Origin of the sequence: Streptomyces scopuliridis, assembly GCF_042790125.1 — a bacterium.
GTDB classification, from domain to species: Bacteria; Actinomycetota; Actinomycetes; order Streptomycetales; family Streptomycetaceae; genus Streptomyces; species Streptomyces scopuliridis_A.
Genome location: NZ_JBHTZS010000016.1, coordinates 55,388 through 112,652, shown reverse-complemented (window position 1 = coordinate 112,652; position 57,265 = coordinate 55,388). Strand labels below are relative to the sequence as shown.

The 57,265-nt window shown below is 70.0% G+C and carries 49 protein-coding genes, 3 tRNA genes and 1 pseudogene (2 of these 53 cut by a window edge); 36 read left to right on the top strand and 17 right to left on the bottom strand.

What is annotated here, in order from left to right; translation table 11 throughout:
* On the bottom strand, positions 1-1,340 hold the 5' portion of the coding sequence (locus ACFRKB_RS24120; RefSeq protein WP_383108461.1) for a beta-N-acetylhexosaminidase. 409 nt of this gene lie to the left of the window's left edge; 1,340 of the gene's 1,749 nt are visible here — the first part of the coding sequence; it begins with the start codon at positions 1,338-1,340; its stop codon lies beyond the left edge, outside the window.
* Positions 1,341-1,467: 127 nt separating this feature from the next.
* On the opposite strand from ACFRKB_RS24120, the gene ACFRKB_RS24115 reads away from it, so the two are divergent.
* The 3 genes from ACFRKB_RS24115 (at position 1,468) to glmS (ending at position 4,676) form a co-directional block, all read left to right on the top strand.
* Positions 1,468-2,388: a DUF4429 domain-containing protein gene (locus ACFRKB_RS24115; RefSeq protein WP_383108459.1), complete on the top strand. Its 921-nt coding sequence runs from the start codon at positions 1,468-1,470 to the stop codon at positions 2,386-2,388.
* Positions 2,389-2,492: 104 nt separating this feature from the next.
* Entirely contained in the window at positions 2,493-2,768 is a 276-nt protein-coding gene (locus ACFRKB_RS24110) for a hypothetical protein (protein ID WP_030354996.1), read from the top strand.
* A gap of 78 nt (positions 2,769-2,846) precedes the next feature.
* Positions 2,847-4,676 (top strand): glutamine--fructose-6-phosphate transaminase (isomerizing), encoded by a 1,830-nt coding sequence (gene glmS, locus ACFRKB_RS24105; RefSeq protein ID WP_365972573.1) that lies wholly within the window; start codon positions 2,847-2,849, stop codon positions 4,674-4,676.
* A gap of 188 nt (positions 4,677-4,864) precedes the next feature.
* On the opposite strand, the gene ACFRKB_RS24100 is transcribed toward glmS, so the two are convergent.
* Both ACFRKB_RS24100 and ACFRKB_RS24095 read right to left on the bottom strand, forming a co-directional pair.
* Positions 4,865-5,443 carry an acetate uptake transporter gene (locus ACFRKB_RS24100; protein WP_383108458.1) on the bottom strand — a complete coding sequence of 193 codons (579 nt, stop codon included), beginning with the start codon at positions 5,441-5,443 and terminating at the stop codon, positions 4,865-4,867.
* A 310-nt stretch (positions 5,444-5,753) separates the two neighbouring features.
* Positions 5,754-6,275, bottom strand: a complete 522-nt coding sequence (locus ACFRKB_RS24095; RefSeq protein ID WP_030354999.1) for a universal stress protein — start codon at positions 6,273-6,275, stop codon at positions 5,754-5,756.
* A 1,124-nt stretch (positions 6,276-7,399) separates the two neighbouring features.
* Here ACFRKB_RS24095 and ACFRKB_RS24090 point away from each other — a divergent pair.
* The 4 genes from ACFRKB_RS24090 (at position 7,400) to ACFRKB_RS24075 (ending at position 9,861) form a co-directional block, all read left to right on the top strand.
* Positions 7,400-8,620, top strand: a complete 1,221-nt coding sequence (locus ACFRKB_RS24090; RefSeq protein ID WP_383108456.1) for a GlxA family transcriptional regulator — start codon at positions 7,400-7,402, stop codon at positions 8,618-8,620.
* 10 nt (positions 8,621-8,630) lie between these two features.
* On the top strand, positions 8,631-9,233 hold the full coding sequence (orn, locus tag ACFRKB_RS24085) for an oligoribonuclease (RefSeq protein WP_383108455.1): 603 nt from the start codon (positions 8,631-8,633) through the stop codon (positions 9,231-9,233).
* Positions 9,234-9,338: 105 nt separating this feature from the next.
* A tRNA-His gene (locus ACFRKB_RS24080) sits at positions 9,339-9,411 on the top strand.
* A 126-nt stretch (positions 9,412-9,537) separates the two neighbouring features.
* Positions 9,538-9,861, top strand: coding sequence for a hypothetical protein (locus tag ACFRKB_RS24075; RefSeq protein ID WP_383108453.1), 324 nt, complete (start codon positions 9,538-9,540; stop codon positions 9,859-9,861).
* Between the two features lie 367 nt (positions 9,862-10,228).
* Here ACFRKB_RS24075 and ACFRKB_RS24070 read toward each other — a convergent pair whose 3' ends face one another.
* Entirely contained in the window at positions 10,229-11,287 is a 1,059-nt protein-coding gene (locus ACFRKB_RS24070) for a LacI family DNA-binding transcriptional regulator (protein ID WP_383108452.1), read from the bottom strand.
* Between the two features lie 202 nt (positions 11,288-11,489).
* Between ACFRKB_RS24070 and ACFRKB_RS24065 the strand changes: the two genes are divergently transcribed.
* The 4 genes from ACFRKB_RS24065 (at position 11,490) to ACFRKB_RS24050 (ending at position 16,380) form a co-directional block, all read left to right on the top strand.
* A complete protein-coding gene (locus tag ACFRKB_RS24065; protein ID WP_383108450.1) occupies positions 11,490-12,824 on the top strand; it encodes an ABC transporter substrate-binding protein in 1,335 nt (444 codons plus the stop codon).
* Positions 12,825-12,827: 3 nt separating this feature from the next.
* Entirely contained in the window at positions 12,828-13,898 is a 1,071-nt protein-coding gene (locus ACFRKB_RS24060) for a carbohydrate ABC transporter permease (RefSeq protein ID WP_383108449.1), read from the top strand.
* A gap of 9 nt (positions 13,899-13,907) precedes the next feature.
* Complete coding sequence (locus ACFRKB_RS24055) at positions 13,908-14,804, top strand: carbohydrate ABC transporter permease (RefSeq protein WP_383108448.1); 897 nt, start codon at positions 13,908-13,910, stop codon at positions 14,802-14,804.
* A gap of 157 nt (positions 14,805-14,961) precedes the next feature.
* A complete protein-coding gene (locus tag ACFRKB_RS24050) occupies positions 14,962-16,380 on the top strand; it encodes a GH1 family beta-glucosidase (RefSeq protein WP_383108446.1) in 1,419 nt (472 codons plus the stop codon).
* Positions 16,381-16,573: 193 nt separating this feature from the next.
* On the opposite strand, the gene ACFRKB_RS24045 is transcribed toward ACFRKB_RS24050, so the two are convergent.
* Positions 16,574-17,968, bottom strand: coding sequence for a sensor histidine kinase (locus tag ACFRKB_RS24045; protein WP_383108445.1), 1,395 nt, complete (start codon positions 17,966-17,968; stop codon positions 16,574-16,576).
* Positions 17,965-18,750: a response regulator transcription factor gene (locus tag ACFRKB_RS24040; RefSeq protein ID WP_383108443.1), complete on the bottom strand. Its 786-nt coding sequence runs from the start codon at positions 18,748-18,750 to the stop codon at positions 17,965-17,967. Before ACFRKB_RS24040 ends, ACFRKB_RS24045 begins: the two co-directional genes overlap by 4 nt.
* Positions 18,751-18,882: 132 nt before the next feature.
* On the opposite strand from ACFRKB_RS24040, the gene ACFRKB_RS24035 reads away from it, so the two are divergent.
* Positions 18,883-19,446: a hypothetical protein gene (locus ACFRKB_RS24035; protein WP_383108442.1), complete on the top strand. Its 564-nt coding sequence runs from the start codon at positions 18,883-18,885 to the stop codon at positions 19,444-19,446.
* 23 nt (positions 19,447-19,469) lie between these two features.
* Here ACFRKB_RS24035 and ACFRKB_RS24030 read toward each other — a convergent pair whose 3' ends face one another.
* Positions 19,470-20,330, bottom strand: a complete 861-nt coding sequence (locus tag ACFRKB_RS24030; protein WP_383108441.1) for a spermidine synthase — start codon at positions 20,328-20,330, stop codon at positions 19,470-19,472.
* Positions 20,331-20,419: 89 nt separating this feature from the next.
* A complete protein-coding gene (locus tag ACFRKB_RS24025; protein ID WP_383108440.1) occupies positions 20,420-20,851 on the bottom strand; it encodes a hypothetical protein in 432 nt (143 codons plus the stop codon).
* Positions 20,852-21,126: 275 nt separating this feature from the next.
* Here ACFRKB_RS24025 and ACFRKB_RS24020 point away from each other — a divergent pair, with 275 nt between their 5' ends.
* Positions 21,127-22,506 (top strand): tetratricopeptide repeat protein, encoded by a 1,380-nt coding sequence (locus ACFRKB_RS24020; RefSeq protein WP_383108438.1) that lies wholly within the window; start codon positions 21,127-21,129, stop codon positions 22,504-22,506.
* 75 nt (positions 22,507-22,581) lie between these two features.
* On the opposite strand, the gene ACFRKB_RS24015 is transcribed toward ACFRKB_RS24020, so the two are convergent.
* On the bottom strand, positions 22,582-23,178 hold the full coding sequence (locus tag ACFRKB_RS24015) for a histidine phosphatase family protein (protein ID WP_383108437.1): 597 nt from the start codon (positions 23,176-23,178) through the stop codon (positions 22,582-22,584).
* Positions 23,179-23,394: 216 nt separating this feature from the next.
* Here ACFRKB_RS24015 and ACFRKB_RS24010 point away from each other — a divergent pair, with 216 nt between their 5' ends.
* The 7 genes from ACFRKB_RS24010 (at position 23,395) to ACFRKB_RS23980 (ending at position 30,213) form a co-directional block, all read left to right on the top strand.
* A complete protein-coding gene (locus ACFRKB_RS24010; protein ID WP_383108524.1) occupies positions 23,395-24,408 on the top strand; it encodes a phosphatase PAP2 family protein in 1,014 nt (337 codons plus the stop codon).
* Positions 24,326-25,633 (top strand): hypothetical protein, encoded by a 1,308-nt coding sequence (locus ACFRKB_RS24005; protein WP_383108436.1) that lies wholly within the window; start codon positions 24,326-24,328, stop codon positions 25,631-25,633. Before ACFRKB_RS24010 ends, ACFRKB_RS24005 begins: the two co-directional genes overlap by 83 nt.
* Positions 25,624-27,357 carry a hypothetical protein gene (locus ACFRKB_RS24000; RefSeq protein ID WP_383108435.1) on the top strand — a complete coding sequence of 578 codons (1,734 nt, stop codon included), beginning with the start codon at positions 25,624-25,626 and terminating at the stop codon, positions 27,355-27,357. Before ACFRKB_RS24005 ends, ACFRKB_RS24000 begins: the two co-directional genes overlap by 10 nt.
* Positions 27,354-28,736, top strand: a complete 1,383-nt coding sequence (locus ACFRKB_RS23995; protein WP_383108434.1) for an AAA domain-containing protein — start codon at positions 27,354-27,356, stop codon at positions 28,734-28,736. Before ACFRKB_RS24000 ends, ACFRKB_RS23995 begins: the two co-directional genes overlap by 4 nt.
* Positions 28,737-28,847: 111 nt before the next feature.
* A complete protein-coding gene (locus tag ACFRKB_RS23990; protein WP_365972547.1) occupies positions 28,848-29,195 on the top strand; it encodes a hypothetical protein in 348 nt (115 codons plus the stop codon).
* Positions 29,196-29,352: 157 nt separating this feature from the next.
* The gene (locus tag ACFRKB_RS23985) at positions 29,353-30,054 is read left to right on the top strand and encodes a bifunctional DNA primase/polymerase (protein WP_383108433.1); all 702 of its coding nucleotides are present in this window, start codon (positions 29,353-29,355) and stop codon (positions 30,052-30,054) included.
* A gap of 85 nt (positions 30,055-30,139) precedes the next feature.
* A tRNA-Lys gene (locus tag ACFRKB_RS23980) sits at positions 30,140-30,213 on the top strand.
* A gap of 78 nt (positions 30,214-30,291) precedes the next feature.
* Here the strand turns inward: ACFRKB_RS23980 and ACFRKB_RS23975 are convergent.
* Entirely contained in the window at positions 30,292-31,572 is a 1,281-nt protein-coding gene (locus ACFRKB_RS23975) for a M6 family metalloprotease domain-containing protein (RefSeq protein ID WP_383108431.1), read from the bottom strand.
* A gap of 313 nt (positions 31,573-31,885) precedes the next feature.
* Here ACFRKB_RS23975 and ACFRKB_RS23970 point away from each other — a divergent pair, with 313 nt between their 5' ends.
* Positions 31,886-33,922: a putative bifunctional diguanylate cyclase/phosphodiesterase gene (locus ACFRKB_RS23970; protein WP_383108430.1), complete on the top strand. Its 2,037-nt coding sequence runs from the start codon at positions 31,886-31,888 to the stop codon at positions 33,920-33,922.
* A gap of 447 nt (positions 33,923-34,369) precedes the next feature.
* Positions 34,370-35,611: a methyltransferase domain-containing protein gene (locus ACFRKB_RS23965; protein ID WP_383108429.1), complete on the top strand. Its 1,242-nt coding sequence runs from the start codon at positions 34,370-34,372 to the stop codon at positions 35,609-35,611.
* Between the two features lie 58 nt (positions 35,612-35,669).
* Here ACFRKB_RS23965 and ACFRKB_RS23960 read toward each other — a convergent pair whose 3' ends face one another.
* The 3 genes from ACFRKB_RS23960 to ACFRKB_RS23950 form a co-directional block, all read right to left on the bottom strand.
* Positions 35,670-36,752 carry an LLM class flavin-dependent oxidoreductase gene (locus tag ACFRKB_RS23960; protein ID WP_383108427.1) on the bottom strand — a complete coding sequence of 361 codons (1,083 nt, stop codon included), beginning with the start codon at positions 36,750-36,752 and terminating at the stop codon, positions 35,670-35,672.
* 138 nt (positions 36,753-36,890) lie between these two features.
* On the bottom strand, positions 36,891-37,622 hold the full coding sequence (locus tag ACFRKB_RS23955) for a maleate cis-trans isomerase family protein (RefSeq protein WP_383108426.1): 732 nt from the start codon (positions 37,620-37,622) through the stop codon (positions 36,891-36,893).
* Positions 37,619-38,533 (bottom strand): maleate cis-trans isomerase family protein, encoded by a 915-nt coding sequence (locus tag ACFRKB_RS23950; protein ID WP_383108425.1) that lies wholly within the window; start codon positions 38,531-38,533, stop codon positions 37,619-37,621. Before ACFRKB_RS23950 ends, ACFRKB_RS23955 begins: the two co-directional genes overlap by 4 nt.
* Before the next feature lie 223 nt (positions 38,534-38,756).
* Between ACFRKB_RS23950 and ACFRKB_RS23945 the strand changes: the two genes are divergently transcribed.
* Positions 38,757-39,707: a D-2-hydroxyacid dehydrogenase gene (locus tag ACFRKB_RS23945; RefSeq protein WP_383108423.1), complete on the top strand. Its 951-nt coding sequence runs from the start codon at positions 38,757-38,759 to the stop codon at positions 39,705-39,707.
* Positions 39,700-41,175 carry an amidase gene (locus ACFRKB_RS23940; RefSeq protein WP_383108422.1) on the top strand — a complete coding sequence of 492 codons (1,476 nt, stop codon included), beginning with the start codon at positions 39,700-39,702 and terminating at the stop codon, positions 41,173-41,175. Before ACFRKB_RS23945 ends, ACFRKB_RS23940 begins: the two co-directional genes overlap by 8 nt.
* On the opposite strand, the gene ACFRKB_RS23935 is transcribed toward ACFRKB_RS23940, so the two are convergent.
* Positions 41,156-41,653, bottom strand: coding sequence for a DUF3830 family protein (locus tag ACFRKB_RS23935; protein ID WP_249949578.1), 498 nt, complete (start codon positions 41,651-41,653; stop codon positions 41,156-41,158). The two genes, ACFRKB_RS23940 and ACFRKB_RS23935, sit on opposite strands and share 20 nt — an antisense overlap.
* 119 nt (positions 41,654-41,772) lie before the next feature.
* On the opposite strand from ACFRKB_RS23935, the gene ehuB reads away from it, so the two are divergent.
* The 6 genes from ehuB (at position 41,773) to ACFRKB_RS23905 (ending at position 46,002) form a co-directional block, all read left to right on the top strand.
* Positions 41,773-42,705: an ectoine/hydroxyectoine ABC transporter substrate-binding protein EhuB gene (gene ehuB / locus ACFRKB_RS23930; RefSeq protein ID WP_383108420.1), complete on the top strand. Its 933-nt coding sequence runs from the start codon at positions 41,773-41,775 to the stop codon at positions 42,703-42,705.
* Positions 42,702-43,376 (top strand): ectoine/hydroxyectoine ABC transporter permease subunit EhuC, encoded by a 675-nt coding sequence (gene ehuC / locus ACFRKB_RS23925; protein ID WP_383108419.1) that lies wholly within the window; start codon positions 42,702-42,704, stop codon positions 43,374-43,376. Before ehuB ends, ehuC begins: the two co-directional genes overlap by 4 nt.
* Complete coding sequence (gene ehuD / locus ACFRKB_RS23920) at positions 43,373-44,026, top strand: ectoine/hydroxyectoine ABC transporter permease subunit EhuD (RefSeq protein ID WP_383108418.1); 654 nt, start codon at positions 43,373-43,375, stop codon at positions 44,024-44,026. The genes ehuC and ehuD overlap by 4 nt, the downstream gene beginning before the upstream one ends.
* A 16-nt stretch (positions 44,027-44,042) precedes the next feature.
* Positions 44,043-44,837: an amino acid ABC transporter ATP-binding protein gene (locus ACFRKB_RS23915; protein WP_383108522.1), complete on the top strand. Its 795-nt coding sequence runs from the start codon at positions 44,043-44,045 to the stop codon at positions 44,835-44,837.
* A gap of 205 nt (positions 44,838-45,042) precedes the next feature.
* Complete coding sequence (locus ACFRKB_RS23910; RefSeq protein ID WP_383108417.1) at positions 45,043-45,801, top strand: IclR family transcriptional regulator; 759 nt, start codon at positions 45,043-45,045, stop codon at positions 45,799-45,801.
* A gap of 127 nt (positions 45,802-45,928) precedes the next feature.
* Positions 45,929-46,002 (top strand) — tRNA-Lys (locus tag ACFRKB_RS23905).
* Positions 46,003-46,188: 186 nt separating this feature from the next.
* On the opposite strand, the gene ACFRKB_RS23900 is transcribed toward ACFRKB_RS23905, so the two are convergent.
* Complete coding sequence (locus ACFRKB_RS23900) at positions 46,189-47,097, bottom strand: UTP--glucose-1-phosphate uridylyltransferase (RefSeq protein WP_383108415.1); 909 nt, start codon at positions 47,095-47,097, stop codon at positions 46,189-46,191.
* Positions 47,098-47,927: 830 nt separating this feature from the next.
* Here ACFRKB_RS23900 and ACFRKB_RS23895 point away from each other — a divergent pair.
* From ACFRKB_RS23895 to ACFRKB_RS23870, 6 genes are read left to right on the top strand one after another with little or no spacing between them, the layout of a single operon-like run.
* Entirely contained in the window at positions 47,928-49,385 is a 1,458-nt protein-coding gene (locus ACFRKB_RS23895) for a glycosyltransferase family protein (RefSeq protein WP_383108414.1), read from the top strand.
* Between the two features lie 42 nt (positions 49,386-49,427).
* On the top strand, positions 49,428-50,459 hold the full coding sequence (locus tag ACFRKB_RS23890; protein WP_383108413.1) for a TauD/TfdA family dioxygenase: 1,032 nt from the start codon (positions 49,428-49,430) through the stop codon (positions 50,457-50,459).
* Positions 50,460-50,518: 59 nt separating this feature from the next.
* Entirely contained in the window at positions 50,519-52,075 is a 1,557-nt protein-coding gene (locus ACFRKB_RS23885) for a GMC family oxidoreductase (RefSeq protein ID WP_383108411.1), read from the top strand.
* Between the two features lie 58 nt (positions 52,076-52,133).
* Positions 52,134-53,507, top strand: coding sequence for a glycosyltransferase family 4 protein (locus tag ACFRKB_RS23880; RefSeq protein WP_383108410.1), 1,374 nt, complete (start codon positions 52,134-52,136; stop codon positions 53,505-53,507).
* Positions 53,489-54,550, top strand: a complete 1,062-nt coding sequence (locus tag ACFRKB_RS23875) for a glycosyltransferase family 4 protein (RefSeq protein WP_383108409.1) — start codon at positions 53,489-53,491, stop codon at positions 54,548-54,550. Before ACFRKB_RS23880 ends, ACFRKB_RS23875 begins: the two co-directional genes overlap by 19 nt.
* A 56-nt stretch (positions 54,551-54,606) precedes the next feature.
* A complete protein-coding gene (locus ACFRKB_RS23870) occupies positions 54,607-55,851 on the top strand; it encodes an MFS transporter (protein WP_383108408.1) in 1,245 nt (414 codons plus the stop codon).
* Between the two features lie 52 nt (positions 55,852-55,903).
* Here the strand turns inward: ACFRKB_RS23870 and ACFRKB_RS23865 are convergent, their stop codons facing one another.
* Both ACFRKB_RS23865 and ACFRKB_RS23860 read right to left on the bottom strand, forming a co-directional pair.
* Positions 55,904-56,392 carry a phospholipase gene (locus ACFRKB_RS23865; protein ID WP_365972524.1) on the bottom strand — a complete coding sequence of 163 codons (489 nt, stop codon included), beginning with the start codon at positions 56,390-56,392 and terminating at the stop codon, positions 55,904-55,906.
* A 255-nt stretch (positions 56,393-56,647) separates the two neighbouring features.
* Positions 56,648-57,265: pseudogene (locus tag ACFRKB_RS23860) on the bottom strand (sensor histidine kinase) (it continues 644 nt past the right edge of the window).

Below are 57,265 nucleotides of genomic sequence, written 5' to 3'. Positions count from 1 at the left end.
TTGGCCGCCGTCGCGACCTGCGCGCGCTCGGCGGCGCCCGTGGCGTCGTACCCCCAGTACTGGGCGACGGCACCCTCCACCGGGGTGGCGCCGGTCAGCTGATGCCAGCCGACGACGGTCTTCCCGTACTTCCGGACGACGGCCTGCGTCCGCTCCATGAAGGTCACATAGTCGGCGTGGCTGGTGGAGTGGGCCTCGTCGCCGCCGATGTGGAGATACTTCCCGGGCGTGAGGGCGGCCAGTTCGCGGATCACGTCGTCCACGAAGTCGTAGGTCACCTCCTTGGACGCGCAGAGCGAGCTGAAGCCCACCGCCGTGCCGGTGTAGAGCGGGGGCGCGACGCCGTCGCAGTTCAGCTCGGCGTACGAGGCGAGGGCGGCGTTGGTGTGGCCCGGCATGTCGATCTCCGGGATGACCTCCAGGTGACGGGAGGCCGCGTAACTCACCAGCTCCCGGTACTGGGCCTTGGTGTAGTAGCCGCCGGGGCCGCCGCCGACCTGGGTGGAGCCGCCGTATGTGGCCAGACGCGGCCAGGAGTCGATGGCGATCCGCCAGCCCTGGTCGTCGGAGAGATGCAGATGCAGTTTGTTGATCTTGTAGAGCGCCAACTGATCGATATAGAGCTTGACCTGATCCATCGTCAGGAAATGGCGTGAGACATCGAGCATCGCGCCCCGGTAGGCGTAGCGCGGGGTGTCGGTGACGGTGCCACCCGCGACCGTCCAGGGGCCGCGCTGGGGCGTCCGCTTCTCCACGGAGGCGGGCAGCAGCTGCCGCAGGGTCTGGACGCCGTGGAAGAGCCCGGCGGGCTCCTGGGCGGTGATGGTGACACCGGCGCGGCCGGACTCCAGGCGGTAGCCCTCCTCGCCCAGCGCCCTGTCCCCTTCCCTGCCCCTTTCCCGGCCATTCTCCCGGCCCTTTTCCCGGTCGCTCTCCCGGTCGCTTTCGTCGGAGCCGACGAGCCGCAGCCGGATGCCGCCCTCGCCGCGACGGTCGGTGACGGGCAGCGCGTAACCGGTCGAGGGCCGCAGCAGCCCGGCCAGATACGAGCCGATCCGGCGGGCCTCGCGGGCGTCCTCGTGCGACCGGCCCTCGACCTGGATCCGGCTGCGCGCGGTGAGGGTGTACGCCGCCCCGCCCGCTCTGACCTGGGCGGGAGCGGGCACGATCTGATCGAGGGGGCGCGCGGCGGGCTCATGGGCGGGGCCCGGAGCGCCACGCTCCGACGCGGCTCCACTGCCGGACATTCCGCTGCCGGACATTCCGATGCTGGAGATACCGGCCGCCACGACGAGCAGCAGCGAACCGAACAGACGGGGAAACGTGCTGTGCTGTCTCACAAGATTGTCCCTTCGACGGTGCGACGGGGTACTCACCTGCGTGCCGAGCATCACCATGGGACCCGCCCGTCCCGCCGGCGGTCAAGGTGTAGACCAATTTCCGCCCGCCTGATGGAAGAATCCACGCATGGCGGAAATCATCCAGAAGGACGGCACATGGACCTTCGACGGGGACACGGTCCGTATCGTGCCCGGCAAGGACAAGGGCGTGAGCCTGCTCCGCAAGGCTCTCGGTGAAGTCGCCGTGCCGCTCGGCGCGTTGACGGGTATCTCCTTCGAGGCCGGGCGCAGGTCGGGGCGGCTGCGGCTGCGGCTGCGGGAGGGCGCGGACCCGCTGCTCCAGATCACCGGCAGCCGGCTGGGCGACAGCTCCGACCCGTATCTGCTGACCGTCGACAAGGACCGCACGGGGGTCGCCGAGTACCTCGTGGACGAGGTGCGGAACGCCCTGCTGCTCGAACAGGTCGAGCCCGGACCCGTCGGCCGCTATCTGCTGCCGGGACCCGCCCTGCCGATCACCGTGAGCGCGGGCGACGCGAGCGTCACCTTCGACGGGGAGCGGATCCGGCTGGAATGGAACTGGAAGACGGAGGAGTCCAAGTCCTCCGGCGGCCCCCGCACTCTCGCGCTCGGCGAGGTGCAGGCGGTGGAGTGGCTGCCGAGCGCCGGTCTGGAGAACGGTTATCTGCGCTTCCTCACCAGCAGGGCGCCCGTGTCCACCCCGCCGAAGTACGACCCGCACGCGGTGGATCTGTACGGGTTCAGGAAGGATCCGCTGATGGCGCTGGTCGGCGCGGCGGTGGTGGCCCGGCTGCCCCATCCGCGCGCCACGGCCGCCGAGCCCACCGCCGCCCCGGCCCCGAGCCTGACGAAGGCCGCGGTGACCACCTCGGGGACGGCGGACCCGACGGCCCGGGCGGCGGCGAGCGGCGACGACCATGACGCCCTGCTGCGCCGGCTGCGGGAGCTGGGCGAGCTGCACCAGGCGGGCATTCTCACCGACGAGGAGTTCAGCACCGCGAAGCGGGCCATCCTCAAGCGGCTCTGATCACCGCCCCCGCCTTCCCTCTTTCGGCCCCTGTTTTCCGTGATTCCTGCCCGATTCCGGGCAGATTTCTTGCAAAGCCTCTCGGTCACCCGCAATATCAACAAGTGCTCGAACGCCGCCCGTCGTACGACGACCTCATCGACCATCTGGTCCGCAGCACCGCTCTCCAGCGCGGTGAGGCCGCCCGCGTGGTGCTCGACGTACTGGCGTACTTCGACGAGACGACCGAGGAGTTCGTCCGCCGCCGCCACCGGGAGATGCAGTCCGGTGGGTCCACGAACGCGGAGATCTTCGAGCGGATCGCGGCCGAGCTGCCCCACCGCGCGGTGGCGCCCCCGGCGCTCTCGCTGCGGCAGCTGCGCCGCATCGTCTACGGCTGACCGTGCGAAGCACCCATGACACCGTGCGAAGCACCAGCGTGATTCAGGACATCGTGTTTCAGGAGGAGCGAAGACTGTATGTGCGGAATCGTCGGATACATCGGAAAGCGTGATGTGGCACCACTGCTGCTGGAGGGCTTGCAGCGGCTGGAGTACCGGGGGTACGACTCGGCCGGGCTGGTCATCACCGGCAAGCCCGCCGCGGGCAAGCCGGCCGCGCTGAAGATGGTCAAGGCCAAGGGCCGGGTCCGCGAGCTGGAGGCCCGGGTGCCCAAGCGCTTCGCCGGCACCACCGGGATCGCGCACACCCGCTGGGCCACTCATGGCGCCCCGAGCGACGAGAACGCGCACCCGCACATGGACCCGGAGGGCAAGGTCGCCCTCGTCCACAACGGCATCATCGACAACGCCTCGGAGCTGCGCGTCAAGCTGGAGGCCGACGGTGTGGTGTTCCGGTCGGAGACCGACACCGAGGTGATCACCCACCTCATCGCGCGTTCCCAGGCCGCGACCCTGGAGGAGAAGGTCCGCCAGGCGCTCCAGCTGATCGAGGGCACGTACGGCATCGCCGTCCTGCACGCCGATTTCGCGGACCGTATCGTCGTCGCCCGCAACGGCTCCCCGGTCGTCCTGGGCATCGGCGAGAAGGAGATGTTCGTCGCCTCCGACGTGGCCGCGCTGGTCTCGCACACCCGCCAGGTCGTCACGCTGGACGACGGCGAGATGGCCACCCTCAAGGCCGACGACTTCCGTACGTACACCACCGAGGGCTCGCGCACCTCGGCGACGCCGACCACCGTGGAGTGGGAGGCCGAGTCGTACGACATGGGCGGCCACGACACCTATATGCACAAGGAGATCTCCGAGCAGGTCGACTCCGTGGACCGGGTGCTGCGCGGCCGGATCGACGACCGGTTCTCCACCGTGCATCTGGGCGGCCTCAACCTGGACGCCCGGGAGGCGCGCGGGGTGCGCCGGATCAAGATCCTCGGCTGTGGCACCTCGTACCACGCCGGGCTCATCGGAGCGCAGCTGATCGAGGAGCTGGCCCGGATCCCGGCGGACGCCGAGCCCGCCTCCGAGTTCCGCTACCGGAACCCGGTCGTGGACCCCGACACCCTGTATGTCGCGGTGTCCCAGTCGGGCGAGACGTACGACGTGCTGGCCGCGGTGCAGGAGCTGAAGCGCAAGGGCGCGCGTGTGCTGGGCGTGGTGAATGTCGTGGGTTCGGCGATCGCCCGGGAGACCGACGGCGGCGTGTACGTGCACGCGGGGCCGGAGGTCTGTGTCGTCTCCACCAAGTGCTTCACCAACACCGTGGTCTCGTTCGCGCTGCTCGCGCTGCATCTGGGCCGGATCCGTGATCTGTCGGTCGCGGACGGCAAGCGGATCATCGACGGGCTGCGCAGACTGCCCGCCCAGATCGCCGAGATCCTGGCGACGGAGGACGACATCGCCAAGCTGGCGGCGCAGTACGCGCAGGTCAGCTCCATGATGTTCATCGGCAGGGTGCGGGGCTATCCGGTGGCGCTGGAGGCGTCGCTGAAGCTGAAGGAGATCTCCTACATCCACGCCGAGGCGTATCCGGCCTCGGAGCTGAAGCACGGCCCGCTCGCCCTGATCGAACCGGCGCTGCCGACGGTCGCGATCGTCCCCGACGACGATCTGCTGGAGAAGAACCGGGCGGCGCTGGAGGAGATCAAGGCCCGCAGCGGTCCCATCCTGGCGGTGGCGCACCAGCCGCAGGAGAAGGCCGACCACACCATCGTCGTACCGAAGAACGAGACGGAGCTGGACCCGATCCTGCTGGGCATCCCGCTCCAACTGCTCGCGTACCACACGGCGCTGGCACTGGGCCGGGACATCGACAAGCCCCGTAACCTCGCGAAGTCCGTGACGGTCGAGTAGCGGCTCGCCCCCTCGGTCTTTCAGGGGGCCTGTACGGCGAGAGGGCCTGTACGGCGAGAGCGCCCCCGGCGCGTGCCACCCATCGCGCTGGGGGCGCTCCCCGAAGGGGCCGGCGCCAGGGCCTGTCCGGCGGATCCTCATGGATCAGCCGGACGGGCCCTTGCCCTTGGCGCGGGCCCGGGGCTGCCTCAGCCGGTGGCCGTCACTCCTCGGCCGGCAGCACGACGGCGCGGCAGGGCGGTCGGCCACTTGGCGAGCGCGGCCGTCGCCGCGTACCAGGAGGCGAGGCCCGCCACGACGGCGAACCAGCCACCGACCCTGGTGAGGCCCGTACTGTCGGCGAACTGGCCCACGGCGAGCAGCAGCAGCCCGACGCAGAACAGTCCGTACGCGCTCTGCACCAGCGGCCCCGCGCCCGCGCCGCCGACGGCCAGACTGAACGCCAGGAGCGCCCAGAGGACGAGGAACAGCCCCGCGGCGTCCGCGGAGACCTGATGGCCGACGCCCATCCCCCAGGTGAACCAGAACGCGCCGAGGCCCGCGAAGGCCGTACCGGTGAATGAGTCGCCCGCCCGGAATTCGAGCAGTCCGGCGAGGAAGAGGGCGATGCCACCGACGTAGAGCGCGAGCGGGACGGCGGCGACCGCCGTCACTCCGTCGACGACGCCGGTGTGGCCGATTCCGAAGGCGAGCAGGGTGAGGCCCAGGGCGAGATGGCCCAGGACCCAGGTCGAAGTAGCGCTTCCCGCAGAGACGGCATTGTCCACGGCGGGCTCCCTTCACGATGTGCGTGGTGCTGTGTCCCAGCGGCCGATATGTACCCTTCACAAGCACGCAATCCACCTCTACCTGTGAGTAGATTCACACTGCGGGCAAGGAAGTTGACACCTCGTCAGCAAGCAGTTGACACCAACGCGGTCGCCGCACAGGGGGGTTCGCGCGCGGGGAGAGTTTGCGAGTGAAGACGGTCGCGCGAGGAGACGCGGGCACGCGGAGACGTGCGCGTGGGGAGACAGTTGCCCGGGGGGCAGTTGCCGGCGGGGCCAGCGGCGCTACTTCCCTTACACGGTCAGGGAGTTACGGGATCACCACGACGGGCCGCTGCGCGCGCCGCGCCAGCCGCCCCGCCACCGAGCCGAAGATCCGCCCCACGATGCCGTGCGTGGACCCGACGACGATCGCGTCGGCGGAGTACTCCTGCCCCACCTCTTCGAGTTCATGGCAGATGTCGCCGCCGCGCTCGACCAGGATCCACGGCACCTCGGCGAGATAGTCCGCACAGGCCAGTTCGAGGCCGAGCACTTCCGTGCGGTGATCGGGCACGTCCACGAAGACAGGGGGTTCGCAGCCCGCCCAGACCGTGGTGGGCAGCCGGTTGGCGACATGGACGATGATCAGACCCGAGCCCAGCCGTCTGGCCATGCCGATGGCATACGCGAGGGCCCGCTCACTCGACATCGAACCGTCGAAGCCGACAACGACTCCGTGCCGGAAGGCGGGATCGCAGGAAGCGCGTGTCTGTTCCGCCGCTTGCAGGTCCGACAGTGGGTCGGCTACCTGCTCGCGGTCTGCGGGTTCTGGGATTTCGTGACCGGCCATGGGTGTCTCGGCGAAAGAGGTCCTCTTGAGAAGGATCAACAAGTGGCGTGACAGGGGGAGCTGTGTCCGGGAATGGTCTTCCCGAGCCCATACCCCAAAGGGTACGGCGGCACTCCTCTCATGCCCAGAGACCGGCGCCCCACACGCGGCGTTCCAGGGAGCATGCACGAGGAGGTCCCGGATGGCAATGCCGGATGGTCTCTACAGCTGTCCCCGCGCGAACCCTGAGTGACCGGACGGCTCCGCTCCTCGTTGGCCATCGGCCATGTCCCCGGCCCCAGGGAGCCCCCGTGCCCGCACCACCCATCGCTCAGGCCCCGGCTGTCGCCGCGGGGCCCGCGCGCCACGGAGCGCACCCCGGGGCGCATCATGGGGCGCACCGCGCGGAGCCGGACCGGCCCCCGGCGGTCCCCGTCGCGCCCGCCGCGCGGCCCGCCGTGGACCCGGCGGTCGCCCCGGCCGGCCGGTCGGCATTCAGCTGTTCGCTGGTCCCGGTGGTCCTCGCGGCGTACGGCGCGTCCTTCGGCGGCACGGCGGCGGCCGCGGCCGGTCTCCTCGCGGTGACCGCGGTCCGCCGCCCGCCGCCGCACCGGTCCGGGCGCGCCACCGCCCGGCAAGGTGCGCAGGGGGCGCGGACGTACGTAACGTACGCAACGTCCGGAAGCCGTCACTCCCGGAGTCACCAAGGGGCGCGCCGGGGCTCGCGCGTACAACGAAAGGCGTGCGCCGGGAGACTGAGCGCTTCACACCGACGCACCCATCGGTTTTCAGCCAACTTCACGCTTGGGTAGAACCCTTGGTGAAATGGCCTGCCAACCCCCTTGCCACCAGGGAAGAAAGGACCGCAGCGGTCTTGGGCACCCTACGGGGACGGGCCATGCATGCGACGCCCACTTCCACTCTCGGCTTCCGAGTGGAACGCTTCGTGATCGAATGCTTCGCGCCAAGTTGCCTTGTCGACATAGCGCCGGTTGGAGAACTTGTCACGCCGGCACCACGGGACACAGTAGATTCGATCATGAGTATCGAAGGCTGGGGACCCGTGCAAAACCGAGGGGAATCGTGCAGGAGCGAGAGGCCCGACAAGAACGGGGAGACGCGAACACCGAGGGGGGCTTAGCACCATGAGCCAGGACTCCACTACCGCACCGGAGTCAGCACGCAAACTTTCCGGGCGACGCCGCCGGGAAGTCGTCGCCGTGCTGCTTTTCAGCGGTGGCCCCATCTTCGAGAGCTCCATCCCGCTCTCCGTGTTCGGAATCGACCGCCAGGACGCCGGGGTTCCCCGCTATCGCCTGCTGGTCTGCGGCGGGGAGGACGGGCCGCTGCGCACCACCGGCGGCCTCGAACTCACCGCGCCGTACGGCCTGGAGGCGATCAGCAGGGCCGGCACGGTCGTGGTACCGGCCTGGCGGTCGATCACATCACCGCCACCGCCGGAGGCACTGGACGCGTTGCGCCGTGCCCATGAAGAGGGCGCGCGGATCGTCGGTCTGTGCACCGGCGCGTTCGTGCTCGCCGCGGCCGGTCTGCTGGACGGCCGGCCGGCCACCACGCACTGGATGTACGCACCGACGCTCGCCAAGCGTTATCCGTCCGTCCACGTGGACCCGAGAGAGCTGTTCGTCGATGACGGCGATGTGCTCACCTCCGCGGGGACAGCGGCCGGAATCGATCTGTGTCTGCACATAGTCCGGACGGATCACGGCGCGGAGGCGGCGGGGGCGCTCGCCCGGCGACTGGTCGTACCACCACGGCGCAGCGGCGGCCAGGAGCGCTATCTGGACAGGTCTTTACCAGAGGAGATCGGCTCCGACCCGCTCGCCGAGGTCGTGGCCTGGGCGCTGGAGCATCTGCACGAGCAGTTCGACGTGGAGACGCTCGCGGCCCGCGCGTACATGAGCCGCCGTACGTTCGACCGGCGGTTCCGCTCGCTCACCGGAAGCGCGCCGCTCCAGTGGCTGATCACCCAGCGGGTGCTCCAGGCACAGCGGCTGCTGGAGACCTCCGACTACTCGGTCGACGAGGTCGCGGGCCGCTGCGGCTTCCGCTCCCCGGTGGCGCTGCGCGGCCACTTCCGGCGCCAGCTGGGCTCGTCCCCGGCGGCCTACCGGTCCGCCTACCGGGCCCGCCGGCCGCAGGGCGATTCCATGCCCCACGGGGTCATGGAGTCGATGGTCCCCGCCCAGGCGTCCCCGCACTCCAGGCGGGCGGCGGCAGCCGCCAGTACGCCCGGCCAGGCGGCGGCGTCGGCACCGGTGACGGACCACGGAAAGACCAGCTCCGACATGTACGCGACAGGTCCGTCCCGTCCGAGTCTGCCCGGTCAGCGGAGCGCCCCGTAGGGTAAGGCGCATGAACGATCGAATGGTGTGGATCGACTGCGAGATGACCGGGCTCTCGCTGACGGACGACGCACTCATCGAGGTGGCCGCGCTGGTCACCGACTCGGAGCTGAACGTGCTCGGCGAAGGGGTGGACATCGTGATCCGCCCGCCGGACGCGGCGCTGGAGACCATGCCCGAGGTGGTGCGGCAGATGCACACCGCCTCGGGGCTCCTCGACGAGCTGGCGGGCGGCACCACGCTCGCCGCCGCCGAGGAGCAGGTCCTCGCCTACGTACGCGAGCACGTGAAGGAGCCGGGCAAGGCCCCGCTGTGCGGCAACACGGTCGGCACCGACCGGGGCTTCCTGCTCCGCGACATGCCGACGCTGGAGGGCTACCTCCACTACCGCATCGTCGATGTCTCCTCGGTCAAGGAGCTGGCCCGCCGCTGGTATCCGCGGGCCTACTTCAACAGCCCGGAGAAGAGCGGCAACCACCGCGCGCTGGCGGACATCCGCGAGTCCATCGCGGAGCTGCGCTACTACCGCGAAGCGGTCTTCGTCCCCCAGCCGGGCCCGGACTCGGACACGGCCAAGCAGATCGCCGCGAAGCACGTACGCCCCGCGGAATAACCACCCCCCGCCGGGCCCGGCCCCGCCCCGGGAATCCGGGCGCGAGCACCCTCGCGGACCCTGTACACTTTTTCTCGGCCGGTAGGGAACGAAGACCGGCCCTTGGTGGGTATAGCTCAGCTGGTAGAGCACCTGGTTGTGGTCCAGGATGTCGCGGGTTCAAGTCCCGTTACTCACCCTCACCGATCAAGGCCCGATCCGCGAAAGCGGATCGGGCCTTCTTCATGCACGGGAACCACACCAGTACGCCCCGGCGTCTCGCTCTCATAACCACCTATCCGGCACCGACTCAACGGGGGAAGTCATGAAGCAGCGAAAGAAGATCGCCACCACCGTCGCCGCGCTCGCCGCGCTCAGTGCGGCGGGCATCGCCACCGCCGGACCCGCCGCGGCGGGCGACGACTGGAGCACCGCCGCACCCGCCGCCGTGACCACCGTCGCGGGCGACGACTGGATCACCTACGCGCCCACGGCGGTCGTGGCGAGCTGGGGTCCCTACAAGACGAGCGCGGGCCTCAAGGAGGGGAACGCGATCTGCGAGAAGACCGGACGGTCCGGCGTCGACGCGGGCAAGTGGAAGAGCTACAGCTGCGACATCAAAGGGCTGTACGTCTACCTCTCCGTCTGAGACGGCATCTCGCGCCCCGGGCCGAGCACTGAACACATGAGCGGCCCCGCCTGCGGGCGGGGCCGCTCTCGGCTGTACGGCGCGGGCTGTCGCCCCTCGCCGGTGCCGCTGCGACCCCTGCGAGCACTGGATACTGAAAAATTTACCCAAATCCTCTTGACTCGTCCCATATGTGGTGGAAGCTGATGAGTAGAGCCATAACACCGAAAGAGCCACGAAGTCGGTGAGGACGTCTGGTCGGCGGAGTGACTGGGACAGGATGTGGTTTAGGCCCCCGGCAAGCTGGCGCGATACCGAGGCAGCAGTGACGACTGAAGCTTCAGGACACGCGCAGCACTACCGGGGACTGTTTTTTGCCCTCGGAGCCTCAGGACGAGCCCCGCACCACCAGTTCCGTCGGCAGTACCAGCTGGCGCGGGTCTCCCCCGGGCTCCGGCTTCCCGGACGCCGTCGGTCCCGCCTCCGACAGGATCAGCCGCGCCATCGCCCGGCCCATCTCCTCTATCGGCTGGCGGACGCTCGTCAGGGGCGGGTCCATGTGGCGGGCTATCGCCGAGTCGTCGAAGCCGATCAGCGCCACGTCGTCCGGTATGCGCCGGCCCGCCGCGCGGAGAGTCTGGCGGGCGCCGGCCGCCATGACGTCGGAGGCCGCGAAGACCGCGTCCAGGGCCGGGCGGCGGGCCAGTAGGTCGCGCATCGCCCGCCGGCCGCCCTCCTCCGTGAAGTCGGCCACGGCGATCAGGGACTCGTCGGGCGCGTGACCGGCCTCGGTGAGGGCCCTGCGGTAGCCGTCCAGGCGGCAGGCCGCACCGTAGACCTCCAGCCGTCCGGTGATGGTCGCGATCGTACGGCGGCCCCGGGCGAGCAGATGCGCCACGGCCGTCCGGGCGCCCCCGGCGTTGTCGGAGTCGACCGAGGGCAGCGGCTCGGCCGCCGAGCGGCGTCCGCTGACGACCGTCGGGATGCCCGTCCCGGCCAGCAGGTCCGGCAGCGGATCGTCCGCGCGGACCGAGACCAGCAGCACCCCGTCCACCCGGTGCGCGGCCAGATACTGCGCCAGCCTGCGGCGCTCGCGCGCGCCGCCCGCGAAGGTGAGCAGCAGCTGCATCCCGGTCTCGGTGAGCGCCTCGCCCACCCCGCTGACGATGTCCGAGAAGTACGGCTCGGCGAAGAACCGCGCCTCCGGCTCGGGCACCACCAGGGCGATCGCGTCGGCGCGGTTCGCGGCGAGCGCGCGGGCCGCGCGGTTCGGTACGTATCCCAGCTCGGCGATCGCCGCCTCCACCGCGGCCCTGGTGGGCGCGCTGACCCGCGGCGAACCGTTGATCACCCGGGAGACGGTCCCCCGTCCGACCCCGGCGCGCGCGGCCACCTCTTCGAGCGTGGGCGCCTTCCCGCCGCGCGACCGGGCCGTACGAGCTGTCATCTCCGCCTCCCCAATGAATCCGTCCCGAGTCCAGCCCGGTCCCTTGACACCCCTACGGGGACCCGCGACGCTTCAACACATCACACATGGGAGCGCTCCCACCGTACCCGACCCATCCATGCCCCGCACGCTGCCCGGCCACGCCCGGACGGCCGCCCGCAGGGCCCGGAGGGCCGGCAGGTCGGTGCACTAGGAGGACGTCATGCGTACACGTACTCGCTCGTCCCGGGTGGTGGTCCTCGCGGCCGTCGCCGCGCTCGGCGCGGGAGTTCTGGCCGGCTGCGCCCAGGACAGCGAAGGCCCCTCCGGCAGCGCCGCGAGCGGCGGCGGAGACGGCGGCAAGGGGAAGACCACGCTCACGGTGGGGGTCTTCGGGGCCTTCGGTCTGAAGGAGGCCGGGCTCTACGACCAGTACATGAAGCTCCACCCCGATGTCGTCATCAAACAGACGTCCATCGAGCGCAACGAGAACTACTACCCCCAGTTGCTCACCCACCTGGGCAGCGGCAGCGGACTCGCCGACATCCAGGCCGTCGAGGTCAACAACATCGCGGAGGTCACCGCCACCCAGGCGGACAAGCTCGTGGACCTCGGCAAGACCGACGGCGTACGCAAGGACAGCTTCCTGCCGTGGAAGTGGTCGCAGGCCACCAACCAGGCCGGCCGGACCATAGGGCTCGGCACCGACATCGGGCCCGAGGGCATCTGCTACCGCAAGGATCTCTTCGCCGCGGCGGGGCTCCCCACCGACCGCGCGTCGGTCGGCGCGCTCTGGGCGGGCGACTGGCGGAAGTATCTGGACGCGGGGAAGAAGTTCAAGGCCAAGGCGCCCAAGGGAACGGCCTTCGTGGACTCGGCGAGCGGTGTCATGGCCGCCATCACCGGCAGCGAGGCGAACCGGTTCTACGACAAGGACGGCAAGGTCATCTACAAGACCAACCCGGCCGTACGGAACGCGTGGGACATCGCCGCGGAGTTCGCCGGGGCGGGACTGACCGCCAAACTCCAGCAGTTCACCCCGGCCTGGGACCAGGGGTACGCGAACGCCGGCTTCGCCACCGTCTCCTGCCCGGCCTGGATGCTCGGCTACATCCAGGACAAGTCCGGCGCCGCGGGCAAGGGCAAGTGGGATGTGGCCGCCGCGCCCAAGCCCAGCAACTGGGGCGGCTCCTTCCTGGTCGTGCCCGAGGCGGGCAAGCACAAGAAGGAGGCGGCCGAACTCGTCGCCTGGCTGACCGCGCCCGAACAGCAGGCCACGTTCTTCGCGAAGCGCGGCAGCTTCCCCAGCTCCCAGGCGGCATACGCGCTGCCCGCCGTGTCCGGCGCCACACACGAGTACTTCGACAACGCTCCGATCGGGGAGATCTTCTCCGCCGCCGCCCAGGGCGTACCGGTCCAGATCGTCGGTCCGAAGGACCTGATCATCGCGCAGAACCTGGCCGATGTCGGCATGCTCCAGGTCGACCAGAAGGGCACGTCCTCCAAGGACGGCTGGAACGCCGCCGTCAGGGCGATCGACAACGCACTGGACCAGTGACCGATGGCCGGCAGTGACGCGACCGCCGTCCCTGAGGCGGGCGTCGGGGACACGGCGGGCGCCGGCGACTCGGCGCCCGCCGGGCCTCGGGAACGGCGACAGGAGCGGGAGAGACCGGCGCCGCGGGGCGGCGAACGGGGCGGCGAACGGGACGACCGGCGCCGCGAGCGGCGCAGCCGCTGGTACCGCCGCGACGTGCGGTGGAGCCCGTACGCCTTCATCGCCCCGTTCTTCGTCTTCTTCCTCGCCTTCGGCCTCTTCCCGCTCCTCTACACCGGCTGGGCCTCGCTCCACCGGGTGGAACTGACCGCGCCCACCGACATGGAGTGGGTGGGGCTGCGGAACTTCTCCCGGCTGATCAGTGACGACTTCTTCTGGAACGCGCTGAAGAACACCCTCACCATCGGGGTGCTCTCGACCGTTCCGCAGCTGCTGATCGCGCTGGGGATCGCGCATCTGCTCAACTACCGGCTGCGCGGCTCGATGTTCTTCCGGGTCGCGGTGCTCACTCCGTACGCCACCTCGGTGGCCGCCGCGACGCTCGTCTTCGTCCTGCTCTTCGGCCGCGACTACGGAATGATCAACTGGGTGCTGGGGCTGGCCGGTGTCGACCCGGTCGACTGGCAGAACGGCACCTGGACCTCACAGCTCGCCGTCTCCACGATCGTCATCTGGCGCTGGACCGGCTACAACGCGCTGATCTATCTGGCGGCGATGCAGGCCATCCCGGACGATCTGTACGAGTCGGCGGCGCTGGACGGGGCCTCGCGGTGGCAGCAGTTCCTCCATGTGACCGTCCCGTCGCTACGGCCGACGATCCTGTTCACGTGCGTGGTCTCGACGATCGGCGCGACCCAGCTCTTCGGCGAGCCGCTGCTGTTCAACGGCGGTGCGGGCGCGACGGGCGGGGCGGATCACCAGTTCCAGACACTCGGGCTCTATCTGTACGAGCAGGGCTGGGTGAATCTGCATCTCGGCCGGGCCTCGGCGATCGCCTGGACGATGTTCCTGATCCTGCTGGTCATCGGCGCGGTGAACTGGATCATCGCCCGCCGTCTCCGCAAGAGCGCGTAGGGGAGAGAGATGGCGACGACTTCACAGACCGGCGTGCGGCGGACCGGAAACGCGATCAGTGGCAAGACCAGGAAGGGCGCGGGGCGCCAGCTGCACGGCGGGCGGATCACCCACGCCGTACTGATCCTCTTCACCGCGGGCTCGCTCTTCCCGCTGGTGTGGACGGCGGTCGCGGCCTCGCGCAACAACACCCGGCTCGCCCAGACCCCACCGCCCTTCTGGTTCGGCGGAAACCTCTTCAAGAACCTCGAAATCGCCTGGACCGACGCAAACATGGGCACGGCGCTGCTCAATACGACGGTCGTCGCCGGGGCGGTCGCGGCGGGTACGGTGCTCTTCTCCACGCTCGCCGGTTTCGCCTTCGCCAAGCTGCGCTTCCGGTTGAAGAATCTGCTTCTGCTGCTGGTGATCGGCACGATGATGGTGCCGCCGCAGCTCAGCGTCGTACCGCTGTACATGCTGATCGCCGAGCTGTCCTGGACCGATCAGCTCCAGTCCGTCATCCTGCCCACCCTGGTCAGCGCGTTCGGTGTGTTCTTCATGCGGCAGTATCTGACCGGGGCGCTGCCCACCGAGCTGATCGAGGCGGCCCGGGTGGACGGCGCGAGCAGCTGGCGGGTGGTGTGGCATGTGGTCTTCCCGGCCGCGCGGCCCGCGATGGCGGTGCTCGGGATGCTGACCTTCGTGATGGCCTGGAACGACTTCTTCTGGCCCATCATCGCGCTGACCCAGAACGGCAGTCCCACGGTGCAGGTGGCGCTGACCGGGCTCGGCCGCGGCTATATCCCCGACCAGTCGGTGATCATGGCCGGCGCGCTGCTGGGCACGCTGCCGCTGCTGCTCGCCTTCGTGATCTTCGGCAGACATGTCGTCGGCGGCATCATGCAGGGCGCGGTCAAGGGCTGAGAGGGCTGAGGGCCCGGGCGACCGGTCCTCGTACGGCCGGGCCCGGCAGCCCCGCACTCCCGCGCCCCTGCATCCCCGCACCGCCTGCACGCCTGCCCGCCTGCACCCCGCTCGTACCACCACATCCCCCATCCCTACGGTCAACGGGAGCCGCATCATGTCCGACACCTTTCCGCCCGGGTTCCTGTGGGGCACCGCCACCGCCGCGTACCAGATCGAGGGCGCGGCACGGGAGAACGGCCGTACGCCCTCCATCTGGGACACCTTCAGCCACACCCCCGGCAAGGTCGAGAGGGGGGACACCGGCGATATCGCCGTCGACCACTTCCACCGCCGGGCCGAGGACGTGCGGATGATGGCGGACCTCGGTGTCAACGCGTACCGCTTCTCGGTCTCCTGGCCGCGTGTCCAGCCCACCGGCCGCGGCCCGGCCATACAGCGCGGTCTCGACTTCTACCGCGGTCTGGTCGACGATCTGCTCGCCCATGGCATCGAGCCCGTCCTGACGCTCTATCACTGGGATCTGCCGCAGGAGCTGGAGGCCGCGGGCGGCTGGCCCGAGCGCGAGACGGCGTACCGCTTCGCGGAGTACGCGCGGACCGTCGCCGAGGCGCTGGGCGACCGGGTGACGCGCTGGACGACCCTCAACGAGCCCTGGTGCAGCGCCTTTCTGGGGTACGGATCCGGTGTGCACGCCCCTGGCCGTACGGACCCGGTGGCCGCCCTGCGCGCCGCCCACCATCTCAACCTCGGCCACGGGCTCGCCGCCCAGGCGTTGCGCTCCGTGCTCCCGGCGCGCGGCCAGGTCTCGGTGAGCCTCAATCCGGCGGCGGTCAGGGCCCGTACGCGGTCCCCCGAGGACCTGGACGCGCGACGCCGTATCGACGCCCTGGCGAACCGGGTCTTCACCGGCCCGATGCTGGCCGGCGCGTACCCCGAGGACCTCCTCGCGGACACCGCGCGGCTGACCGACTGGGCGTTCGTCCGCGCCGGGGACGAGGCCGCGAGCCGGCAGCCACTGGACTCGCTGGGCATCAACTACTACCAGCCCGCGGTGGTCTCCGCCGCCGACGGCCGGGACGCCGGCCGCCGTGGCCGTCCGGACGGCCACGGCGCGAGCGAGCACTCCCCCTGGCCGGGCGCCGAGTCCGTCGCCTTCCACCAGCCGCCCGGCGAACTGACCGAGATGGGCTGGTCGGTGGATCCGAGCGGACTGTACGACCTGCTGCTGCGCTATACGCGCGAGGCGCCCGGTCTGCCCCTGATGATCACCGAGAACGGCGCGGCGTACGCCGACAAGCCGGACGCCGACGGCGCGGTCCACGACCCGGACCGGATCCGCTATCTGCACGGTCATCTGTCGGCGGTACAGCGCGCGATCGCCGACGGGGCCGATGTGCGGGGCTACTTCCTGTGGTCGCTGATGGACAACTTCGAGTGGTCGTACGGCTATGGCAAGCGCTTCGGCGCGGTCCATGTGGACTACGAGACACAGCGCCGTACGCCGAAGTCGAGCGCGCGCTGGTATGGCCGGCTGGCCGGTACGGGGGTGCTTCCGGAGGTGCCCATCGGCTGACGCCGGTTGAGTGGGGGGTGCGCGCCCCGGCCGGGTGGGGGGTTATGTACCGGCCGGAGCGCGCGGTCCTGGGGGGGGGACGGGCGCGGGGTGGCTGATGTCTTCACGTTAGCCGCCCCGGTCCGGACACACGGCCTGTTCCGGGCAAGCACCGCACTTCTTAGGGCGCTCTTAAGGGGCGCATCGGAAGCCGTTAAAGGTCCGGACCCGCGCGGCGTCCACGGCGCCTCAGCCGGTGGCCCCGGCGCGGCCGGTCCGCGGCGCGCCAGCCGTCGAGGCCGATCCAGATCCGTACCTCGGTTCCGCCGAGCACCGAGCGTCCGATCCGTACATCGCCGCCAGTCGACTCGGCCACTCTGCGCACGATGTCCAGGCCGAGCCCGGTCGAGCCCTCCCGGCCGCCGCTGTTGCCCCGGGCGAGGGCGGCCTTCGGGTCGGCGATGCCGGAACCGGCGTCCGAGACCAGGACGATCACCGCGTCCTCCCCGTTGTGCACATCGACGGAGAAGGCCGTGCCCTCCGGGGTGTGACGGAAGACATTGCCGAGCAACGCGTCCAGGGCGGCGGCCAGTTCGGCGCGTACAACCGGGATACGTACGGGGCGGCCGATGCCCGCTACCCGTGCCGTACGGCCCTCGTCCTCCGCCAGCGCCGACCAGAAGTCCATCCGCTCCTTGACGACTTCCGAGACGTCGCACCCGCCGGCCGGGCCCGCCGCCACCGTCTGCGGCTTGGCCTCACGGGCGGTACGGATGATCGTGTCGACCTCGCGCTCCAGCTGCGCGACGGCGGCCCTGGTCTGGTCGGCGGCCGGTCCCTCGCCCAGGGACGCGGCGTTGAGGCGCAGGACGGTGAGCGGGGTGCGCAGCCGGTGCGAGAGATCGGCCGCCAGCTCCCGCTCGTTGGCGAGGAGCCCGACGACCTGGTCGGCCATGGAGTTGAAGGCGACCGCGGCGGACCGCAGCTCGGCGGGGCCCTCCTCCGGGACCCGCGCGCCGAGTTTCCCTTCGCCCAGCGCGTGCGCGGCGCCCGCGAGCCGCTGGGCGGGCTCGACCATCCGTACGCCGAGCCGGTCGGCGACGGCGACGGACCCGACGATCAGCGCGAACCCCACGCCCGCGAGCACCAGCCAGGCCGTGGTGACGCCCTTGGAGACCTCGTCCTGGGGGACATAGATCTCGACGACCGCGATCTGGCCGGAGCCGAGGGCGGTCGGCTGGAGCAGTACGGAACCGTCCGCGACCTCGGCGATGGCCGCGCGCGGGATCCGCTGGACGGTCCGCAGATCCTTCTCGGCGGCCCGGCCGCGCCCGATGTCGAGCCGGCCGGTGTCCGGTCCCGTGGCCGCCGGGACATGCACGGCCATCCGCCCGTCGGCACCGGCGTTGGTGGAGGCGATGGCCCGTTCCAGCTGCTCCCGGTCGGTGGTGATGGAGAGGGTGGGGGCGATGGCGGCGGCCTGCCGCTCGGCGTTGGAGAACGCGCGGTCCCTGGCCATCTCCTTGATGACCAGCCCGAGGGGAACGGCGAAGGCCACGACGACCATGACCGTAACGGCCACGGCCACCTTGACCAGGGCCCATCTCATACGGGCGGCTCGGGGAGCGGGCCGGGAAGGGGCTCGGGGAGGGGGCCGGGGAGCGGCAACTCCCGTACGGGCGGCTCGGATACGGGCATCTCGGGGACCGGCGGCTCCAGTTTCACCCCGACGCCCCGCAGCGTGTGCAGATAGCGCGGCCTGGCCGCCGTCTCGCCGAGTTTCCTTCGCAGCCAGGAGAGATGGACGTCAATGGTCTGGTCGTCGCCGTACGACTGCTGCCACACCTCCGCGAGCAGTTCCTTGCGCGCCACCACCACCCCGGGGCGCCCGGCGAGGAACGTCAGCAGGTCGAACTCCCGCCGGGTCAGATCCAGCCGGGCCCCGTCCAACTCGGCCTGCCTGCGCAGCGGATCGATGGAGAGCCCGCCGACCCGGATGACACGCGGCGGCATGGCCTCGCCCGCGGTGGCGCGCGAACGGCGCAGCACCGCCGCCATCCTGGCCGCCAGATGCTCCACCGAGAACGGCTTGGTGAGGTAGTCGTCGGCGCCGTCGTTGAGCAGCCGTACGATCTCCGCCTCGTCGTCCCGCGCGGTGGCGATGATCACCGGTACGTCGGTGATGCCGCGCAGCATCTTCAGCGCCTCCGCACCGTCCAGATCGGGCAGACCGAGGTCGAGAATGACCACGTCGAACCGGAAATGGGCCACCTCGCGCAGCGCCTCCAGAGCCGTGCCGACGCTCCGTACGGTGTGGGAGGCCTCGGTCAAGTGCCTGATGAGGGCGGAGCGTACGAACTGGTCGTCCTCGACGACGAGCACACTGGGCATGGGCGGCACCGTACGCCATCCGGGACGTACGGGAGGGCCGGTCGGCGCGGGTCGGCCCGGGACGGCCGTGGCCGGTGTCCCTTCCCGGCGCTCACGGGACAGCCGTGGCGCGGGTGGTGCAGTATGGCCCGGATGCGCATGGGACTCGTACACGCCCTGGCGTGGTCGCTCGCCACGGGCGCGGCGGTCACGCTGTCGTGGTGGGGCGTCCACTCGGTCATGGCGGGGACGGCGTACGACCCGCCGCGCGCGCTCCCGCTGCCGGTGGACAGCGCGACGGAGCCGGGCGCGAGCCCTCTCGCGTCGTCCACCTGGCGTCCCCCGAGCCCGTCCGCGAAGCCGCCGCCCTCGTCCGCGGCGGCACCGAGCCGCAGCGAGCGGCCCTCGTCGCGTCCACCGCCCCAGGAGACGAAGGACACGGGCGGGACGACGGACGGGAGCGCCGGTTCGGAGGACGGACCGTCCGGCTCCTCCGGTGAGGTGAAGGGCTATACGGTCGACGGCGGCCGGGTCGTCTTCGACATCGGCGCCGCCTCGGCCGAACTGGTCTCGGCCACGCCCGACAGCGGCTGGCAGATGCAGGTGTGGACACAACCGACGTGGATCCGGGTGACGTTCACCCGGGAGGGCCGGGAAGTCTCGGTGTTCTGCACGTGGAACGGCCATCCGCCGATGGTGCAGTTCGACGACCGCTGAGCGTTCCCGTCGTACGAGCCGGGCTAGTTGAAGGCGTTGTCCGGGGGCGGCGGCGACGCCTTGGCACTCGCGTCGGTCACCACGGCCGCGCCGCCGGTGAAGTCGGTCAGCGCCCGGCCGTGTTCCACCCGCCCCGGATGCGGATCGCTCGCGACCCGGCGGGTCAGTTCGGCGACGGGCAGTTCACGGTCCGAGGCGAGCAGTACGGCGTTCCCGAAGCGGCGACCCCGGAACACCGCCGGATCGGCGGCGAGCGCGAGCCGCCCGAAGACGGTGGCGGCGGTGGCGATCTGGCCGCGCAGATGCGCGAGCGGCGGGCCGTCCGCGAGATTGGCCGCGTAATGGCCGTCCGGCCCCAGGACGCGGCGTACGTCCCCGAGGAACTCGACGCTGGTCAGATGCGCGGGGGTACGGGCGCCGCCGAACACGTCGGCGATCACCAGATCCGCCCACCCGTCCGGCACTTTCGCGAGCCCGGCCCGCGCGTCGGTGGTACGGACACGGATCCGGGCGTTCGGGTCCAGCGGAAGCCGCTCGCGTACGAAGTGGACGAGGGGCCCGTCCACTTCCACGATCTGCTGGGTGGAGCGGGGGCGCGTGGCGGCGATGTAGCGGGCGAGGGTGAAGGCCCCGCCGCCGAGGTGCACGACACGCAGCGGCCGGCCCGGGGGCGCGACGAGGTCGGCGACATGGCCGAGCCTGCGCTGATACGCGAAGGAGAGATACGTGGGGTCGTCGAGGTCGACATGGGACTGCGGGGCCCCGTCGATCAGCAACGACCAGGCCCGCGCCCGCTCCCGGTCGGGCACCAGCTCGGCGCGCCCGCCGTCGACATCCTCGGCCAGGACCGTCGCGGACGCGGCCCGGCGCTTGTTCTTCGCCACGGGCTCTATTCTGGGGGCTCGCGCGGGGACAGGGCGCCCGGAGAGGACAGGGCCGGCTATCTGCACCGGCTGTCTGCACAGGGGGCCGGCTATCTACATCGGTCCGCGGCCTCAAGGAGCCGCGCCGCCTCCCCCAGCGCCTGCCTCAGCAGCGCCGGATCCGTGACCGGGCCCGTCGTGTCGGGGTGGAGCAGCCAGTCCGAGCCGATGACCGGGGGTTCGGCGGGGAGACGGAGACCTCGGCCGTTCGTCTGCGTACAGGCGCTGCCCGGCATGTCCCAGCCCGCGGCCGTACCCGGCGGGACCAGAAAGCCGAGGGTGTCGCACGGGCCGTCGTGGAGCACCGGCCCCACCTTGGGAGTGGCGCCCCCCCGGCGCAGGATGTCCACCGCTTCGAGCCCCTGCCGGGCCGGCACCGTCACCAGGTCGCAGGGCTCCCCGGCGTCGTCCCCGGGACGCGCGCCGTACTCCTGGCCGGGCACGCGCCGAGCAGTCGTCCGCGAGCCACCACTGGTCTCCATACCGACCTCCACATTGAGCGTCTCCCACGGTTCAACGCGGGGGCCGCGTCAACGGCTACGGCGGCGCACCGTCGAAAAAGATGGCAGTTCATGGCAGATCATGGGCGAGAAATCCGGTTTGTGGGCAAACTCTATGTGTCACGACCGTCACAGCCGGTACCTTCTGCCCGTCGGAACAACCCCGGAACAACCGGAGTTGGGCACCGCGCCACACCGCACCGCACGCTCCGGGTGCCCCGCGGGCACCAGCGGCTGTACCAGGAGAGGGCTCGGCCATGGCGTTGTCTCGGGCGGTTCCCAACCTCGCCTTCCGCCGACTGCGCGCGCGGCGCTCGCCGGGGGAGTTCGCCGCCGCCGTACGCAGGGCAGCGCGGGAGATCGGTGAACAAGTCGCCTGTGACGCACGGTATATCGGACGGGTGGAGGCAGGCGAGATCCGGTGCCCCAACTACGCGTACGAGCGGGTCTTCCTGCATATGTTCCCCGGACTGACCCTGAAGGACCTGGGCTTCTTCCCGCGTGAGCACGTACGCGGCAGAGCGGGGCGGGCCACGGTGACCGCCGCGGACAGGGGGGACACCACCAAGACCCGTGGCGATACCAGCGATAACGGCGATACCAGCGAGGAGAGCGACGTGTTGCGTCGCGCATTCATGACGAGCGGCCCCGTCACGGTGGTGGCCGCCTCCCTCGGTCTCGGCGGTACGGCCGCCGCGGCCGTACCCACCCCGCGCCGGACACAGCGGCGGGTCGGCGACGCCGAGGTGATCGCCGTCGAGGCGGCCGTGCGGCGGATCCGGCTGCTGGACGACCGGCACGGCGCCGATGGGATCTACCGCCAGGCCGCCCAGCCGCTGCGCGCCGCGTACGCGCTGCTCGACTCGGCCACGCCCGCCCGCCAGTCCATCGCGGACCGGCTCTACGCGGGCGCCGGCGAGCTGTCGATCTCGGTGGGCTGGCTCGCCCATGACTCCGGCCGTTTCGACGACGCGCGCTCGCACTACGCGGAGGCGCTGGCGACCGCGCGGATGGCGAACGATCCGGGGGTGGAGGCGCACGCCTTCGCCAACACGTCGTTCCTGGCGAAGGATTCGGGCCGGTACCGGGAAGCGGTACGGACCGCGCAGGCGGGCCGGCGCGCCGCCAGACATCTGTCCTCGTCCCGGCTGCTGTCGCTGCTCGCCCTGCGCGAGGCGGCCGGCTGGGCCAAGCTGGGCGACCGTACGAACTGCGAGCACTCGCTGTCCCGGGCCCACGGCCTCTTCGACCGCGGCCCCTCGGACGCCGACCCCGAGTGGATGTCCTTCTTCGGCGAGCCCGAGCTGGAGTCGCAGGAGGCGCTGTGTCACGCGGCGTTGGGCGACTGGCCGCGCGCGGCCCGGCACGCCCACCGCGCTGCGGCGCTCCAGAATCCGCACTTCTCCCGCAATCTCGCGCTCTACCGGGTGGAGCTGGCCACGGACCTGGCCCGCGCGGGCGCGCCGGACGAGGCGGCGGCGGCCGGCCATCAGGTGCTGGATCTGCTGGATGTCGTCCAGTCGTCCCGTATCCATACGAGACTCGCGGCCACGGCGCGGGTCCTGCTGCCGCAGCGGCGGGTCCCGGAGGTGGGCGCCTTCCTGGACCGTCACGCCTCGACGAACATCCGGGCGTAGGGACCGGGACCAGGACCAAGGCCGGGACCAGGGCCAGAACCGGGACCGGGCGGGACCGGGCCCCGGAGCCCGGAGTCAGGGCGTGAGATGCGCCGTGTCGTTCCACACCTGGATCGCCGGCATCTCGTACGCCCAGCTCAGCACCGACACCGACGTCGGGTCGAGCCTGATGCGCGCCGCGAACGAGATGTCCTCGCCCAGCCAGCGCGCGCCGATCGCGCGCAGGATATGGCCGTGGCCGAAGACCAGGACGTCGCGGTCCGCCGAGCGCGCCCAGGAGACGACCTCGTCGGCGCGGGCGGAGACCTGCTCCAGGGTCTCGCCGTCCGGGACGCCGTCGCGCCAGATGAACCAGTCGGGGCGGTCCGCCTTTATCTGCGCCGGGGTCAGGCCCTCGTACGCGCCGTAGTCGAACTCCATCAGCGCGTCCCACTCCTCGGCCCGGTCGCCGAAGCCGGCCAGCGCGCAGGTCTCGGCGGCGCGCGCCAGCGGGCTGGTGCGTATCTCCACGCCGGGCAGCCCCGACCAGGGCGCCTGATGGAGGCGTTCGCCCAGCAGCTTGGCGCCGCGCCGGCCCTCGTCGAGCAGCGGGATGTCCGTCCTGCCCGTGTGTTGGCCGGACAGCGACCAGGCCGTCTGACCGTGCCGGGCGAGCAGGATGCGCGGTGCCATGAAGGTGCTCCCTGAAGGTTCACAACTGGTGCAGTTCCATCATCGCGCACCTGAACGGAGGGCGGCCTCCAGGGGCAACCTCCCGGGAGATCACCGCGTCCCTCTCCCTGTCGGGGGCGATGTTGTCGAACATTCTTCCGGAGGTACACCCGGCCGAAGGGCTCAATCACGTACACCGTACGGTTGAACGTCGGCCGACAGCCGCGTGAACTGACGATGGAGACCGCCCGAATGCCGAACAGCGCCAGCGCGCCGCAGAGCCCTGGGACGACCCGCCCCGGCCCCCGGCCTCGCTGGTGGACCGAGCTGACCCTGCTCGTCCTCGTCTACGCGGCGTACTCACTGGGCCGGCTGCTCGCGCGGGGCGACGTGTCGACCGCCGTCGACCACGGACTGGCGATCCTCCGGGTGGAAAAGGCGCTCTTCCTCAACGCCGAGCACCCGCTCAACCGGCTCTTCACCAGCACCCCGGCCCTCGGGATACCCGCCGACTTCGCCTATGCCTCGCTGCACTACCTCGTCACCCCGGCCGTCCTCGTCTGGCTCTTCCGCCGCCGCCCCGCCCGCTACCGGGCCGCCCGTACCTGGCTGATGCTCTCCACCGTCCTCGGCCTGGCCGGCTTCACCCTCCTGCCCACCTGCCCGCCCCGGCTGCTGGCGGCCGAGCACGGCTTCGTCGACACCATGGCGCAGTACAGCGCGTACGGCTGGTGGGGCGACGAGGCGAGCGCGCCGCGCGGTCTCGGCGGGATGACCAATCAGTACGCGGCGATGCCGAGCCTGCATGTCGGCTGGGCCCTGTGGTGCGGGGTGCTGCTGTGGCGGCACGCCCGTACCCCGCTGGTGAAGTGGGTGGGCGCCGGCTATCCGCTGCTCATCACCGTGGTGGTGATGGGGACCGCGAACCACTACTTCCTGGACGCCGTCGCGGGCGCGGCCGTGATGGGACTCGGGGCGCTGCTGACCCGGCCGGCGCTGCGGGCGGCCGAGCGCGTACGGGTCGCGGCGGCGGACCGTTCCGGGCGGTCGCCGACGCCGGCCGCCGTGTCTCCCGTGGACGCTTCCGCCGCCCTGTCACGCCGTACGCCGTCCCGTGCGTCACCCCGTCAAGACCCGATTGTCAGCGGCGGATGCGAGACTTCCGCGGGTGAGCGATTCCCTGGGCAGCGGACCCGCACCAGCACCCCCGGCACCACCTCCGCAGACGACACTCCGGCGACGGCTCGCTGAGCTGCGCGGCCCCGCCGCCGCGCCGCATCCGCTCGACGCCCGCGCGCTGGCCGCCCTCGCCGCCAACCCCGGCTGCCGGCGGCGCGCCCTGCTGGACGGCGCCGGGGTCGACAAGGCGGCGCTCGCGTCGGCGCTCGGCTCGCCCGCCCCGTACGGCCAGTCGCAGTTCGCGTTCATGCGCGGCAACGCCTTCGAGGCCAAGGTCAAGGCCGACGGCGGTACGGAGCTGATGCGGCTGCTGTCCGAGCGGCTCGGCGGGCAGTCACCCCCACCCGCCTCCGATGAGGTGCTCGTCCCCGAGCTGTCGGCGGCCGGCCCCGAGGGGCGTACGGCCCGTACGGCGCTGGCCCTGCGCGAGGCCACGGAGGCGCGGGCCTGGGCGCTGCTCGACCATCCGCTGCTGGCCCTTGAGGTGGCGGGCTCCCCCGCGTATCTGGAGCCGGACGCGGTGGTGGTGCGTCCGGACGGCCGGTGGACGGTCGTGGAGATCAAGTCCTTCCCGATGATCGACGGTTCGGCGGACGCGGCGAAGGTCGGCGCGGCGGCGCGGCAGGCGGCGGTGTACGTACTGGCGCTGGAGCGGGTCGCCCTGCACACGGCGGGCGCGGAGGTGGCGGACCGCGTTCTGCTGGTCTGTCCCAAGGACTTCTCCAATCTGCCGGCCGCGTCGGTCGTGGACGTACGCAAGCAGTTGTCGGTGACGCGCCGTCAGCTGGCCCGGCTGACCCGGATCGAGGACATCGCCGCGGGGCTGCCCGAGGGCACCACCTTCGATCTGGACCGCTGCTCCGGCGAGGAGCTGACGGCCGCGGTCGAATCGGTCGCGGCGGCCTACGCGCCCGAGTGCCTGTCCACGTGCGAGCTGGCCTTCCACTGCCGCCACCGGGCCCGCGCGCAGGGCGCGGTGGAGACGCTGGGCCGTGGGGTACGGGGCGAGCTGGGCGGTCTGACCACGGTCGGCGCGGTGCTGGCGGCGGCGCACGGCGGGGCGGGCGACCCGGCGGACCCGACGGTCGGCGCGCTGCGCAGGGCGGCGGCGCTGCGGGCGGAGGCACTGGCGGCGGCGAAGGCTTCCCGCGAGGCGGTCGCCGGGGCGGTCACGGAATCCGCGCCCACGGAATCCGCGTCCACGGAGTCCGCGCCGCCGGAGTCCGCTCCTACGGAGTCCGCGCCTACGGAGTCCGCGCCTACGGAGTCCGCGAATGAGGCGGTCACATGTCGCTGATCAGTACGCTCGCGCGGCTGGAGGCCGTGGAGAGCGGACGGGCCCGGCCGCTGGCCACCGTCCGGCACCGCCGGATCTCGGACGAGCCGCTGGTGCTCGTACCGCTCACCACGGCGGGCGAGGCCGGTGCCCCGCTCGGCGCGCTGGTCGGGACGGACCGGGACGCGCCCCGGCTGCTGACCGTCGCGCAGCCCCGCGACCGCGATCTGCGGTTCGCGTTCCTCGGCGAGCTGGCCGAGGCCGTGCTGCCGTATCTGGACGCGTACGCCGAGGTGATCGAGCCCGCCGAACGCAATGAGACGGACCCGGAGACCGGCAAGCGGGTCAAGGTCGAGGTCGAACTGTGCGTGGACGCACCGCAGTTGATCGTGCCGAGCCGGCCGGGCATCGACTTCGTACGGCTGCTGGGGCGGTCGATGCGGTTCCGGCGTACGGCCGAGGACGATCCGGACACGCCGTATCCCGCGCCGCCGCGCGTGCCGTTGCTCGGCCGCTGGCTGACGCACTACGGCGAGCGCGCGCGGGTGCCCGGGTCCTCGCTGCTGCTCGCGGCGACCGATCTGCTGAACCGTCACTGGGCGACCGGGCAGTCCAGCCTGGAGGACCAGCATCTCGGCGCGCTGCTCTCCTGGATCGACCCGCCGGAGAGCGTCTCGGGTGCCGAGGCGGCGCTCCGGGCCGAGCTGGACCGGGACCGCGGCGGACAGCTGCGCTGCCCTCCGGCGGGGCCCGCCACCGACCCGGCGTTCGACAACAGGCTGCTGGCGCCCGCCATCGAGGCGTACGACCGGGCGCGCCAGGCGCTCGCGGCGGCCGAGGACGGGCCCGGCGCGGAGGAGCAGCTGGCCCGGCTGTCCGTGGCGGAGCGGGAGATCCGCGCGCTGCTCGCGGGCGTCATGCGGCCGACGTGGGACGCGGTGTGGCACGGTCTCGATCTGCTGCGCGCGCTGCCGGAGGGGGAGCGCGTCGCCGATCGCTGGACGCGCGACCGCTGGTCGTTCACCGGCCATCGCGACCGGGTGCGCGCCGGGGAGCCGCCGCAGCCCCGGCGGGACGACGCGGTGACGGCGGCGCAGAAGCTCGCCTCGCGCGAGACGGCGCAGGCGCAGCTGGAGGCCCAGGAGGCGCTGGACGATCCGCTGGTGTTCGCGGGGCGCAGGCTGTCGGGCGAGGCGTTCCTGAGCGAGGTGACGGAGGTGGTGATGGCGTACAGCGAGAGCAAACGGCCGAGCCCGCGCCCGCTGGTCACCGTCCGCACCGACGACCGGCCGCATCTGGAGGCGGGGACGAAGGTGTTCCGCTCGCTGGACGGCAAGCCGCAGTCGGCGGAGTTCGTGCGGTCGTCCGCCGGGGACGGCGGGGACGGCGGGGACGGCGGGGACGGCGGGGACGGCGGGGACGGCGGGGACGGCGACGGCACAGGCGACACCGACGGAGCCGACGGCACCGGCGGTGTACTGGTGCTGCGCCTGACCGACCGTATGGGCCGCGGCAAGGAGCCCGCTCCCGGTTCCGTGCCCGAGAAGGGCGACCGGATCGCCTGGACGCTCTTCGAGCACGACCAGCGCGGCGGCCCGAAACTGCCGGACCCGGAGGAGACCCCGTGGACCCACGGCGGTCCCCCGGGCGCGGACGACGCGACCTCGCCCCTCACCCAAGCCCAAGCCCAAGCCCAAGCCGAGGCTCACGCTCCGGACCCGATCACCGAGGAGGACTTCCTGTGACGGACACCGCCGCGTCGGGCCCCGCCACTTCCGGCCCCGCCACCGGCCGGGCCGCCTTCGATCCGGGCGCCGCCGCCGCGCGCGCCACCGACGCGATCCTGCGCGACACGCTGCACGGCACCCACCGCGGCGTGGTCGTCGACTCGCCGCCCGGCGCGGGCAAGTCGACGCTCGTCGTCCGGGCCGCCCGCGAACTGGCCGCCGCCGGGCGGCCGCTGATGGTCGTCGCGCAGACCAACGCGCAGGTGGACGACCTGGTCGCGCGGCTCGCCGAGAAGGATCCCGAGCTGCCCGTCGGCCGGCTGCACAGCAATGACCCCGACCCGTACGACAAGTCCCTGGACGCGCTGCCGAATGTCCGCAAGTCCGCGAAGGCGGCGGATCTGGCGGGGCTCGATGTCGTGATCTCGACAGCGGCGAAATGGGCGCACGTGCAGGGCGTCGAGCCCTGGCGGCACGCCATCGTGGACGAGGCGTACCAGATGCGTTCGGACGCGCTGCTCGCCGTCGCCGGGCTCTTCGAACGCGCGCTGTTCGTCGGCGACCCCGGCCAGCTGGACCCGTTCAGCGTGGTGGGCGCGGACCAGTGGGCGGGGCTGTCGTACGACCCGTCCGCGAGCGCGGTCTCCACACTCCTCGCGCACAACCCCGAGCTGCCCCAGCACCGGCTGCCCGTGTCATGGCGGCTGCCCGCGTCCGCGGCGCCGCTCGTGTCGGACGCGTTCTATCCGTACACCCCGTTCCGCAGCGGTACCGGCCACGGCGACCGGGGGCTCGCGTTCGGGGTGCCGTCCGACGGCTCGGGTCCCGACCGGGTGCTCGACGAGGCGGCCCAGTCCGGCTGGGGGCTGCTGGAGCTGCCCGCCCGGCGTACGCCCCGTACGGACCCGGAGGCGGTACGGGCCGTGGCGCTGGTCGTCCGCAGGGTGCTGGACCGCGGCGGCGCGGCCACCAGCGAGCGCTCCCCCGGTCCGGTGCCGGTGACGGCCGACCGGATCGCGGTCGGCACCGCCCATCGCGACCAGGCGGCGGCGGTCCGCGCGGCCCTCGCGGAGCTGGGGGTGAGCGGGGTGGCCGTGGACACCGCGAACCGGCTCCAGGGCCGTGAGTTCGATGTCACGGTGGTGCTCCACCCGCTTTCGGGCAGGCCGGACGCCACCGCGTTCCATCTGGAGACGGGCCGGCTGTGCGTCCTCGCGTCCCGGCACCGGCACGCGTGCGTCGTGGTGTGCCGCGCGGGCGTGGCGGAGCTGCTGGACGAGCACCCGTCGACGGAGCCGGTGCAGCTGGGAGTGACGGTGAAGTTCCCGGACGGCTGGGAGGCGAACCACTCGGTCCTGGCCCGGCTCGCGGAGCACCGGGTGAGCTGGCAGCCCTGAGAAACGGGCTCGCTACGGGGCCCTCGTGCCGCGACACGAGGCCCCCTTGCGCCGGGCGGGACAATGGACGGTGGCCGAGAGGCCGTACACGCACGAGCAGGAGGAAAACCGATGCCGGATCCCGAGCGGAGCGAGCGGCGGCTGCGGCCGGCTCCGCTGCTCTTCGAGCCCTCGGAGGCGGTCGCCGACCCCGAGCACTTCTTCGACCTCGAATCCATCGAGGACCCCGCCGACCTGCTGGCCAGAGCCACGGAGCTGACTCTCGCGTTCCGGGCGGCGACCGACCGGGCCGTCGAGTTCCAGGCGATCGCCGCCGCGCAGCTCGCGGATCCCCGCCGTTTCGACCGGCTGACGACGGCGGACATCGCGCTGCGCGCGCAGTGGACCGAGGACTACACGAAGAAGATGGTCGAGTTCGGCCGGGACCTGCTGAGCGGCGAGGGCATAGCGAGCCAGTGAGACCGGGCGGTACGGGAGGTGCCAGCGTGCCGGGCGAGCCGGGTGTGTCACCCGTGTGGCATATGCGGCGCGCAGGTTACGCCTCCCCGCATCCCCTTGTCCCGGCTTTCGCGAACTCTCGGGAACGGGTTCATTACTCCCGGTAGATCTGACTGCCATGAGCGCATGGCTACGAGATGAATCCCCGCTGAGTCCCGGTACGAGCGACGACGAACGCCGCACCGACATCTTCGGTCTTCTCCGCGACGAGGGCCGCCATCACACCGCGCGGGTCACCCCGGCCGGCGCGGAGTGGCTCGCCTCCGCCGGACCGTACTCCCGCTCCACGCTCTCCCTCTGGACCGCCCATCCGACCGCTCCGGCCGTGCTGCCCTGCGGCTCCGCCTTCGATGTGGTGAACGTCCCCGCGATCTTCGGCCGGCGCATGCTGGACCGGCTCTGGTCGGACGGCCCCGGCTCCGGGCCGGTCGCCGCGTACCGGGGCCGTACGCTCCTCTTCGCCGCGCCGGGCACCGCCCAGCGGCTGCCGTCCCTGCTCTCCTGGGAGGAGTGGGGCGGCTCGGGGCCCGGCCGGCGGGAGACGGCGCCGCCGCCCCTGCTCTGCCACGGCACCGGCGACGCGGTGACCGTACCGCCGCTGTCGCCGGGTCCCGCGTCGGGGCCGCGCTGGCTGGTCGCCCCGGACACCCGCCACCCCTGGCTGCCGGGGCCGGATGTGCTGCTCTGGGCGTGCGTACGGGCGGCCCGCGAGGAGACGGCGTCCGGGACGGGCTCCGTACCGCGCCCCAGGACGGCGCCGGAATCGTCGGCGGGAGCGGTGCCGGGAGCGGCTGCCCGGCTGCCCCAGTCGTGCTCCTGACCACGGGAAACGCCTCCTGTACGGGCCCGCGTATATCGATTTTTCTTCGCGCCGATCCGGGTGCTAAGGTCTACGACGTCAGCAGGCGCCGCTAGCTCAGTTGGTTAGAGCAGCTGACTCTTAATCAGCGGGTCCGGGGTTCGAGTCCCTGGCGGCGCACAGACATGAAGGAGCCCCTTGCGAGAGCGAGGGGCTCCTTCGTTTTCCGGACTCCAGGGCTCCGGGTGCTCCAGGGGCTCAGGGCGCGACCTCCGGGGTGATCTTGACGGTCCAGGCGCCCGTGGGCGTACGGTCCGCCACCTGCACCCGCGTCCGCTCCCCCTCCACCGTGAAGGTCTCGCCGACCCCCAGCGGTGCGTCCGCCAGCGGCGGATAGACCGACCGGTCCCAGCAGGCCTCACCGCCCGGATGGGTGTCCACCACCTCGACCGGGCCGCCGCCCGACGCCGTATCGCTGCGTACCCGGTAGATCAGCACCCCCTCGGTGCAGGTGTGCAGATCGTTGCCGGTCGCCGCGCGCGCCTCGATGGCGAGCGCGGTGTTCCGGCCGGTCCTGACGACCGCGAGCCGGGTCCCGGTGCTGCCGCCGGGGTTGGGTGCCGCGGCGATCGGCTCCAGGGTGAGCAGGCTCGTGCCCGTCGGCGGCACGCACCGCACCTGCCGCTGCTCCAGCCAGCCGAGCTTCCACTTGTGCCAGCCGAAGAGGTCGGGCGCCATCCCGAACTGGCTTCCCATCACATCCCAGTCACCGACATAGGTGTCCCAGTCGCCCTTGCCGTCCGTGGGGCGGTGGTAGAGATCCGCCAGATCGAAGACATGGCCGGTCTCGTGGGCCAGCACATTGCGGTCGGGCGGGTGCCGCTCGAAGACGGTGACGATACGCCGGATATCCGTGCCGTCCGCCCGCATCGGCCGGTCGAAGTTGACCACCTTCGTGGCATCGGAATCGACACCCGGCGCGTCCGGATCGGCGACCAGATACACGACGTCGTAGCGCGAGAAATCGACCGCCGGATCGGCCGCGGCCAGCGCGTCCCGCAGATAGGCCGTGCGCCGGGCGGGCTCCCAGTCGCGCCGTATCCCGTAGTCGGTGGAGGCGTGCGGCATCCGGACCCACTGGAGCTGGGGGTGGACGCGCAGCGCGAACTTCCCGTACGACGCCTGCTCGTAGAAGCGGCTGGTGGCCGGGAAGTGATCGGCCGCCAGCTCGGCGGGGTCGGCCAGCGGCGCCGAGTCCGGGAAGGAGAGAAAGATCATGACCGCGTCGAGGGCGCGGTCCGGGCGTGGGTAGGAGGCGTTCCAGGTGTCGAGGCCGAGGGAGTGATGGGCGGAGGTGCGCGGCAGGGCGCAGGGCCCTTCGGGGGCCGAGGCCCCGGCGGGCCCGGCGATCAGCGATGTGGCGGCGAGCGCCACGAGGGAGGTCACGGCGGCGGCGGTCCTGCGCAGGCGTGGCCGTTCCACTCCCCCGGGTGGCTGCGGACGCTCCACATCGACCTCCGTCTCCGGATGGGGGGACACCACTCCCACCTTGGGTCGTTTTGTACGACTACGCCCTGTTCCGCTGCACCACATGGGTGAGGGGCTCGTGAGTACGCGTCGGCAACCCGACACCCCGACGCATCACGGAAAGTCACAAGCGATCACGGCGAGCTCTTCCGGTGCCACAGACGTGCAGAAACGATCGCCCGGTGGCAAGCCGGCGGGATTCCGGGGCCTCTTCGCTGTCCAGGAGCTGGAACGGCCGCCCGGCCTGCCTCTATGATCGGCACACTTTCCCTGGCAGACCGTCCCGACCACTCTGTACGACACGACTGCACCGCGGGAGCGAGCCGTGAGCGGAACCTCCGAAGGGCCGCGTCCAGCGGCGGTCGCGGCGGCCGGCATCGCACGGCCCCCCGTCACGGAGCGTCATACCTTCGGCAGAACGGCCGCCGAGCCGCCGGGCGGGCGTGACGCACGTACCCCTGGCGACGCACACACACCGCGCGACGCGCATACGGTCGCCACGCATACAGCCGCCGCGCATACGGCCGCCGTACATACGGTGGCCCCGCATACGGTCGCCGCGCATACGGTGGCCGGCGCTCGTACGGCGTGCGACGCACAGGACTTCCGCGGTGCCTTCCGGGCCGCCGAACTCGCCATGGCCGTGATCGACGACGAGGGCGCGGTCGCCGGCGCCAACGACGCGCTCGCCGTACTTCTCGACACCGAACCCGCCGCGCTCACCGGCCGGGCCGCCGCCGATCTCGTCGACCTCGCCTCCGACAACCGCACCTGGGACGCCTATCGCGCGGTGCTGGAGCGCCGGCGCGCCCGCTTCCGCTGCACCCGCCGGCTCAAGCACCCCGACGGGCGGACCCTCTGGGCCGAGGTCACCGTCGTCCCCGTACCGGAGAGCCGCGGCGCGCTGCTGTCGATCGCGGACATCAGCGACCGGCGCGAGCTCCAGGCGCGGCTGCGTCATCTCCAGATGCACGATCCGGTGACCCGGCTGCCCAACCGCACCCTGTTCTTCGAACGGCTCGCCTCCGCGCTGGAGGCCTCGGCGTACGACGGTGTGGCGTACGGCGTCTCCCCCGCCTATCTGGACCGCCGGTCGTACGGCGATGGCAGAACAGGGCGGATCGGGCTGTGCTACCTCGATCTCGACGGCTTCAAGGCCGTCAACGACACGCTCGGCCACCGCACCGGCGACCGGCTGCTCGCCGCCGTGGCGACCCGGCTCACCGAGTGCGCCGACCACGACGGCTACACCCGCAGCGGCGGCCACCTGGTCGCCCGGCTCGGCGGGGACGAGTTCGCGATCCTCGTCGAGGACTCCACCGGTACGGAACAGCTCGCCGATCTGGCCCGCTCCGTACTCACCGCGCTCCAGCGCCCCTTCGATCTGGCCGGGCAGCGGCTCTCCGTCTCGGCGTCGATCGGGGTCGTGGAGCGGGCCGCGGAAGGCACCACCCCGACCGGTCTGATGCAGGCCGCCGACACCACGCTGTACTGGGCGAAGGCCGACGGCAAGGCCCGCTGGACGCTCTTCGACCCGGAGCGCAACGCCCACCGGATGACCCGGCAGGCGCTCACCTCGACACTGCGGCCGGCCGTGGAGCGTGAGGAGTTCGTGCTCCAGTACCAGCCGCTGGTGGAGATGGCCGACGGGGTCGTACGCGGCGTGGAGGCGCTGGTGCGCTGGAACCATCCGCAGTTCGGGACTCTCGCGCCGAATCGGTTCATCGGGATCGCCGAGGAGGACGGCTCGATCGTGCAGCTCGGCCGCTGGGTGCTGCGTACGGCGTGCCGCCAGGCGAGACGGTGGCAGCTGGACCACCCGGACACCCGGCCGCTCTTCGTCAGCGTCAATGTCGCCGTACGCCAGGTCTGGGACTCCGATCTGGTCGCGGACGTGGCGGAGATCCTCGCGGAGACCGGACTCGCGCCGCAACTGCTGCAACTGGAGCTGACGGAGTCCGCGGTGATGGGCTCGGCGGGCCGGCCCCTCCAGGCGCTCCAGGCGCTGAGCGACATGGGCGTACGGATCGCGATCGACGACTTCGGGACGGGGTACTCGAACCTCGCGTATCTCAGCCGGCTGCCCGTCTCGGTCCTCAAGCTGGACGGCTCGTTCGTCCGTGGTTTCCGCTATGACGAGGGCGTCCATCCGAGCCCGGCGGACGAGACGATCGTGGAGGCCCTGATCCAGCTCGCGCACCGGCTGGGGCTGACGGTCACCGCGGAGTGCGTGGAGACCTCGGGCCAGGCGGCGCGGCTCCAGCGGATCGGCTGTGACACGGGGCAGGGCTGGCTCTTCTCCCGGCCGGTGGCGCCGGAACGGATCGCGGAGATGGTCGCGGCCGGCCCAAGAGGCGCGTGACGCCCGCTCCGGCCCGGGATGTGACGGGCCCTCGGGCGTGACCCGGGCGCGGCGCCCTCACGCAACGAGCCTCACGTAACAGGCCCTGCGTAACGGGCCCTGCGTAACGGGCCTCACGCAACGGGCCTTACGTAACGGCTCTTACCCGAACGGAGGGGCCCTTGGCTGGCGGGGACTCGCCATTCGTCCGGGCGGCCTTGCCGGTGATCCGGGCGCTGGGTGATCGTGGAGGGGCGTCCCGGCGTCTGTCCCGCCGGGACGCCGGACCACGACAGCGGCGGAGACGACGGGGGCACACGGCATGAGCTGCGGAACGGGCGAGACCGGCGCAGGGGGCGACGGCGAGCACGCGGGGGGCCAGGACGCGAGGACCGCCAGTGCCCGTCTTGAACCGTCGCCGGACGCGGCCCGGCCCAAATCCGGGCCGAAGCACGGCAAGTAGCCGCGGTGACGGATGCCGGACGGGGCGCGTTCCGTACGGGTGCCGCCGAGCGGGCCGCCATGCGGGGGCTGCTCGACGCGTTGCGCGGTGCCCTGGCCGGGCCGCTCGCGCCGGAGTGGGAGCGCGCTTTCTGGGCGGTCCCGCGGCACCGGTTCCTGCCGGAAAGGGTCTGGATCGATGACGATCTGACGGCCTGTACCCGCGGCGCGGCGCCGGACCACTGGCTCCGTGCCGCGTACGCGAACGGTCCGGTGGTGACACAGATCAATGACGGGACCGATGACGGCCGGTACCGGCGCGACGGCGAGCGCCGGGCCTCGTGGTCGGCGTCGGCTCCGTCGATCGTCTTCCGTATGCTCCGTCTGCTGGCGGTGGAGGACGGCCACCGCGTGCTGGAGATCGGCACCGGTACCGGCTGGAACGCGGGGCTGCTGGCCCATCGGCTGGGCAGCGAGCGCGTGACCACCGTCGAGCTGGATCCCCGGCTCGGCGCGCAGGCCGCGCGCCGCCTCCGGAGTGCCGGCCTGGAGCCCCGGATCGTCACGGGCGACGGCGCGGCGGGGTACGCGCCCGGGGCCCCGTACGACCGGGTCGTCGCCACCTGCTCCGTACGGCGGGTGCCGCGCGCCTGGCTGGAGCAGACCCGGCCGGGCGGGGTGATCCTGACGCCCTGGGAGTCGCCCTGGTTCCGCTTCGGGCTGCTGCGGCTCACCGTACGGGACGACGGCAGCGCGTCCGGCCGGTTCTCCCCGCACTCCGCGTTCACGCTCATCCGCAATCAGCGCACGGATCTGCGGATCTACCGCGATGTCGTGGAGGACGACCAGCTGCCCGAGCGGTCCGCCACGGAGCTGTGCCCCTGGGCGGTGGCGGGCGACGATCCGGCCGCGCGCTTCGCCATCGGCCTGCGGCTCCCGGACATCTGGCGCGCCTGGCACGACAACCCGGACGTGCATGGCGTGGCGTCCCGGCTGTGGCTCGCCACCACCGACACCACGTCCTGGGCGGCCGTCGACTGGGACGACCGGACGGACCAGCGGCTCACGGTCTGGCAGTACGGACGCCGCCGGCTGTGGGACGAGGTCGAGGCCACGTACCGGTGGTGGCTCCGGGCCGGCAGCCCGGGTCCGGAGCGCTTCGGTCTGACCGTCACCCCTGACGGCCGGCAGATACCGTGGCTCCACACCCCGGCCGGAGTCCTCGGGACAGGGGTCCTCACGACACGGGCGGACGAGCCGGGACCGTGACTCCAGGGACTCCGGGGACTCCGGGGACTCCGGGGACTCCGGGACCGCCCCTGGAACGTCAGGCCGGCAGGCCGTACGCGTCCGCGATCAGCTCATAGCTGCGCAGCCGCTCCTCGCCGCTGTGCGCATGGGTGGTGATCATCAACTCGTCGGCGCCCGTCCGCTTCTGAAGGTCGTTGAGGCCGTCGCGGACCGCGTCCGGGGTGCCGTGCACGATATTGACGAGCCAGCTGTCCACGAACTCCTGCTCCATCGAGCTGAACCGGTAGGCCTCGGCCTCCTCCGGCGACGGGACGAGCCCCGGCCGCCCGGTGCGCAGCTGGACCATGGAGAGGGCGCCGGTCATCACCTGGCGGCGGGCCTCACGCTCGCTGTCGGCGGCCAGGGCCGAGACACCGATCAGCGCGTACGGGGCGTCGAGGACCCCGGAAGGGCGGAAGGACTCCCGGTAGAGATCGAGCGCCGGGATGGTGTTCTGCGCCGAGAAGTGATGGGCGAAGGCGAACGGCAGCCCGAGCACCCCGGCCAGCCGGGCGCTGAAGCCGGAGGAGCCGAGCAGCCAGATCGGCGGCCGGCCGGCGGGACCCTGGACCGGGCCCGGTACCGCGTGGATACGGGAGTACGGGTGGCCGTCCGGGAAGTCGTCGTCCAGGAAGCGGGTGAGCTCGGCGAGCTGCTGCGGGAAGTCGTCGGCGCCTTCGTTCAGCCGGTCGGAGCGGCGCAGCGCGGCGGCCGTCGCCCCGTCGGTGCCGGGCGCGCGGCCGAGGCCCAGATCGACCCGTCCCGGGGCAAGCGCCTCCACCGTGCCGAACTGCTCGGCGATCACCAGCGGAGCGTGGTTGGGCAGCATCACACCGCCCGAGCCGAGCCGGATGCGCTCGGTGTGGGCGGCGAGATGGGCGAGGATCACGGCCGGGGAGGACGAGGCGACGCCCGGCATGGAGTGGTGCTCGGCGACCCAGTGCCGGTGGTATCCCCTGCGCTCGGCGAGCTTCGCGAGCGCGACGCTCGTCCGGAGCGACCGGGTGGCCGTGGAGCCGCTGCCCACCGTGACCAGGTCCAGTACCGAGAGGGGTACGGGCGCGGTGCCGTGTGCCGTGCCCCTGATGCCGTCCGTCGTGTCTCGGCTCGCGTCGTCCACCGGTCAGACCCTCCTGCGTATCCAGTACGTACGAAAGAGATACAACGGGAGGGTCACTCCGCTTATTCCCTGGCCGGGCCCCGGATTATTCCCGGGCCGCACCCCTGGCCAGGACCTGGACGAGTACGTCCGGGAGCGTCACCGGGCCTCGTACTCCCGGCCCTCGAAGAGCTTCCCCAGCCGGCGCCCCCACGCCCTGCGCCCCGCGAGCCGCAGCCCCTCCCAGACCGTCACCTGGTTCGCGGTGAGGACGGGCTTGCCGAGGGTTTCCTCCAGCTCCGGCAGATACGCGACCGTGTGCAGGGCCGTGTCCGGGAGCAGGACGACCTCCGCGTCCGGATGGTCGCCCGCGCGGGCCAGTTCGAGGACCTGCTCCCGTTCCCAGGTGCCGACCTCGGCAGCGGTGATGATGCCGCTGGCCCGGTCCGAGACGACCTCGATCGCGGCCGCCTTGAGGAAGGCGGCGAAGTACGCGGTGACATCCGCCGGGTAGGTGGCGGCCACGGCGACCCGTTTGGCGCCCAGCGCGCGTACGGCGTGGGCGAAGGCGAACGAGGTGCTCGACGCCGGCAGTCCGGCGGCGGTGGCGAGGGCGCGTGTCTGCTCATGGGCGCCCTCCCACCCGTAGACGAAGCTTCCGCTGGTACAGGCCCAGACCACGGACTCGGCACCGGCGAGCCGCAGCTCCTCCACCCCCGCGGCGAGCCGTTCATTCGCCCCCATCCGGAGGAGCGCGTCGACGCGGTGGGCGTCCTCGCCGATATCGGTGTGGACGACGGGCAGCCTGATGTCGCTGCCGAACATCATTTCGATGCGGGGGTAGTCGTCCTCGGCCGAATGCCCGGGGTAGAGGAGTCCGACGGTGGTCATGTCCATCCTTCCGTGTCTTCCGGCAGCGGCTCCGCCGGCAGGGCGGCCTGCCCCGGCGGGGTCGCCGCACCGACCGCCCCGACCGGCTCGGCCGGCCCGATCGGTGCGGCCGGCGAGACGGGCGCGACCGGCGGCAAGGGCTCCACCGGCGGCATCGCCGGCACCTCATGCACCGACGGCCGATCGAGCAGCAGCGCCTGGTACGGGCCGACGGCGTGTGCCCCGAGCCTGCGCAGCGCCGCCCACATCGTCACCTGGTTGGCGGACAGGACGGGCATCCTCAGCTCGGCCTCCAGCTGGGGAATCGCGTCGTACGTCGGCAGATTCGTACAGCTGATGAAGAGCGCGTCGGCCGCCCCGACGACGGCCTGCCGCGCCATGTCCACGACCGAGCGGTACGGCACCTTCCAGATGTGCCGGGTCAGCCCCAGAAAAGCGCGACCCGTCACAGTTACCCCGACCTCGCCCAGATAGTCCTCCAGCGACTGCGTGACCGACTCCGTATAGGGCGTGACCAGGGCTATCCGGCCCACGCCCAGCTCCTCCAGCGCCTCGACGAGGGCACCGGAAGTGGTGAGCGAGGGGACCTCACCGGCGCGGGTCATCGCCTCGCACATGGCGCGCTCGCCGGCAGCGCCGCCGACGAAACTGCCGGAGGTACAGGCGTACGCGATGACCTCGGGCTCCGAGGCGCCGAGGGCCCTGACCGCCTCACCGAGGGTCTCGTGCTCGCTGACCAGCCGGGCGAGGTCGAGGGAGACCTCCACCGGCACGTACGGGGTACGGGTGACGCGCAGGGAAATATCGTCGGGCACCCACCGCCACAGTTCACGGTCGAGCGCGAAATCAAAAGGGGCGACCACGCCGACACCACGCTGCGGCTCTGGACCACCCAGAAAGGAGACTTCCATGGCATGCCCCTTTATCAGGCTCTTGTTGACGACGGTAGGAGCCAGGTGCGAGCGTGGTCAATCCGCCCATCTCAGACGTTGCACGGATTTTTCCCGAGGGTAATCCCGAGGGAACCCCGCCCGGCCCGATCATCGGCAGACTCCCGCCTGGCAGACGGCGGATTCCCGCCCGGCAGACGGCGAAGTCGCCGCCGGTCCGGCCCCGGCAGAAGGGCTGCTTCTCATGCCAGCACCCACCCTCCTCGTCCTGGAGGCCGACCCTCCGCCACGGCTGGGCCGGCTCACCGGAAAGGCACGGATCGTCTCCGTCGACGAAGCCGGTCTGGCGGACGGGCTCCCGCACGCGGACGCCCTGCTGGTCTGGGACTTCACCTCCGACGCGGTACGGAACGCCTGGCCGGGCAAGGGGCCGCGGCCCCGCTGGGTGCACACCGCGAGCGCGGGGGTGGACCGGCTGCTCTGCCCCGAGCTGGTCGACTCCGACACGGTCGTGACCAATGCCCGGGGCATTTTCGAGGCGCCGATCGCCGAATACGTGGCGGGGCTGGTGCTCGCCATGGCGAAGGATCTGCCCGGCACGCTGGAGCTCCAGCGCCAGCGCCGCTGGCGCCATCGCGAGGGCCTTCAGGTCGCGGGCAGCCGGGCGGTCGTGATCGGCGCGGGCCCGATCGGCCGGGCCGTGGCGGGGACGCTGCGGGCGCTGGGTGTGACGGTGGCCGTCACCGGCCGTACGGCGCGCCCCGGCGTGCACGCCGCCGACCAGCTGGACCGGCTGCTGATCCGGGCCGACTGGGTCATCTCCGCGGCGCCGCTCACGGACGCGACACGCGGGATGTTCGACGCGCGGCTCTTCGGCCTGATGCAGCCCTCCGCCCGCTTCATCAATGTGGGCCGCGGTCAGCTCGTGGTGGAGGACGATCTCGTCGCGGCGGTGTCCAAGCGGTGGATCGCGGGCGCGGCGCTCGATGTCTTCGCGCGGGAGCCGCTGGACGCGAGCAGCAGGCTCTGGGACGTGCCCGGCCTCATCGTCTCCCCGCACATGAGCGGGGACACGGTCGGCTGGCGCGACCGGCTGGGCGAGCAGTTCGTGGATCTGTATGAACTTTGGGCCGCCGGAAAGCCTCTGCCGAACGTGGTGGACAAGAAACGTGGGTACGTCCCCATGCATGACTGATCACACGACCGACCCCACGCGCCTCACCGACCTCACCGCGCGGCAGCTCCTGGCCGGTTACGGGAGGGGCGACTTCTCGCCGCTCGACGCGACCCGTGCCGTACTGGACCGGATCGAGGTGGTGCAGCCACTGGTCAACGCCTTCGTACGGGTGGACGCCGAGGCGGCGCTCGCCCAGGCGGAGGCGTCCACCGCCCGCTGGCGCGGGAGGGAGCCGCAGGGGCTGCTCGACGGCGTCCCGGTCTCGGTGAAGGACATCTTCCTCCAGCGCGGCAGCCCCACCCTGCGCGGCTCCCGGACCGTACGGGCGGAGGGCGCCTGGGACGAGGACGCGCCGGCGGTGGCGCGGCTGCGGGAACACGGCGCGGTCCTCGTCGGCAAGACCACCACCCCGGAGTTCGGCTGGAAGGGCGTCACCGACTCGCCGCTGAGCGGGGTGACGCGTAATCCGTACGATCCTTCCCGGACGTCGGGCGGGTCCAGCGGCGGCAGCGCGGCGGCCGTGGCGCTGGGCGCGGGCCCGCTCTCCATCGGTACGGACGGCGGCGGCTCGGTCCGTATCCCCGCCTCCTTCTGCGGGATCTTCGGGTTCAAACCGACCTACGGGCGGGTGCCGCTCTATCCGTCCAGCCCGTTCGGCACGCTCGCGCACGCCGGGCCCATGACCCGGGACGCGGCGGACGCCGCGCTGCTGATGGATGTGATCAGCGGCGCCGACTGGCGGGACTGGTCGCAGCTCGCCCCGGCACGGGACGCGCTGGCGTCGGCGTACGCGACCGGGGTGAAGGGGCTGCGGATCGCGTACTCCCCGACCTTCGGCAATCAGGTCGCGGTGCGACCGGAGGTCGCCTCGGCCGTACGGCGCGCGGTGGGCCGGCTCGCCGAGCTGGGGGCGTATATCGAGGAGGCCGATCCGGACATCACGGATCCGGTGGAGGCCTTCCACACCCTGTGGTTCAGCGGCGCGGCCCGGCTGGTGGAGCCGTTCGGCGCGGAGCAGCGCGAGCTCCTCGATCCGGGGCTGCGGGAAATCGTCGCGGCCGGTGAGCGCTACAGCGCGCTGGACTATCTGGCCGCGGTCGACGCGCGGATGGAGCTGGGCCGGCGGTTCGGCCGGTTCCATGAGTCGTACGACCTGCTGGTCACGCCGACGCTGCCGATCACCGCGTTCGAGGCGGGCCGGGAGACGCCGCGGGGCTCGGGCCTGCGGCGCTGGACGGGGTGGACGCCGTTCACGTACCCGTTCAATCTGACGCAGCAGCCCGCCGCGAGCGTGCCGTGCGGGGTGGACGGGGACGGGCTGCCGATCGGCGTGCAGCTGGTCGCCGCACGGCACGCGGACGCGCTGGTGCTGCGCGCCGCGCACGCGCTGTACGAGTCGGGCGCGGTGCCTCACCTTCCCGTTCCCGTTCCCGTTCCCGGGCCGGGGGCTGGGGCTGGAGCCGGGGCTACTCCCGCCGGAAGCTGAGCGTCTCGCCGATGGCGCCCGCGCGCCACAGGTCCTGGCAGGCCTCGGCCATCCGGTCGAGGCCGTCCACGACCGTCCCCCAGACGATGCCCGGGATCCAGCCCATGTCCCCGTTGATCAGCAGGTTGTTGCGCTCGTAGAAGAGGGCCAGGTCCACGACGGTGCGCCGGCCGCGCACCGCCTTCTCGTCATAGCCGTACGAGGACGTGCCCAGTTCCGTGTCGGAGAAGGTGAAGTAGCACAGGTCCCCGGGGATCGGGGTCACGGTCGGGTTCTCCAGCGGTGGTTCCTCGGCGGCGAAGGCCGGAAAGAGCGCGTAGATCTCATTGCGCGCGTACTTCGCGTGGTACACGTCCGAACCCAGCGGCAGCGCCTCCCACACCGCCGCGCAGGTGACCGGAGCCCGGTCGTCCAGGAGTTTCGCGGTGCAGCGCACCCCGCGCTTGTCGAGCGACACAGTCACAAATCGGTCGGCCATGTCCTCATGGTCCTCATCTGATCCACTGAGTCAAGGGCACCCGACCGGGCGCGGGACGGTCTCAAGATCGGCTCGAATTGATGTGCATAACCCGTATGGAGTCGGGTAGCCGCGCGCCCATGGCTTCACCACCAGAGCACGACAAGGAAAGAACCGCAAAACGGTCCATAGGCCGCCGGTCACCGGGTCACCGGTCCCTGGGCCGCCGGTCTCTTCTGCTGGGCACGGCGGCACTGGGCGCCGCGGGGGCACTCGGCGCCGCCGGCTGTAGCAGGATTCCCTCCGGTGACACGCTCGCCCGGCTGAAATCGCAGCGCACGGTCCGGCTCGGTATCGCGGGCGAGGCGCCGTACGGATTCATCAACGACCAGGGCGATTTCACCGGTGAGGCGGTGGAGCTGGCGAAGGTGATCTTCAAACGGCTGGGCATCGGCTCCGTACAGCCCGTGGCCACCGATTTCTCCTCGCTGATACCCGGCCTCAACTCGCAGCAGTTCGATGTCGTCTCGGCCGGGATGTACATCAACAAGGAGCGCTGCGCGCAGGTCATCTTCGCCGATCCCGAGTACCAGATGCTCGACTCGTTCATCGTGCGCAAGGGCAACCCCAAAGGGCTGCACTCGTACCAGGACGTGGTGCGGACGAAGGCGAAAATCGCCACCGGTACCGGCTACGCGGAAATCGACTACGCGATATCCGCCGGAGTCCCGGAGAAGGAACTCGTCATCCTCCAGGACCCGGTCGCGGGGCTGAACGCGGTCGAGTCGGGCCGCGTCGACGTATTCGCCGGCACCGCGCTCACCGGCCGCGAGGTGGTGAAGAACAGCAACAAGGCGGAGGCCACCGAACCGTTCGCGCCGATCGTGGACGGAAAGAAGAAGATCGACGGCGGCGGGTTCGCCTTCCGGCCCACCGATTCCGGTCTCCGGGACGCCTTCAACGTCGAGATCCACAAGATGAAGAAGAGCGGCGAGCTGTTCCGCGTTCTCAAGCCGTTCGGCTTCACGGAATCCGAGATGACGACCCTGACCGCAGAGGAGCTGTGCGCATGACAGCCGGCCTCTGGACCCACTGGGTGCTGCCCGGTATCTGGATCACCGTTCAGCTCACGCTGTACAGCGCCGCGCTCGCCACGGCCGTGGCCTTCGCCGTCGGTACGGCCCGTACGCACAGCTCGCGCTTCGTCCGCTTCCTCGCGGGCCTCTACACCGAGATCTTCCGCGGCACCTCGGCGCTGGTGCTGATGTTCTGGCTGTTCTTCGTCATGCCGAGCCTGTTCGGCTGGGCCCTGGTCCCGATGTGGGCCGCCGTGCTCGCGCTGGGCCTGTCGTACGGGGCGTACGGCGCCGAGGTCGTACGCGGCGCGCTGAACTCCGTGGCGCCCGCGCAGCGCGAGGCCGGCATCGCCCTGAACTTCACCCCCTGGCAGCGCATGCGGCTGATCCTGCTGCCGCAGGCGGTCCCGGAGATGATCCCGCCGTTCAGCAACCTCCTCATCGAGCTGCTGAAGGGCACCGCGCTGGTCTCCCTGCTCGGCGTCGCGGACGTGTCGTTCGCCGCGTATCTGGTGCGGCTGGCCACCCAGGACAGCGCGCGGATCTACTCGGTGACGCTGGTGATCTATTTCGTGCTCGCGTTTGTCCTCGCCCGTGGCATGCGGGCACTTGAACGCAGGACCAAGGCCGGGATCGGCATCACGGCGACACCGGGAGGGGCCCGATGAACAATTGGGACTGGTCCGCCGTCGCGGACTTCATGCCACGTTTCTGGGACGGCCTGCTCCTCACCCTTCAGGTGCTGGTGCTCGGCTCGCTGCTCTCCTTCACGCTCGGTCTGGTCTGGGCGATCGGATTCCGGGCGCCGACCCGTTTCGTCCGGTGGCCGGTCAATGTCATCACCGAATTCATCCGGAACACCCCGCTGCTCGTGCAGTTGTTTTTCTTCTTCTTCGTGCTGCCCGAATGGGGTGTGCAGTTCTCCGGACTGACGACCGGCACGATCGCGATCGGTCTGCACTATTCGACGTACACCGCCCAGGTCTACCGGGCCGGTATCGACGCGGTGCCGCTCGGGCAGTGGGAGGCGGCCACCGCGCTCAGCCTGCCCGCCGGGCGTACGTGGATGGCGGTGATCCTGCCGCAGGCGATCCGGCGGATCGTGCCCGCGCTGGGCAATTACGTCATCTCGATGCTGAAGGACACGCCCCTGCTCGCCGGAATCAGTGTGCTGGAAATGCTCCAGCAGTCCCGGCTGGAGAGCGCGGCCACCTTCCAGTACACCGAACCGCTGACCGTGGTCGGTGTCGCCTTCATCCTCATCGCCTACCCGGCTTCTCTTCTCATGCGAGCCCTGGAGCGTCGTCTTGTCCGCTGACATTTCCACCCCCGGAATCCCCGATCCGAACACCACCGGCCCGAAGACCACCGGTCCGGACACCTCCGGTCCGGCGGACGAGCTGATCCGTTTCGTCAATGTCACCAAGCGGTTCGGCAAGAACACCGTGCTGGACGATCTCTGTTTCTCCGTACGGCCCGGAAAGCATGTGACGCTGATCGGCCCGTCCGGCTCCGGCAAGACGACGATCCTGCGGCTGCTGATGACCCTGGTGAAACCGGACGAGGGTGTCATCACCGTCAATGGCGACAGACTCTTCCCGGCCGACGGCAAGCATGTCCGTGAAGTGCGCAAGAACATCGGCATGGTCTTCCAGCAGTTCAACCTCTTCCCCAACATGAACGTCCTGCGCAATGTCACCGAGGCCCCGGTCAAGGTGCTGGGGCTGAGCAAGGACGAGGCGGAGGAGCGCGGCCGTGAACTGCTCGATCTGGTGGGCCTCGGCGACCGCTGCGGCGCGAAGCCGACCCAGCTCTCGGGCGGCCAGCAGCAGCGGGTGGCGATCGCCCGCGCGCTGGCGATGCGCCCGAAGATCCTGCTGCTCGACGAGGTCACCTCGGCGCTCGACCCCGAGCTGGTCGCGGGCGTACTCGATGTCCTCCGGGACATCGCCCGCACCACGGACATCACGATGCTCTGTGTGACCCACGAGATGAACTTCGCCAGGGACATCTCCGACGACGTTCTGATGTTCGATGCCGGCAAGGTCATCGAATCGGGCCCGCCGGAGAAGATCTTCTCCGAGCCGGAGCACGAACGTACGCGCGAGTTCCTGGGAGCGGTGCTCTGACCTCGTATCCTCGTGTCTCCGCGCGTCCCCGCCCAGCGGTGCGCACCCCTGTGGGTAAGTATTCCTCTGGCATATGCCAGAGCGATACTTCCCAGCCCAGGGCGCCGGCCCGGCCGCTCCATATGGGCAACCGCCGCCCCGGCAAGGGCTCTTGACGGCTATCGTGGTGCGTGAGCTTGCGGTCACAACCTGCTGAGGGGGAACCGTGGTGCTGAAGCCGGAGCCAACCGCTCCGTTCCACTCGGTGCGGTACGTGCTGCGCGTCCTGGAGGCCGTGTCCGCGTACGGCGGCGGGGTGACCGAGGCCCGGATAGCCCGGGAGAGCGGGCTGCCGGCCGGTCATCTGGCGCCCCTGCTCTCCATGCTGCGGCGCGAGGGATATGTGGAGCAGGTCGCGGACGGCGCGTATGTGATCGGCGAATCACTGGCACTGCTCGGCTCCGGCGCGGCCCGGCAGCAGGCCCTGGAGGACAGGCTGCAGAGCACGCTGGACGAGCTGCGCGACTCGGTCGGCGCGGCCGTCTATCTCAGCCGCTACATCGATGGCGAGATCAGGGTCACTCAGGTCGCCGACGGTCCGCTGACGCCCGCGGTCAATGAGTACGTGGACTTCCGCGCCACCGGCCACGCCAGCGCGATCGGCAAGTGTCTGCTGACCCAGCTGGACAGGGACGGCCGGCGGGACCATCTGGACCGCCACAAGATCGCCCGGTTCACCTCCCGGACGATCACCAGCGAACGGCTGCTGTTCTCCCGGCTGGACAGCCAGGCGCCGACGGTGCCGGTGCTCGATCTCCAGGAGTACGCGCTGGGGACGGTCTGCGCCGCGGTCCCGCTGACGGCGGGCTCCACGGTCGGCTGCCTGGCGCTGTCACTCCCGGTCGAGCACGCCCACCGGCTGCGGGTGGCCGCGGAGGCCCTGAACCGCAGGGCGGCGCCGCTGGCCCTCTCGCTGACGATCTAGCTCTCCGCCCCGGTCCTGGCGGTGGCCGGCCGACGATCCTGCCGGTGTCCTGCCGGTGGTCCTGCCGGTGGTCCTGCCGGTGGTCCTGAGCACCCCGCACGACCGGGTACTATTTTCGAGTCAGCAGGCGCCGCTAGCTCAGTTGGTTAGAGCAGCTGACTCTTAATCAGCGGGTCCGGGGTTCGAGTCCCTGGCGGCGCACTTGCGATCATGATGCTGACCTGGGCGTTCTCGGTTTCCGAGAACGCCCTTTCGCATGCGGCCCTTGGCTGACATATCCCGCCGCGACGAATGACGTGACCACCACAGTGATGCTCAACGCCGAACGGGTCTCGTTCTCCATCCAGCCGATGCGTAGGGCCGCCCGCGGTCAGGGTCGACAGGCAGTCACTCGGCCGGCGTCGGGGTGCCCAGGCCCTCGGCCAGGGACCGCAGATGCGGGCCGTATTCCGGGTCCGCCAGGGCAGCGGCAAATTGTGCGGTGAGGTAGGCCATCGGGTTGCCGGTGTCGTACCAGCGGCCGTGAATGACCTGGCCGTAAACGGCGTGAGTGGAGGCGTAGGAATTGATCGCATCGGTCAGATACACCTCGCCGGTGCGGTGTTCGTACCAGTGCTTCGTCTGCTTTTCCAGCTCAGCGATGATGCCGGGGGTGACGACGTAGCCACCGATAGCCGCGTATGCCGACGGTGCGTCTTCGGTCTTGGGCTTCTCCACCAACCCTCCGATCCGGAGGAGTCCTTCCCCCAGGTCCTCCTTGATCACGGGGACGCCGTATCGGCTCGAATCGGCGGGATCCATCGGCATGAGGGCGAGGACCGGGCAGTGGGTCGCCTCATACGCCCTGATCAACTGCTGGGCCCGCGGCACCTGGGCGACGAAGACGTCGTCGGGCCAGAGAACCAGCATCGGCTCGTCGCCGAGATTGCGGGCCGCGTTGAGGACCGGAGTCCCGTTCCCGTACGGCCCGTGTTGGTCGAGATAGGTGATGTGGCCCGCCCGCGAAAGCTCACCGACCTCTTCCACACCGTCCGCGTACGCCGTCTTCCCGTCCGCCCGCAGCTGCGCGACAAGGGTGGGGTTCGGGCGGAAATGCTCCTGGATCAAACCCTTCCCGCCGGATACAACAATGGTGATGTCCGTAATCCCTGAAGCCACGAGCTCCCGGACAGTGTGCTCAATCACCGGCTTGTCACCGACAGGAAGCATTTCCTTGGGTGTGGCCTTGGTCAACGGGAGGAGACGGGATCCAATGCCGGCAGCGGGGATGACCGCTCGGCGAATCTTTGTGCTCATTCGAACCCTTGATTCCGATGGTTGATTTCCATTTATGCAGCTTATGCTGCCCCGTCAACTCTATCAACGCCCCACGCAGTGCAACGAGTTGGGTTGAGTGGGCTTCCATGAGCGGGCGTTAAGCCTGCCGCACCCCGGATTTAACCGGGCAGCCGCCCGACGTTCATGCGGTTGATGAGCAGAGATTCGAGCCCACGCACACTCGCCGCACATGACCGTGCCAGGTTCCGAGTTGTCTGGTGGGGTTCAGATCCGGCAGGCAGAAACGCATGACCGACGCTCCGAGAGCCTCAGCCCCGGCGAACTCGCCACTGCCGCCATCTCCGGCTTACGCCCATTGATATGAATCCGACCGTGGCGAATCATTTCCCGCAGCAGCACCATCAACACGGATGTTATCCCTGTTGATGGGTAAAATTCGGGGGCTTTGGCCATCAACACGGCCGCTTCGTAGCGAACACGGCTCTCTTTCCGCAGATCCCCAATGTCCCCGATCAGGGCGATTTGCACACGGGTGGGGCCGGCGCTCAGGTTCGGTTTGCGACACGGCCTGGCCTGAAACTTGCGGTCGCCAATGCACTCTTGACACTCCTGTGATCACCCGTACCGTGAGTTTCGCGCCAGTCAGTGCCGACCGCTGCCGATATTTCCGTCTCAGCACGCCACGTTCGACAACCCCCGCCAACCGGCTGGGAAAAATCACATCCTGGAGAGACACCGAATCCCTGAATGCCCCTTTGTGCCATTTTACGGTCAAGCCTTTCATGTGTGCGTACACCGGCGATTGAAAACCGAGATTTAGGCCGTCACGTCCAGGAATGAGGTCGTCAATGAAGCTGGCTCTGGTGTCAGGGGATGGTCTCCCTGTGAGCGGGCTGCTCACCATCTTTCGGAACGTGGTAGAGGCGGGCTTCGCACGTGAGAGCCTCGAACTTCCGGTGGTCGCGGACCTCGGATTCTCGTGGCGGCCCGACAAGAAGCGTTTCTTTCCCCGTGGTTCCTCGGACCTGACCTACCCCGACTGGATGTCGGTCAGCACGGCCGTTCCCGTGGGTACGGGCCGGGCGGATCTCCTGCGTGAACTGTCCGAGATCCGTAGTGCGGTGGCCCATGCGGACACCATGACCGACGAGGAGTGCGCCGATCTCCATCGCTCGGTGGAGTCGCTCGCCGGGCCGTACGAGGAGTACTTCACGCAATGGTTCGATGAACACGATGTCGACTGGGTGTGTGCGGTCAACATGACCCTCTCCGACGCCGTTCCGGTAACCCTCGGCCTGCACAGGGCGGCTGCCAAGAGGTGGCCCGCCGGCGTGCCGGGTGGAGTGCTCTTCTGGGATCACGATCTCTTCGCCAGCTATTCCGTGTTCGAAGAAGGTGCTCGGGTGTACCCGCCGGCACCGAACCAGTTCACGCCTCTCCCGGGGACTCATCCGTGTCACCGCTGGGCAGTCGTCTCTCCTGGACTGGCGGAGGAAGTCAAGGGCTATCCGACACAGCTCAGTGCGACGACCGTGCCGAACATACTCCCGACGGTTGGCGCTGGAGAGCTTCAGGACCGCCATCATTCGTTTCTTGAGCAGCGTGAACTGGCATCGGATCGGCCCCTCTTGCTCGTACCCGTGAGGGTATTCCATGTGAAGGGGGTCGAAATCTCTGTCTCGATGTTCGCCGAGATCAAGAGGATCTGTGAAGAGCGTCGCCTGCCCATTCCCTATCTTCTGGTGTTCGGAAGTCTCGACGAAGATCCACCGTACGCCCACAAGGTGGTCTCCCTCGTTCAGGAGCTGAACGTTCAGGAAGACGTGGTATTCCTCGACGGGGTCCCGTTGTCGAGTCATCAGGACGCGGCAGGCCGCTGGCGCCTCGACGAGATCGACCTGCTCCGCATGTGCCGGGCCGGCGGCGGCGCTGTGCTGTTCACTCCGAATACCTCCGACGTCGAGAGCGTCGGACTCGGGCCGGCGTTGGCCGCTGTTTCGGAGGTCCCGTGCGCCATCACCGACTATGCCTGTTTCGAAGAGATCTACGGGACTCTCAGCAGCTGCGTGAAGCTGTCGGGCGGCAATGAACTGTCGTCAGCCGCCGGCAGGCTGCTGGATCTGATGGTGAAGAACTCCCAGAACGACCCTGACGTTCAGGAAGGGTTGAAGCGTGACAAGGAGAAGGTTCTGGAGTCGTTCGATCCGGAGCCATGGAGGAAGCTGTTTCAGGAGATGGCGCACGATGTAGCGACATCGGGAACGTCGAAAGCATCGGCATCACAGGAAACATCGGGATCAAGCTGAAACGTACCAGGCCAAACCAGACGGGAGACGGTAGTGCACAGCGTGGACGACACTATTCAGGTACCGCATGGCTTGCAAGAGTTGATACTTACCGAGGAATCATCTCGTGAGTGCGCCGATCTGCTTGACGCTCTGTGTGAAAAGTATGTGACCGCCGACGATCCGGGCTTCTTGCAACGGGCCGCCCACCATGGATCCAAGCTGCCGGTCCAACTGCGCGACGCGGTATACGAGATGCGTTATGCCGAGTCGGTCGCGGCACTGGTCATCCGTAACGGCCCCGTGGGTGGGGCCACGTGCCCGACTCCCGGGCACTGGAGGGAACGCGACCGGGACGCCACACTCCTCCAGGACTTCTGGCTGGCGCTGACCGCTTCTCAACTGGGGGAGCCGATCGGCTGGTCGAGCCTCCAGGAGGGGCAGATATTCAATGATGTCCTGCCCATACGAGGGCAGGAGGATCAGCAGACGGGGCACGGCAGCGACGCGGATCTGGAACTTCATATCGAGGACTGCTTCAGTGATGAACGGTGCGACGCGCTGGCCCTGCTCTGTCTCAGGAACCACGACAAGGTTCCCAATACGATCGTGACGGCCACGGACATGGATTTCTCCGGCCTGGATCTCGATGTCCTCTTCTCCCCCCGATTCCTGATCAGCCCCGACTCCGAGCATCTGCGCAGGGCCGACAACGCGTCGGAAGCGGCCGGACTGGTGCGTCCCCTGCTGTTCGGATCGCGTGAATCGCCCTACCTGCGCGTGGACGTTCCGTACACCGAGGCACTTCCCGACGACCTCAGGGCCGAAGAAGCGCTCAAGGCGCTGTCCGCGCAGCTGACGCGACATGCCGAGACGGTGTGCCTCGCGGAGGGTGACGTACTCCTCATAGACAACTATCGCGCGCTGCACGGCCGCCGGACATTCCAGGCACGTTACGACGGGACGGACCGTTGGATGCGCAAAGTAACCGTCGTGCGCGATCTGCGGCGCAGCCGCGGCTTGCGGCGCAGCTCCGGGGACAGGGTCATCAACCCCTTCCGTGAACCGTCCAGGCAGGCCGTCGCTTCCCACTGAAGTGGGCGGAACGAGAACACAGCCCGAGTGCCGGAACACCTTTCATCGGAGGCTCATACATGCCGCAGTCGACGTCCCTCGGTCCCCATCTGGTCCGGGACTGGGATGAGTTGCCTGATCGGGCGGACATTCTCATTGTCGGAGGTGGTCTCGCGGGCCTGGAGCTGGCGAAGCACCTTGAGCTGGCGGGTGCCGGCGACGTACTGGTCGTCGAGGCCGGTGCCGGCGACGACCTCCAGCATGTGTACGCCGCGAACGACACTGCCTCGGCCGACCGCATCTGGACTGACGAACAGTCGGACGAGTACTTCGTCCGACTGTGGAATTCGGCCACCGAGCCTCATTTCGCTCAGGGATCGGGGCTCCGACGGCGCGTGGGAGGACGGTCTCTCTACTGGCACGGTGTGCTGCTGCCGGTCGAGGACTGGGCGCTGGCGGATCCGGCCTGGCCGGACAGCGTTGTCAGCGATCTCGCGCACTCCTGGCAGGGCGGTGCCTCGCTCTATGAGCGTGTGCGATCAGAACTGATGGAGTGGAGTCAGAAGGCGGGGACGAGCACCGCGGCTGACGATGACACCGCCCTGAAAGTCGGACGTTTCCGCCTCGTCGATCCGCCTCGGGCAGTGCGGCCGGCGGGTGCCGACTCCCTGCGGTGGGAGGCGTACTCCCCTCTGTCGCACTGGCTGGAGTCTGATCCCGCGGCGAACAGCGCGGGAGAGGACGGTGGCGTCCACATCACCCCGGACGTCGAGACGGTCGATGTGCTCACCACACAGGGCAGGGCCGAGGGGGTTGTGGTCCGGCACCGGGTGAGTGGCGAAGAGAAGAGGATCGCGGCGGGGAAGGTCGTACTCGCCGCGGGCACGGTGGAGAGCTCTCGTCTCGCGATCCAAGCCCTGCACCAGGCCGGGAAACTGGACGAGAGCCGGCTGACGGGTCTCGTCGATCACGTCGTGCAAGGATTCAACGTCACCTTCACGTCCGAGGACCTGCCGGAGTGGCTCGTCTCGCGGGCACGACAGGGCATCTTCAGTTTCACGCCGGGCAGTGGCTCATCGCACTCCAACCTGTTCGTTCAGCTTGACCTCACCACCGCCGGGGACCCGCAGCTGGAAGTGTGGGCCACAGGAGAGCAGATACGCTCCGCACATGGCGTCGTCTCCTGTGCGCCGACGGAGGAGGGGCCCTGGCCTGTGACGATCTCGACGGGGCTCGACAGCCAGGATGCCCTGACCGTCGGAGCCCAGCGCGATGAACTCCAGGAGTTCTGGTCCGCGTGGTGTGCTGAATTCGGCCTGAGGTCAGTACCGTTGGAGTTCGATTTCAGTTTCACTGCCCCCACCAGGACTCTGCGGTCGGTTCGCGAGCTGCTGAGGACGGAGGACCGGCCCCTCTCCCACCATCAGCCGGTGACCTGGTCGAGCCCTTTGGGGACCGAGGAACATGAGGGAGGGACGCTCGCCATCGGGGATGTACTGAACGAGAGCCAGGAGTTCATCGGGATCGCTGATCTCTTCGCGGTCGGCCCGGCAATCTTTCCCAGGCAGGGTTCCGCGAACCCTTCTCTGACCAGTCTGGCTCTCTCCCGGCGGCTGGCTGCCATCCTCACCGCTTGAACTTCCAGTAGCCGCGGTGAGGATGAGGCTTCCCTATACATTTCGTAGGTGGTGAACAATGGGCAGACGGCTGCGGGTGGGCGTCGTACACGCGGCGTTCGAGGGCGTGCAGATATTCCTCGGCGGTGTGGGCACAGCGATTCGCGGGCAGATCGCGGCTCTCCCCGCGGTTCAGCGTGCGCTGGCACGCCATGGTATCGAGCTCGTTCCGCACTTCATCGAGATCGCCTATCTGCCCGAGCATCCACACTACGACAGGAAAGCTTTCACTCACTTCCGGGAACGGATCAGGGAAACAGGAGGAACGTTCTCCGTCGTCCCGAGCGGCACCACGGGACTGGCGGCCGACGCCGTGTGGGGAGATGCCGGTCTGGGCGAACTGAGAAACTGGCAGATCGCGTCGGCGGCATTGGCCGGCAGGCTGATCGACCTCGCATCCCAGTACGACTCCCTGGTCGCCTACTGCCATGAGCCGGTGTTTTCCTTCGCCCCCGTGCACGCCTCACTACAGGCCGACGCCGCCGGCGTCGATATAACCTCGGTTTATGTGTCCCATGCGACCGCGTTCGTGCATGAGATGCCTCTGCCGAATCCTGACCGGCTGATGGCGGAGTCCCTGCCCGTGCACTGGGCGAAGGTAACTCCCAAAGTACGTCTCGGTTCGATCAGTCGGTACATGTCCAGGCATCTGGTCAGGGATTACGGTGCGGCCCCGGACACGTTTGTGCCGACTGGGAACGGTGTCGACACCACGGATCACTGGTACCGGCAGCGCTCGCTCGCGGAGATGACCAGGGTGCTGACTCAGCAAGGCGTTCCGGTCGACCGGGATGTGGCGGTCACCTTCGGGCGCGGTGTGCCCTACAAGCGCCATGACATGCTCATCAGGGCCGCCGCCGAACTGCCCGGCTGTCCGCACCCGGTGATCATGAGCGATCCCGACCTCCCCGACGTCCGCGACCTCGCGGGGCAGCTGCACGTCGACGCCACATTCATCACCTCCTTCGACCGTGAACTGATGGCGTCCCTGTTGCAGTGGCCGAGGACCCGGGTCTGCTCCCTGTCGGCCGAGAACGAACCATGGGGGCTGATCCCCATGGAAGCCCGGCTCCTGGCCCGCGACGGCGGAGCCATCCTGATCGTCGCGGACTCCGGCGGCTTCTCGGAGCAGGTGACCGACGGGGTCGACGGATTCCTGCACAAGCCGAACGACCCGGCACAACTCGCGCGCGTCATCGACAAGGTGCTCGGGCTGTCCGAGAGCGAACGCACGCGGATCCGCGTTGACGGGGCGAGGCGGGTACGGAACGAAGAAGCATGGCCCGTAAAAATCATCGAGTCCCTCCGAGCCACTCTCCCTGATATTGACGCGGTTGCCGACGACGTGCTGCGCGACCTCTCAGAAAAACCGAGATGGAGTTCCTTTCAGTGACCCGAAGCCTTCGTATCGCGATGATTGCTCCTCCATGGTTCGACCTCCCGCCCAAGGGATACGGCGGCATCGAGTACATGTGCTCCTCCCTTGTGGACGCGCTCGTCGATCGAGGTCACCATGTAACTCTTGTGTCGAGCGGTCGGAACGGCACCAAGGCACAGCAGCACGTCAGGACCTACGAATCCCCGCAGTGGCGACGACTCGGTGAGCCTCTGCCGGATCTCGTTCACGCGGCTTCCGTACGTCGCATCCTGGAGTCCATGGACATTGACGTTGTCCATGACCACAGCTTGACGGGCCCCTTGCTGGCCGCACAACGGACCACCCCTACCGTCGTGACACTGCACGAACCCGTGGCAGGCGACTACAAAGAATACTTTTCGTCGCTCGGCGACTCCGTCCGGCTGGTGGCCATCTCATCCTCGCAACGCGCGACCGCCCCGGAGATGAACTGGTGCGCGACCGTGCACAACGGAACCAACCCGGACAACTTCCGCTTCCAGCAGAAGAAAGAGAACTGGGTACTGTTCCTCGGGCAATGCGTCCCGCACAAGGGCATGCATATCGCGATCGACGCCGCCCGCGAGGCAGGGGTAGGGATTCGCATAGCAGCGAAGTGCAGCGAGCCCGCCGAGATCGAATACTTCGACTCTGAGATCCGGCCACGGCTGAGCAAGGGCGATGACGCCGAGTGGCTGAACGAGGTCGGAGGAGAGCAGAAGAAGTCGCTCCTGTCCGCCGCGCGCTGCTTGATATTCCCCATCTCGTGGGACGAACCGTTCGGAATGGTCATGATCGAGGCGATGGCGTCGGGAACACCCGTGGTGGCTCTCAACCGGGGTTCCGTGAGCGAGATTGTGGACGATGGACTGACGGGCATCGTCTGCGAATCCCCGGCGGATCTGCCGACTGCTATTCTACGGTCCGCCCAGCTGGACCCCGAGGACTGCAGAAGAGCCGCTGTCGGCGGCTTCACCAGCGATCTCATGGCAGAGCGATATGAGACTGTCTACGAGTCAGCCATCGCATCCACCTCTTAGTCGAGAGAGAGCATGTCGGCAGCGCTGGCTTCCTGAACATCAAGCAAAGAGGACCTGTGAAGTCCAGCCTACGGAGCAAAGATTTCCGACGGTTGTGGATATCGTTTGCCATATCTTCAGCGGGAACGGGCGTCTCCCTGGTCGCCTTTTCCGTCTACCTCTTCGACGAATTTGGCGCCGGGGCAGTCGGATACTTCATGGCGACGGTCGCATTCGCCCGTCTGGTCCTGTTGCCCTATGGCGGGGTGCTGGCCGACAAGAGGTCACGCGCGGGCCTCATACGTATGGGCTACGGCCTGTCCGCTGTCGGGACATCGATCATCATCCTGATTCCCGACCTGGGCATGAGCGCCGTCCTGGCCTGCGCTTTTCTGCAGGGCGCGGGATACGCACTGTTCTCACCGGCGATCCGCGCCCTCCTCCCGGATCTGGTCCCCCTGGACCGCCTGGAGGAAGCCCGGGGCCGGCTCAGTGCGACAGAGGGTCTGTTCTCCCTCATCGGACCGGCTCTTGGCGGTATCGCTGTCACGTTGTTCGATTCAGAAGTGGTCATCATGGTCGACGCGATTGGCTTCGTGCTGGCCATGGCCGTCGTGCCGTCACTTTCCCGGCCGTCTTCTGCCGCACCGACGCAGCACGCCAGACCCGGCAGTTTCAGAGAGTCATTGCAAGCGATTTCCAAGATCCCCTGGGTTTCCTTTGGAATGCTGCAGGCCGCGACTCAGATCCTGTTCGGATTCGCCCCCAGTGTCGTCCTCCTCAGGATCGTGGCGGAAGAGAGATACAGCTCCGGTGGTCTGGGAATTCTGCTGGCGGCATCTGGCGCCGGCACGCTCGCGGGAACGCTCATCGCCACGCGCTGGAAACCGCGCCTGCCCGGACTCGTCGCCAACCTCGGCTTTATCAGTTACGTTGCCGTAGAACTATGCATCGGATTCCCGGCTTCGCTGACGCTCTTCACCGCTTCGATATTTTTCGCCTGTATCGGAATCAGCTTTCATGGCGTCTGGTGGTATGCGGCCCTCAATAGACAGTTCCCCAGCGGCATGCGAGGCCGGGTCAATTCCGTGGACGAGTCGATCACCGGATCCCTGGAACCGGTGGGCATGGCCCTGGCTGTCCCGGCGGTTCATCTCATCGGCATAGAAGCGATTGGCGTCATCGGAGCACTGACCTTCGTCGTCGCACCGTTGGGGGCACTTGCCGTCAAGGGACTACCCGGGTACGGGCACGGTCCGCGATCCGCGAGGCGGGAAAGAAGCCGCCTGGGCATGCCGGAGGAGGACGTGCGAGCCCCCTGAGACGGGAGAAGGCCCCTCGCTTCCGCGAGGGGCCTTCTGCCTTTCAAGACGCTCAGGCCACGGACCGCGAACCGTCCACCATCGGGCTCACGCCGAAGATGTCGACCGCGTGGTAGTACGTCCACGCCAGTCCGTCGCAGGACGCCTTCGTGGCGCCGGAGTACCCCGAGCACACCCGCTTCAGGTCCGCGTAGAACGCGGAGTCCAGCCGCGCCTTGTTCGCCGCGAACTGACCGGCCGCCTTGTAGTTGCGGTAGCCGAAGTCATGGCGGGCACAGGCGGTCTGGAACGGGAAGCCGAAGGGGTTGTCCGGCGAGGACGAGCAGTAGTCCGTGGACCAGTCGAAACCATAGGCCGACCACGCGCCCTGGTTCCCCCGGGCCGAGACCCAGGAGTTGTAGCTGGCGGCGGACTCCTGGGTCCAGCTGCTCAGGACCTGCGGCTTGTCGGCCGGGGCGGCGGCGGCCTGAGATGCCGTCACCAGGGACGCGGCGAGGGCGAGTACGGCTGAGGCGAGCGGAAGTGCCAGACGACGACGCATGACGGTGATCCTCCGGGCGAGGTATGGGGGGGGACATGGGGGGACAGACGCTTCGCACCCGGGTGGGCACGGAGCGTCCATAGCGTGAGCGGCGCGGCTGTCGCATGGGTCTACGCGCGATGACCGACGCGGGAATGGTCCCCCAAATCGCGGCGCCGGCAAACCCCTTGGACGGCGAACTCCTGGTGCGGGGCGTCCAGTTGACACATCCGTCCCCAGTTGACCGAGATGCGTCCGGCGGTCACGGCGACTGGACTACGCGTCAACTTCCCGGAGTACGCACGGCAGCTCGACCCGCAGGGCCGTCGGGCCCCCGGCCGGGCTGGACAGCGAGAGCCTGCCGTCCAGTACGGAGACGCGGTCCGCCAGTCCCGTCAGCCCGCTCCCCCCGCCCGCGCGGGCGCCGCCGTCGCCGTCGTCCTCGATCTCCAGCGCCAGCCGCCCGTCGCCGTACCGGCCGGAGACGGTGACACGGCTGGCGCCGCTGTGTCTGCCCGCGTTCGCCAGCGCCTCGCACACCACGAAGTACGCGGTGGCCTCCACCGCGTCGGAGAACCGCCACGCCGTCTCTATCCGTACGTCCACCGGCAGCGCCGAACGGTCCGCCACATCCGCGACGGCCGCCGCGAGTCCGTAGTCGGTGAGGACCTTGGGGTGGATGCCCCGGATCAGTTCGCGCAGTTCCGCCAGCGCCTCGCCGGCCTCACGGTGGGCCGCGTCGATCCGGTCGGCGACCGGGCCGGGCGGGGCGTCGAGCCGGGCCAGCCCGAGCGTCATGGTCAGCGCGACCAGCCGCTGCTGGGCGCCGTCGTGCAGATCCCGTTCGATCCGGCGCCGCTCCGCCTCGAAGGCGTCCACCAACCGCACCCGGGA

Coding starts and splice junctions, on each gene's coding strand:
- ACFRKB_RS24015 (WP_383108437.1), bottom strand. CDS start 23,178: ATGGCACCGCGCATCCTGCTCGCCCGGCACGGTCAGACGGCCTGGTCG.
- ACFRKB_RS24070 (WP_383108452.1), bottom strand. CDS start 11,287: ATGACAGCTCGTACGGCCCGGTCGCGCGGCGGGAAGGCGCCCACGCTC.
- ACFRKB_RS24050 (WP_383108446.1), top strand. CDS start 14,962: ATGTCCGACACCTTTCCGCCCGGGTTCCTGTGGGGCACCGCCACCGCC.
- ACFRKB_RS24000 (WP_383108435.1), top strand. CDS start 25,624: ATGTCGCTGATCAGTACGCTCGCGCGGCTGGAGGCCGTGGAGAGCGGA.
- ACFRKB_RS24010 (WP_383108524.1), top strand. CDS start 23,395: ATGGAGACCGCCCGAATGCCGAACAGCGCCAGCGCGCCGCAGAGCCCT.
- ACFRKB_RS24115 (WP_383108459.1), top strand. CDS start 1,468: ATGGCGGAAATCATCCAGAAGGACGGCACATGGACCTTCGACGGGGAC.
- ACFRKB_RS23865 (WP_365972524.1), bottom strand. CDS start 56,392: ATGCGTCGTCGTCTGGCACTTCCGCTCGCCTCAGCCGTACTCGCCCTC.
- ACFRKB_RS24035 (WP_383108442.1), top strand. CDS start 18,883: ATGCGCATGGGACTCGTACACGCCCTGGCGTGGTCGCTCGCCACGGGC.
- ACFRKB_RS23940 (WP_383108422.1), top strand. CDS start 39,700: ATGACTGATCACACGACCGACCCCACGCGCCTCACCGACCTCACCGCG.
- ACFRKB_RS23955 (WP_383108426.1), bottom strand. CDS start 37,622: ATGACCACCGTCGGACTCCTCTACCCCGGGCATTCGGCCGAGGACGAC.
- ACFRKB_RS23945 (WP_383108423.1), top strand. CDS start 38,757: ATGCCAGCACCCACCCTCCTCGTCCTGGAGGCCGACCCTCCGCCACGG.
- ACFRKB_RS23900 (WP_383108415.1), bottom strand. CDS start 47,097: ATGAGCACAAAGATTCGCCGAGCGGTCATCCCCGCTGCCGGCATTGGA.
- ACFRKB_RS24020 (WP_383108438.1), top strand. CDS start 21,127: ATGGCGTTGTCTCGGGCGGTTCCCAACCTCGCCTTCCGCCGACTGCGC.
- ACFRKB_RS23935 (WP_249949578.1), bottom strand. CDS start 41,653: ATGGCCGACCGATTTGTGACTGTGTCGCTCGACAAGCGCGGGGTGCGC.
- ehuB (WP_383108420.1), top strand. CDS start 41,773: ATGGCTTCACCACCAGAGCACGACAAGGAAAGAACCGCAAAACGGTCC.
- ACFRKB_RS23880 (WP_383108410.1), top strand. CDS start 52,134: ATGGGCAGACGGCTGCGGGTGGGCGTCGTACACGCGGCGTTCGAGGGC.
- ACFRKB_RS23985 (WP_383108433.1), top strand. CDS start 29,353: ATGAGCGCATGGCTACGAGATGAATCCCCGCTGAGTCCCGGTACGAGC.
- ehuC (WP_383108419.1), top strand. CDS start 42,702: ATGACAGCCGGCCTCTGGACCCACTGGGTGCTGCCCGGTATCTGGATC.
- ACFRKB_RS24090 (WP_383108456.1), top strand. CDS start 7,400: ATGAGCCAGGACTCCACTACCGCACCGGAGTCAGCACGCAAACTTTCC.
- ACFRKB_RS24065 (WP_383108450.1), top strand. CDS start 11,490: ATGCGTACACGTACTCGCTCGTCCCGGGTGGTGGTCCTCGCGGCCGTC.
- ACFRKB_RS24095 (WP_030354999.1), bottom strand. CDS start 6,275: ATGGCCGGTCACGAAATCCCAGAACCCGCAGACCGCGAGCAGGTAGCC.
- ACFRKB_RS23885 (WP_383108411.1), top strand. CDS start 50,519: ATGCCGCAGTCGACGTCCCTCGGTCCCCATCTGGTCCGGGACTGGGAT.
- ACFRKB_RS24055 (WP_383108448.1), top strand. CDS start 13,908: ATGGCGACGACTTCACAGACCGGCGTGCGGCGGACCGGAAACGCGATC.
- ACFRKB_RS24060 (WP_383108449.1), top strand. CDS start 12,828: ATGGCCGGCAGTGACGCGACCGCCGTCCCTGAGGCGGGCGTCGGGGAC.
- orn (WP_383108455.1), top strand. CDS start 8,631: ATGAACGATCGAATGGTGTGGATCGACTGCGAGATGACCGGGCTCTCG.
- ACFRKB_RS24045 (WP_383108445.1), bottom strand. CDS start 17,968: ATGAGATGGGCCCTGGTCAAGGTGGCCGTGGCCGTTACGGTCATGGTC.
- ACFRKB_RS23950 (WP_383108425.1), bottom strand. CDS start 38,533: ATGGAAGTCTCCTTTCTGGGTGGTCCAGAGCCGCAGCGTGGTGTCGGC.
- ACFRKB_RS23895 (WP_383108414.1), top strand. CDS start 47,928: ATGAAGCTGGCTCTGGTGTCAGGGGATGGTCTCCCTGTGAGCGGGCTG.
- ACFRKB_RS23990 (WP_365972547.1), top strand. CDS start 28,848: ATGCCGGATCCCGAGCGGAGCGAGCGGCGGCTGCGGCCGGCTCCGCTG.
- ACFRKB_RS24025 (WP_383108440.1), bottom strand. CDS start 20,851: ATGGAGACCAGTGGTGGCTCGCGGACGACTGCTCGGCGCGTGCCCGGC.
- glmS (WP_365972573.1), top strand. CDS start 2,847: ATGTGCGGAATCGTCGGATACATCGGAAAGCGTGATGTGGCACCACTG.
- ehuD (WP_383108418.1), top strand. CDS start 43,373: ATGAACAATTGGGACTGGTCCGCCGTCGCGGACTTCATGCCACGTTTC.
- ACFRKB_RS24075 (WP_383108453.1), top strand. CDS start 9,538: ATGAAGCAGCGAAAGAAGATCGCCACCACCGTCGCCGCGCTCGCCGCG.
- ACFRKB_RS24040 (WP_383108443.1), bottom strand. CDS start 18,750: ATGCCCAGTGTGCTCGTCGTCGAGGACGACCAGTTCGTACGCTCCGCC.
- ACFRKB_RS23875 (WP_383108409.1), top strand. CDS start 53,489: ATGGAGTTCCTTTCAGTGACCCGAAGCCTTCGTATCGCGATGATTGCT.